Below are 57,220 nucleotides of genomic sequence, written 5' to 3'. Positions count from 1 at the left end.
CTGGCGATCGATGCCTCCGGGCTGGATGCCCAGGACCGTCGCCTGCTGGAGGTGTTGGTGGAGAAGTTCGACGGTGGCCCGGTCGGGGTCGAGAGCCTGGCCACGGCGATGAACGAGGACCGTGGCACGCTGGAGGATGTGGTCGAGCCCTTCCTGATTCAGCAGGGCTACCTGCAGCGCACTCCGCGCGGGCGCCAGGCGACCCGGCGTACCCTGGCGATGTTCGGCCTGACCCGGATGGACGAGGGCGATCTGCTGACGCCCGCGGCGGAGGGTCCGCGCCAGCCATGACCGCAGCATTCGAGTGGCCGGTGCGGGTGTACTACGAGGATACCGACGCCGGCGGCGTGGTCTATCACGCCAATTACCTGAAATTCATGGAGCGCGCGCGTACCGAATGGCTTCGTGCCCTCGGCTTCGAGCAGGACCGGCTGCGGTCCGAGTATGGAATTGTGTTCGCCGTGCGGCGTCTGGCTGTGGAGATGCAGCGTCCCGCGCATTTCAACGAGGCCCTGACGGTCACCTGCCGGGTCACGCGCATGCGTCGCGCCAGCGTGGAGTTCGCGCAGGTCGTGCAGCGCGAGGCGACGGCGCTGGCAACCGGCGAGGTCGCCATTGCCTGTGTCGATATGGCCCGGCAGGCGCCGGTGGCGATCCCCGATGAAGTGGCGCGCGCGATGCGGGCGGCGGACGGAACAACGGCATAACGGGAGATGGACAAGTGACAGTCGACTTTTCGATGTACCAGCTGATCATGGACGCCAGTCTGATCGTGCAGCTGGTCATGGTGATCCTGGTGATCGCCTCGGTACTCTCCTGGCTGGTGATCATCATCAAGGCGCGCTCGCTGAACGCGGCCCAGCGGGCCAGCGACGAGTTCGAGGAACGGTTCTGGTCGGGCGCGGACCTCTCGCACCTGTACGAGGGCGTACGCCGCAAGTCCGAGATGTCCGGCATGGAGCACGTGTTCTCCTCCGGCTTCAAGGAATTCCTGCGTGCCCGCCAGCACGGCATGGTGGCCGGCGAGCCGGCCCATCGCGCGATGCGCGTGGCCATCGCCCGCGAGACCGACGAGATGGAGCGCTACCTGCAATTCCTGGCCACGGTTGGCTCCACCAGCCCGTACATCGGCCTGTTCGGGACCGTGTGGGGCATCATGCATGCATTTCTCGGGCTCTCCGGGGTGCAGCAGGCCACACTCGCCATGGTCGCTCCGGGGATCGCCGAGGCGCTGATCGCTACCGCGCTGGGCCTGTTCGCGGCCATCCCGGCGGTCATCGCCTACAACCGCTTTGCCGGGGACGTCGATCGCGTGGCCTCGCGCCTGGAGAACTTCAGCGACGAGTTCGTGGCCCTGCTGAACCGCCAGGGCGCGGGCAAGCCGGCCGAGGGCGCCGCCGGGGCGCCGGCCTGAACCATGGCCGAGTCGCGTCGCAACAGCCGCCGCCTGCGGCGGCCCATGTCGCAGATCAACGTCGTGCCGTTCATCGACGTGATGCTGGTCCTGCTGATCATTTTTATGATCACCGCCCCGATGCTGCAGCAGGGGGTGGAGGTCGATCTGCCGGAGGCCGATGCCGAGGCCCTGGACGAGGATCCATCCGCGGCCGAGCCACTGGTGGTCACCGTGGATGCTTCCGGGGCCATGAGCCTGAACCAGGGCCCGTACGTGAACGAGCCGCTGGCGCCGCAGGAGATGACCGAGATCGTGCGCGAGTTCCTCGCCGAGAATCCGGGCACCCAGACCTTCGTGCGCGGGGACCGCAACGTGGACTACGGCCGGGTGATCGATGCAATGGTCGCCCTCCAGCGCGCCGGGGGCGGTCGTGTCGGCTTGATCACCGAACCGCCACGTAACAACCAGGACTGAGCCACACGCCGTGTTCGAGCTCCTGCGCCGTCACCCCCTCAGCCTGCTCCTCGTCCTGATCCTGCACGGGGTGCTGTTCGCGGCGTTGCTGCTGAACGTGAGCCTGATGTCGCCGACCTCGACCCGGGCGGCGGTGGAGATCGCGGTGCAGGAGGATATCGAGGTGATCGACGCGGTCGCGGTGGATGCCGAGACCTTCGATCGTGTCGAGCACCAGCGCGAGGTGGCCGAACAGGAGCAGGTCGCCGAGCAGCTGCGCGCCGAGGAGGAACGCCGCCGTGCCGAGGAGCAGGCCCGGCGCGAGGAGGAACGTCGCCAGGCCGAGGAACAGCGCCGCCGCGAGGAAGCCGAGCGCGCGCGCCAGCAGGCGCTGGAGGAGGCCGAGCAGGCGCGCCGCGAGGCGGAGGAAGAACGCCAACGCGCACGCGAGGAGGCCGAGGCTGAACGCGAGCGCATTCGCCAGGAACGCGAGGCTGCGGAGCAGGCGCGGCGTGAGGCCGAGGAGGCGCGCGAACGCGAGGAAGCCGAGCGGCGGGAGCGCGAGGAGGCGGAGCGCCAGGCGCGGGAAGAGGCGGAGCGGCGCGAACGCGAGGAGGCCGAACGCCGCGAGCGGGAGGAGGCCGAGCGTCGCGCCGAGCAGGAGCGTGAACTGGAAGAGCAGCGCCGGCGCGAGGCGATGGAGCGCGAGCGCGAACGTCTGGCCGAGGCACAGGCGCAACGCGAGGCCGCCGAGCGCCAGGCGCAGCTGGACCGGGAGCTGAACGAATGGCGTGCCCAGGTGCAGTCGGTGGTGCAGCGGCGCTGGCGCCAGCCCTCGGGTCTGGATGCGTCGGACCGTGCCATTGTTCTCGTGCGTGTCAACGAGACCGGGCGTATCATCAATTTCGATATCGAGAGCTGCTCGGGCGGGTCCGCCTTCTGCGAATCGGTCCGCCAGACCATGGACCGTTTGTCCTCGCTGCCGCGTCCGCCCGACGCGGATGCCGTGCGCGGCGGGGTGCGCATCCGTTTCGAGCCCGACTGACCGGCCCGCTCCCAACCGGGCCACGAGGAACACCATGCAACGAATGATTCACGCGATGCTGCTGGGGCTGGCGCTGCTGTGGTCGGCGCAGGCTCACGCGGTGCTGGAAGTGACCGTGACCGAGGGTGTGACCGGGGCCATTCCGGTCGCGGTCGCACCGTTCACCTGGGAGGGTGAGGGCCGCCCGGACGAAGATGTGGGGCGAATCCTGGCCGCGAATCTGACCCGTAGCGGTCTGTTCGACGTTGAGCGCGAGGGGCTGCCGCGGGCCCCCTCGGGCCCGGCCGACTTCATCGCGCAGCCCTGGGCCGACGCCGGCATGGAGTACCTGGTGGTGGGCTCCAAGCGCCCGGACGGGGACAACGTGATCGTGGAGTTCCACGTGTTCGACGTGCTGGCGGAGGAGCGCCTGGGTGGCTGGCGCATCCCGGTGCCGGCGGACATGCTCCGGAGGGGCGCCCACCGCGTATCGGACATCGTTTACGAACAGATCACCGGCGACCCGGGCGCCTTCAGCGCGCGCATCGCGTTCGTCAGTGTCGAGCGCCAGAACGACTCGCGCGAGTTCCGACTGGAGGTGGCCGATTCCGACGGGGCCAATCCGCGCACCCTGTTCCGCTCCGAGGATCCGATCATGTCGCCCGACTGGTCCCCGGATGGCCGCGAGCTGGTCTACGTCTCGTTCGAGAACCGCCGTTCCGAGGTCTTTCGCCAGAATGTGGAGACCGGCGAGCGCTCGCGCATCGCCAGCTTCACCGGGATCAACAGTGCCCCGGCCTGGTCCCCGGACGGTCGCCAACTGGCGCTGAGCCTGTCGCGCGACGGCTCGCCGAATATCTATGTGATGGACCTGGCCTCCGGGGAGCTGCGGCAGCTGACGCGTTCCAGCGCGATCGAGACCGAGCCGGTCTGGTCGCCGGACGGCGAGACGATCTATTTCACCTCCGACCGCGCGGGGGCCCCGCAGATCTACGCCCAGCCAGCCGGCGGCGGGAATGCGCGGCGTCTGACCTTCGAGAGCGGCTACGCGGCCGCCGCCACCATCTCGCCGGACGGGCGGTCGCTGGTGTATGTCCATGGGGGTGACGGCGGATTTCAGCTGGCCCGCCTCGATCTGGATGACCGCCGTGTGACGCGCCTCACGGACGGACGCGATGCAGAGTCGCCAAGCTTTGCCCCCAATGGCAGCATGATCCTGTATGCCATGACCGACGGGGGGCGGGGCGTGCTCGGTTCCGTCAGCCGCGACGGCCAGGTGCACCAGCGTCTGGCCGCCCGCGAAGGCGAGGTGCGCGAGCCGGCCTGGTCACCCCTGAACTGATTTTCGGACCCTTTGACTGTCACCTTCTTTCGAGGAACCAACACCATGAACAACGCGTTTCGTCTGACCCTTGCCGCCGTGGTGATCGCGGCCCTGTCGGCTTGTGCCACTCCGACCCGCGATGCCGAGGATGCCGAGCGTGCCGCCGAGCGCGAACGTGCCGCCGAGCAGGAGCGGGCCGAACGCGAGGCCGCCGAGGCCCGTGGGATCGGTCGCGACCGGGAGTTCGATGCCGCCGCCCTGGACGACCCGGACAGTCCGCTGGCCGAGCGCCTGGTCTACTTCGACTTCGACCGTGACGAGGTGAAGTCCGAATTCATGCCGATGCTGGAGGCCCACGCGGCCTACCTGGCGGAGAACCCCGGCGCGCGCATGCGCCTGGAGGGGCATACGGATGAGCGCGGCACCCGCGAATACAACCTGGCCTTGGGCGAACGCCGTGCGCAGTCCGTGCGGCGGGTGCTGAATCTGAACGGCGCCTCGGATGACCAGCTCGAGGTCATCAGTTATGGTGAGGAGATGCCGGTGGCCTTCCAGCAGAACGAGGAGGCCTGGGCCAAGAACCGCCGGGTCGAGCTCGTCTACGAATCCCGGCGCTGAGTCAGGGTAGGTAAACCCGGGAAGCCAGATGCGATCGATGTTCAGTACGTCTTGCGGAGATGCCCCCTCGGGGGCATTTCTGTTTCGGAACCCGGCGCGCCCGGGGCCGTTCCTGGCGGCCATGCTGGCCGCGGCCTTTGTCCTGACCCCGCTGGCTCTGATGCCGGGGACCGCCGGGGCGCAGGACGACACCGTGTTCGCGACCCAGTCGCAGATCCGCCAGCTGGATCGGCGCCTGGACCGTATCGAACGCGTGCTGGACTCCAGCGCGATGAACGAGCTGCTGCAGGTCTCCGAGTCGCTGAACCGGGACCTGCGCGAACTGCGCGGGGAGGTGGAGACCCTGCGCCACGAGGTGAACCGCCTCAGTACCCGTCAGCGCGACCAGTTCCGCCACCTGGACGAGCGCGTGGCCGCCGTCGAGGGCGGAGGGCCGGCGCCGGATGCGGCCCCGCGCGAGGAGGTGGTCGAGCTGGATCTGCCGGAGGCCGACGAGCAGGCCGCCTATCAGGAGGCCTTTGACGACCTGATGGCCGGCGACTTTGCCACCGCCATGCGCAAGCTGGAGCGGTTCATCGAGGATTACCCCGAGGGGAGCTTTACCGCGAATGCGTGGTACTGGCTGGCGGAGGCGAAGTACGCCAGCGGCGAATTCGAGGCGGCGCTCGAGGACTTCCAGCGCCTGCGCGAGGATTTCCCCGAAAGCGACAAGAGTGGGGATGCCCTGCTGAAGATCGGGTACTCCCACTACGAGCTGGAGGACTTCGATGCGGCCCGCGAGGCCCTGGAGGCAGTGCGTGCCGACTATGGCGGTACGACACTGGACCGCCTGGCCCGCGAACGCCTGCAGCGGATCGATCGCGCCCAATGACCACCGCCCCGTTGCGTGACGCCCGTGGCTCGGGGGTCGTCGACCCGGCGTCGGTGCGGCTGCGGATCAGCGAGATGTTTGTCTCGCTGCAGGGCGAGGCGGCGCAGGTCGGCTGGCCCACAGCCTTCGTGCGCCTGACCGGTTGCCCGCTACGCTGCCGCTGGTGCGACAGCGAATACGCCTTCGAGGGCGGCGAGGCGCTGATGTTGCCGACGGTCCTCGACTGGGTCGGGCGCACCGGGGTGCGGCATGTCTGCGTGACCGGTGGTGAACCCCTGGCCCAGCCGGGCTGCCTGCCGCTACTGGAGGCACTATGCGACGCCGGGTTCACGGTGTCGCTGGAGACCAGCGGGGCGATGGACATCGCCGGTGTCGACCCCCGGGTCGCCATCGTGATGGACTGGAAGGCGCCGGGCTCGAAGGAGGCCGAACGCAACCTCCCCGATAACATTCCGCGGCTGAAGGCCGGGGACCAGCTGAAGTTCGTGCTGGCCGGGCGCACAGACTTTGACTGGGCCCGGGCCGAGCTCGAGCGCCTGGGGCTGGACCCGGAGGTCGAGGTCCTGTTCTCGCCCGTGTTCGGCGAACTGGAGCCGCGGACCCTGGCTGACTGGATCGTGGCCGAACGTGTGCCGGTACGCTTCCAGGTTCAGCTGCACAAGCTCCTCTGGGGCGATCAGCCGGGCCGCTGATATGAACGAACGCGCGGAACAGGCCGTGGTGCTGCTCTCGGGCGGGCTCGACTCGGCGACCTGCCTGGCCATGGCGCGCGCCGAAGGCCTGGAGTGCCATGCCCTGTCCATTGACTATGGACAGCGCCACCGGACCGAGCTGGAGGCTGCGCGGCGGGTCGCCGCGGACCAGGGCGTGACCGACCACCGCGTGGTGGCGGTGGACCTGAGCGCCATCGGTGGCTCGGCGCTGACAGACACGGCGATCGACGTACCGACCGCGCCGACCGAGGGCATCCCGGTGACCTACGTGCCGGCGCGCAACACGGTGTTTCTGGCCCTGGCCCTGGGGCTGGCCGAGACCCTGGACGCGCGGCTGCTCTACGTCGGCGCCAATGCGGTGGACTATTCCGGTTATCCGGATTGCCGTCCGGCCTTCATCGACGCGTTCCGCGACCTGGCCCGGGTGGCCACCCGCAGCGGGGTCGAGGGCACGCCCTGGGAGGTGCGGGCGCCGCTGATGCACCTGTCCAAGGCCGAGATCATCCGGGCGGGCAGCGAGCTCGGGGTGGACTACCGCCACACGGTCAGCTGCTATCAGGCCGATGCCGAGGGGCGCGCCTGCGGCCGCTGCGACAGTTGCCGCATCCGGCGCGAGGGCTTTGCTGCGGCCGGCGTGCCGGACCCGACCCGCTATATCCCCGCGTGATGCCCGCCGGCAGCCCGCCGGCTGCATGTTCGTTCCCGCAGGAATGAAAACGGGCTCGATCTCGTCTAGCGTCCGATGTATGCTGCGCACCCCGTGGGTGCAGGCCTGCCCTGAAATCTTTCGTCGAGAGGATACGTGATGGAATTCTCCAGTTTTTCAACTGCCGCGATGGCGTTCCTCGGTGGGGCGTTCATCCTCGCCTTCATCATGGGGGCCGTGGCGAACAAGACCAACTTCTGCACCATGGGCGCCGTCTCCGACTGGGTGAACATGGGTGATACCGGGCGTATGCGCTCCTGGCTGCTAGCGATCGCCGTGGCCATGCTGGGCGTGGCCATCCTCGAGTTCTTCGGGGTGCTGAGCGCCGACGGTTCCTTCCCGAACTACCGCATGAGCGAGTTCCAGTGGGTCGAGCATGCCCTGGGCGGCTTCCTGTTCGGGATCGGCATGACCTACGCCTCCGGCTGCGGGAACAAGACCCTGGTGCGCGTCGGTGGCGGCAACATCAAGTCGCTGATGGTGCTGATCGTGATCGCGATCATCGCCTACTACATGGTGCGCCCGCTGCCGGGTACTTCCGATACCCTCTATTCCCTGCTGTTCATGGACTGGACCACCGCGCTGGCCATCTCCACCCCGGCGGGCCAGGACCTGGGTACCCTGGTGGCCGGCGAAGAGAACGGCCTGACCGCCCGCCTGGTGCTGGGCGCGGTGATCGGCGTGCTGCTGCTGGCCCTGATCTTCAAGGCCGCGGACTTCCGCAAGAGCTTTGACAACATCCTGGGCGGTCTGGTGATCGGCCTGATGGTGCTCGGCGCCTGGTGGCTGACCAGCAACATCCAGATCGACGATGGCATGGACACCTATACCCCGCAGGCCTACGTGGCCGATTGGGACTTCGTGGCCGATGCAGACGCGGGTGAGCGCCCGTCCGAGAGTGCCCCGTGGGCCAACCAGTCGTTCACCTTCATCAATCCGATGGGCCAGAGCCTGCGTTACGTGTCGAGCGGGTTTGACAACACCGTGCTGTACTTCGGCGTGATGGCGCTGGCCGGCGTGATCCTCGGCTCCTTCTTCTGGGCCCTGGTTACCCGTGCGTTCCGCTTCGAGTGGTTCGCCTCGGTGCGCGACTTCGTGAACCACTTCATCGGCGCGATCCTGATGGGCTTCGGTGGCGTGCTGGCGATGGGCTGCACCATCGGCCAGGGCATCACCGGGATCTCCACGCTCGCGCTGGGCGGCTTCCTGACCTTCATCATGATCGTCTTCGGGGCCGCGCTGACCATGAAGATCCAGTACTACAAGATGGTCTACGAAGACGAGGCCTCCTTCGGCAAGGCGCTGATCACCTCGCTGGTGGACATGAAGCTGCTGCCGGGTGGCATGCGCAAGCTGGAAGCCATCTGATGGCGTAGCGGCGGTGGCGCCTTGCGTTTTCCCCGCCGCGCCGTAAACTACGCGGCACTGGAGGCCCGGTGATCCCGGGCCTTCGGTTTTGCAGCTCGGCCAGGGCGACCCGCGGGGTCGCCGCCGGCCAAACCGAAAAGGGTCGTTAGCTCAGTTGGTAGAGCAGTTGGCTTTTAACCAATTGGTCGTAGGTTCGAATCCTACACGACCCACCATTTTCTCCGGTCCCCGCGCCGGCACAAGGGCCCGTTCATACGGGCCCTTTGTGTTTGCGGGCGGGGAACACGCTAGAATGCGCGGCTAACGCGCGAACACAACAAGAGTTTTCTGCAAGATCGCGAAAGTGGCGGAACTGGTAGACGCGCTGGGTTTAGGTCCCAGTGGGGTAAAACCCGTGAGAGTTCGAGTCTCTCCTTTCGCACCACAGTCCGCATTTCCCAACGCCATGAAGGTTACCGCTGCGATCGGCAGGGATGACCGATATCCGAACTATGACGAGGCCCTCCATGCAAGTTTCTGTTGAAGCCACCGGCAACCTGGAACGCAAGATGACCATCCAGGTCCCCTCCGAGCGGGTCGACACCGAGGTCGACAACCGGCTGAAGTCCCTGGCCAAGCGGGTCAAGCTGGACGGGTTTCGCCCGGGCAAGGTCCCGCTGAAGGTGGTGCGCCAGCGCTATGGCACCGGCGTCTACCAGGAGGTGCTGAGCGAGGTCCTGCAGGAGAGCTACCGCGAGGCGGTGCAGCAGGAGGGCCTGGAACCGGCCGGTAACCCGAGCATCGAGCCGACCAGCCTGGAGGGCGGCGACGCCATCGAGTTCACCGCCAGCTTCCAGGTGTTCCCGGAGGTGCAGGTGGCCGACTTCGCCGACGTCGAGATCGAGCGGCCGAAGGCCGAGGTGGCGGACGAGGACATCGACCGCGTAATTGACTCGCTGCGCGAGCAGAACAAGGCGTGGGCCGAGGTCAAGCGCAAGGCGAAGAAGGGCGACCGTGTCACCCTGGACTTCGTCGGCACCCTGAACGGCGAGGAGTTCGAGGGCGGCAAGGCCGAGGACTTCCAGGTCGAGGTCGGCGCCGGGCGCCTGATCGAGAGCTTCGAGAAGCAGCTCAAGGGCGTGAAGGCCGGCGAGGAGCCGACCATCGACGTCACCTTCCCCGAGGATTACCCGGCGGAGAATCTGAAGGGCCAGACCGCGCAGTTCGCCCTGACCATCAAGCAGGTCGAGGGGCCCAAGCTGCCGGAGGTCGACGAAGAGTTCGCGAAGAAATTCGGCATCGAGGACGGCTCGGTGGAGAAACTTCGCGCTGATGTGCGGTCCAATATGGAGCGGGAACTGCGTCAGGCCCTGAAGGGCCGGGTGAAGCAGCAAGTCCTGGAGGCCGTGGTCGACAAGCACGACTTCGACCTGCCGGACGCCCTGGTGAAGTCGGAGATCAACCGTCTGCGCGAGGAAGCCGAGAAGCGCTTCGGGGGTGCCGAGCAGACCCAGCCGCTGCCGGACAGCCTGTTCGAGGACGAGGCGAAGCGCCGCGTCCGCCTGGGGCTGGCCCTGCGTGCGATCATCGACCAGAAGGGCTTCGAGGTGGACGCCGAGCGCGTCGAGCGCGATCTCGAGGAGATGGCCGCGACCTACGAGGACCCGGAAGAGGTGAAGAACTACTACCGCTCCAATCCCCAGGCCAAGAGCAACCTGGAGTCGCTGGTGCTGGAAGACCAGGTGGTCGACTGGGTGGTCGAGCAGGCCAAGGTCACCGAGAAGGAAACCAGCTTCCAGGACGTCATGAATCCGAACAAGGAGTCGACTGAATGAGCCACGACATGGCCGACCAGGGTGCGCAGCATGCCCAGGGCCTGAACCTGGTCCCGATGGTGGTCGAACAGACCGCCCGCGGCGAGCGCGCCTACGACATCTATTCCCGTCTGCTGAAGGACCGGGTCATCTTCTGTGTGGGTCCGGTCGAGGACTACATGGCCAACGTGATCGTGGCTCAGCTGCTGTTCCTCGAGTCGGAGAACCCGGACAAGGAGATCAGCCTGTACATCAACTCCCCGGGGGGCGCGGTCACCGCCGGCATGGCGATCTACGACACCATGCAGTTCATCAAGCCCGAGGTCAGCACGCTGTGCGTGGGCCAGGCCGCGAGCATGGGCGCTGTTCTGCTGGCGGGCGGGGCCCCCGGCAAGCGCCATACGCTGCCGCACTCGCGGGTGATGATCCACCAGCCGCTGGGCGGCTTTCAGGGTCAGGCGTCGGATATCGATATCCATGCCCGCGAGATCCTGAAGATCCGTGACGAGCTGAACCGCGTACTGGCCCACCACACCGGCCAGCCGATCGAGAAGATCGAGCAGGACACCGATCGCGACCGCTTCATGACCGCGACCGACGCCAAGGAATACGGCCTGGTCGACCACGTCCTGACCCACCGCAACTCCGCGGACGACTGATCCCCTCGTCCGCGCCGATCGCAACCGCGCCCCGGAGACCGGCTCCGGGGCGGGGCCTCAATACCGGACTTCTGCTTGGCCCGTTTGCAACTCACAGGCAAACGGGGCATGTTTTGAAGAACACTGAAATCGCAACCGAGGCAAACGGATGAGCGACGAAACCACCCCCTCCGCCGACGGCAAGCTCCTGTACTGTTCTTTCTGCGGAAAGAGTCAGCACGAGGTGCGCAAGCTGATCGCCGGGCCATCCGTATTTATCTGCGACGAGTGCGTCGAGCTGTGCAATGACATCATCCGCGAGGAGATGCAGGAGGCCGGCCACACCGAGCGGGATTCCCTCCCGACCCCGCACGAGATCCGCGCGATCCTGGACGATTACGTGATCGGCCAGAACTCCGCGAAGAAGATCCTCTCGGTCGCGGTGTACAACCACTACAAGCGTCTGCAGGCCAAGGCCGGCAAGGACGATGTCGAGCTGTCCAAGTCGAACATCATGCTGATCGGCCCGACCGGCTCCGGCAAGACGCTGCTGGCCGAGACGCTGGCGCGAGTACTGAACGTCCCGTTCACCATCGCCGACGCGACCACGCTGACCGAGGCCGGTTACGTGGGCGAGGATGTCGAGAACATCATCCAGAAGCTGCTGCAGAAGTGCGACTACGATGTGGAGAAGGCCGAGAACGGCATCGTCTACATCGACGAGATCGACAAGGTCTCGCGCAAGTCGGACAACCCCTCCATCACCCGTGACGTCTCGGGCGAGGGTGTGCAGCAGGCGTTGCTGAAGCTGATCGAGGGCACCACCGCCTCGGTCCCCCCGCAGGGCGGACGCAAGCATCCGCAGCAGGAGTTCCTGCAGGTCGATACCAGCAACATCCTGTTCATCTGCGGCGGGGCCTTCTCCGGGCTGGAGAAGGTCATCCAGCAGCGCGCCGAGAAGGGCGGCATCGGCTTTGGCGCCGAGCTGCGTACCACCGAGGCGGCCAAGTCCGGTGGCCAGTGGCTCAAGCAGCTGGAGGCCGACGACTTGGTGCGCTATGGGCTGATCCCCGAGTTCGTGGGGCGCCTGCCGGTGCAGGCGACCCTGGACGAGCTGGACGAGGACGCGCTGATCACCATCCTGACCCAGCCGAAGAACGCCCTGGTCAAGCAGTATGCCCGCCTGTTCGAGATGGAAGGGGTGGAACTGGAGTTCCGCGACGACGCCCTGTCCGCGATCGCCCACAAGGCGATGGAGCGCAAGACCGGGGCGCGCGGCCTGCGCACCATCATGGAGAACATCCTGCTCGACACCATGTACGAGCTGCCGTCCATGGAAGGCGTCAGCAAGGTGGTGATCGACGAGGCGGTGATCCGCGGCGATGCCGAGCCGTATCTGGTGTACGAGAACGACTCGTTCGCCAAGAAGCAGGCGGCCGCGGATTCCTGAGCGGAAGTGTTGCGGCGTCCTTGAAATGGGCGCCGCCGCCCCCACTTCCTTCTGTACATTCGTCCAGCCCTGAGGGGGCAACATGACCGATACCCACTCCTCCCAGAACGAGGTGGACTCCCCCGTCAAGCGCGTCGCGGTGCTGCCGCTTCGCGATGTCGTGGTCTATCCGCACATGGTCATCCCGCTGTTCGTGGGTCGCGAGAAGTCGATCCGCGCGCTGGATTCGGCCATGGCCGAGAACAAGCAGGTCCTGCTGGTCGCCCAGAAGAGCGCCGAGGTCGACGAACCCGAAGCCGGCGATCTGCACGATATCGGTACCCTGGGCAACATCCTGCAACTGCTGCGCCTGCCCGACGGCACCATCAAGGTGCTGGTGGAGGGAGCCCAGCGCGCCCGCGTGATGGATGTTTCCACCACCGGTGATGCCGAGAAGGAGGAGGACTACTTCGTCTCCGACATCCGCCTGATCGACGAGGAATACGACACCGAGGACAAGGAACTCGAGGTCCTCGGGCGGTCCGCGCTGAACCAGTTCGAGCAGTACATCAAGCTGAACAAGAAGGTCCCGCCGGAGATCCTGACTTCGCTGGCCGGGATCGACGACACCTCGCGCCTGGCCGATACCATCGCCGCGCACATGTCCCTGAAGCTCGAGGAGAAGCAGCAGGTCCTCGAGATCGCCAATGTGCGCGAACGCCTGGAGCACCTGGTCGCCAAGATCGAGGGCGAGATGGACGTGCTGCAGATCGAGAAGAAGATCCGCGGCCGCGTGAAGCAGCAGATGGAGAAGTCCCAGCGCGAGTACTACCTGAATGAGCAGATGAAGGCCATTCAGAAGGAGCTGGGCGACCTCGAGGACGCGCCGAACGAACAGGAAGACCTGGCCGAGAAGATCGAGAAGGCCGGGATGCCGGAGGAGGCCAAGAAGAAGGCCACCGCCGAGCTGAACAAGCTGAAGATGATGTCGCCGATGTCGGCCGAGGCCACCGTCGTGCGCAGCTACATCGACTGGCTGGTCAATGTCCCGTGGAAGAAGAAGACCCGGGTCAGCAAGGATCTGGCGCGTGCCGAGAAGATCCTCAACGAGGACCACTACGGCCTGGAAGAGGTCAAGGAACGCATCCTCGAGTACCTCGCCGTGCAGTCGCGAGTGCGCAAGCTGAAGGGCCCGATCCTGTGCCTGGTGGGCCCGCCCGGCGTCGGCAAGACCTCGCTGGGCCAGTCCATCGCCCGTGCGACCAACCGCAAGTTCATGCGCATGGCGCTGGGCGGGGTGCGTGACGAGGCCGAGATCCGCGGCCACCGTCGCACCTACATCGGCTCGCTGCCGGGCAAGATCATCCAGAACCTGGCCAAGGTCGGGGTGCGCAACCCGCTGTTCCTGCTCGACGAGATCGACAAGATGGCGATGGATTTCCGCGGCGACCCCGCCTCGGCCATGCTCGAGGTGCTGGATCCGGAGCAGAACCACACCTTCAGCGACCACTATCTGGAGGTCGATTTCGACCTGTCCGACGTGATGTTCGTGGCCACGGCCAACAGCATGCACATCCCCGGGCCGCTGCTGGATCGCATGGAAGTCATCCGGCTGTCCGGCTACACCGAGGACGAGAAGGTCAACATCGCCCACAACTACCTGCTCGACAAGCAGATCAAGGCCAATGGCCTGAAGCCGGCCGAGATCCAGATCTCCGATGCGGCGGTGCGCGACATCGTGCGCTATTACACCCGGGAGGCCGGTGTGCGCTCGCTGGAGCGCGAGATCGCCAAGGTCTGCCGCAAGGTGGCCAAGCAGCGCCTGCTGGCCAGCGAGAAGGAGCGTGCGCGGACCACATCGGTGACCCCGAAGACGCTGGAGAAGTACCTGGGCGTGCGCCGTTTCCGCTTCGGCCTGGCCGAGGAGAACGATCAGATCGGTCAGGTGACCGGTCTGGCCTGGACCGAGGTCGGGGGCGAGCTGCTGACTATCGAGGCCAGCGTGGTCCCGGGCAAGGGCAAGACCCAGCAGACCGGGAAGCTCGGCGACGTGATGCAGGAATCCATCCACGCGGCGCTGACCGTGGTGCGCTCGCGTGCCGAGGCCCTGGGGCTGGAGGAAAACTTCCACGAGAAGAAGGACCTGCATATCCACGTGCCGGAGGGTGCGACGCCCAAGGACGGACCATCTGCCGGTATCGGCATGTGCACCGCGATCGTCTCGGCACTGACCGGGATCCCGGTGCGAGCGGATGTGGCGATGACCGGGGAGATCACCCTGCGCGGCCAGGTCCTCCCGATCGGCGGGTTGAAGGAGAAGCTGCTGGCCGCCCATCGCGGCGGGATCCGCACGGTCCTGATCCCCGAAGAAAACGAGAAGGATCTGGTCGACATCCCGAAGAACATCAAGCAGAAGCTCGATATTCGCCCGGTGCGCTGGATCGACGAGGTGCTGGAGGTGGCGCTGACGCATATGCCGGAGGGCAAGGCGGGCGAAACCCCGGAGAAGGTCGAAGAAGTCGTCAAACCGGCCAAGGAATCCGGCCGTCGCCGGGTTCGGCACCACTAAGCGTCTGTAAACGGACGGAAACCGCGGGGGCCCGCAGACCGGGGCTCCGCGGTTTTTTGTGCACGGGATCACACCCGTGCGGGGGCGATCAGGAGATCGCGTTTGACTCGTTTTCCGGGGGCTTGCTATAACCCCATCCGCATCACCTGATTTCTCGCCGAGGGCAGTTGCGGGGCCATGGAGAAAAGGCCTCCGGCTGGTGTAAGCTAGGCCCAGTCCGGCAGAAAGCCTGAGTCACCACTGAGATAAGGAAGCGCTTCATGAATAAATCCGAACTGATCGACGCGATCGCGGCGGAAGCCGATGTCCCCAAGGCCCAGGCCGGCCGGATCGTGGATGCCATGGTAAGTGTTGTTGGCGACACCCTCGCCAAGGGTGACCAGGTCTCCCTTGTTGGCTTCGGTACCTTCCTGGTGCGCGAGCGTGAGGCCCGCACCGGTCGTAACCCTCGTACCGGTCAGACCATCCAGATCGCCGCTTCGAAAACGCCTTCGTTCAAGGCTGGTAAAGCGCTCAAGGATCGAGTAAACTAGCGCGCTTTATCGGGTGCTTAGCTCAGTTGGTAGAGCGTCGCCCTTACAAGGCGAATGTCGGCGGTTCGAACCCGTCAGCACCCACCAAGTGCAACCCTGACCCTGGTTGCACTGCAAGAATACGGAGCGGTAGTTCAGCTGGTTAGAATACCGGCCTGTCACGCCGGGGGTCGCGGGTTCGAGTCCCGTCCGCTCCGCCATCTCCGAGAAAGGCGCCCTTGTGGCGCCTTTTTCTTTTCTTGGCTATTGCGATCCAGGAGAAAAGAAGGTCAAGGGCGTTTGCACCACAGAGGACACGAAGGACACGGAGCAGGGCAAGGAATTCGGGGCCGCGGCAACACGCGGCGTTCCCCCCCCTGACACAACTTCATTCTTCCAATCCTACGATGCTCTGTCCTTCCCGCGGATCGCTATCGACTTTCTCCGTGCCCTTCGTGTCCTCTGTGGTGCAAACGCCTCTGACCTGGCCCTTCTTCGTGCCTTCGTGCGCTTCGTGGTGGATAACCCAGGCGCAGACGCGCGCGGGCGCGCCTGCTACCATCGGCGGTCGATTCCCGATTTCCTCTCCACGGCGGAGTGAGCAGAGACCATCATGTTGCAAGCGATTCGTGACCGGGCGAGCGGCTGGCTCGCCTATGTGATCATCGGCCTGATCACCATCCCCTTTGCCCTGTGGGGCCTGGGCGAGTATTTCGGCGGGGCCGGCCCGCTGGTGGCGGCCGAGGTGAACGGCACGGATATCGCGGTGCGCGACGTGCATCAGGAAGCGCGCGCCCAGCGCGACGAAATGGCGCGCATGTTCGGCGGCGAGATCCCCGAGGACGTGCTCGACGAGCAGGGTATCCGTCTGCAGGCCCTGGAGACGCTGATCCGGCAAGAGCTGTTGCGCCAGGCGGCGGACTCCGCGGGCTTCAAGGCCGCCGGAGACAGCGTGCTGCGCGAGATCCGCGGTATGCCGGTGTTTCAGGAAGAGGGCCGCTTCAGCCGCGAACGCTACAGCCAGCTGCTGAACGCCCAGAGGATCAGTCCCGCGGACTTCGAACAGGACATCGCGCGCAGCATTGTGCTGTCGCAGATCCAGCGGGGGATCCAGGCGACCGGCGTGGTACCGGAAAGCCTGGTGGAAGACTACAGTCGTCTGCGCAACCAGACCCGCGTGGCCAGCTGGCGGGTCTTCTCCGCGGACGAGTTCGACCGTCCGGACGTGGTGGACGAGGACGCCATCCAGGCGTACTACGAAGCCAATCCCGATGAGTTCACCACCACCGAGCGCGTACGGGTGAGTTATCTCCGGCTGGATCCGGAGGGCCTGGAGGCCGGGGTCGAGGTCACCGAGGACCAGGTGCGCGAGCACTACCGGGTGAACCGCAGCCGCTACGAGCAGCCGGAGCTGCGCGAGGTGCGCCAGATCCGTATTCAGGACACGGGCGAGGAGGGCGAGGCCCGCATCCGCGAGCTGCGCGAGCGGCTGGAGGCCGGCGAGGACTTTGCCGAGCTGGCCGAGGAATACTCGGAGGACAGCCTGACCGCCGACCGTGGCGGGCGAATGGGCGAGATCGCCCGGGGGGACCTGGGCTCGACGCTGGAGACCGTGATCTTCACCCTGCCGAAGGATCTGATCAGCCAGCCGGTGCGCACCGAGCGAGGCTGGTTCATCCTGGAGGTGACCGCGATCCAGGAGGCCCAGCCGCAGCCGTTCGAGGAGGTCCGCGACGAGGTCGAGCAGGATCTGCGCGATCGCACGGCGGAGCAGATGCAGATTGACGCCCTGGACGACATGATGGCGCTGGGGATCGAGTTCCCCGACAGCCTGGAGCCGGCGGCCGATGCGACCGGGCTGGAGATCCAGACCAGCGACTGGTTCTCGCGGGGCTCCGGGGACGGCATTGCGCGGCACCGCTCCATTCGCAACGCGGCGTTTGATCCGCGGGTGCTGGAAGACGGCCACAACAGCGAGGCGATCGACCTGCAGGACGGCTCCACCGTGATCCTGCGGATCGACGAACACCAGCCGTCCGAGCTGCGCCCGCTGGCGGAGGTGGAAGACACGATTCGCGAGCGCCTGCAGCGTCAGGCGGCGGCCGATGCTGCCCGTGAAGCCGGCGAGGCCCTGATCGAGCGCCTGACCGCGGCGGAGGACTGGGCCTCAGAGGCGGACGAGAACGGGGCCTGGAGTCGCTCGGTCGAGGTCACCCGCGAGCGCGCCGCGGAACTGCCCACCGGCTTGCAGGACCACCTGTTCCGCCTGCCGGCCCCGGGCGAGGGCGCGGTGGAGATCGCCGGTGCCCGGATCGGCGACGGCGACTTTGCCGTGACCGTGCTGGAAGAGGTGCGTATGGGCGAGGACGCCGCCGATGCCGCTGCACGCCAGCAGGCGCGTGACCAGATCGGTAATGCCTATGGCAGCGCCGAATTCCGGGCCTACCTCGCCTGGCTGGAAGAACAGGCCGACATCAAGCGCTTCCCCGACGCCCTCGACTAGGGCTCGACCAGGGACCTAGGGGATGCGCGCGGTGTATCCGGTCCCATAAAAAAGGCCCGGCGCCGCGCAAGCGGGCCGGGCCTTTTACGTGCAACCCGGGAAGGTCCCGGTTGCGGACCGTCGACGCTACTTGTTGTCGAGGCCGATCTCGGCCGCGCCCAGGCCCACCGTGTTGTAGCCGGAGTCGACATACATGATCTCGCCGGTGATGCCGGAGGCGAGATCGGAGCAGAGGAAGGCGCCGGCGTTTCCGACCTGTTCGGTGGTCACGTTGCGCCGCAGCGGGGCATTGGCCTCGACGTGGTCGAGGATGCGCTTGAACTCGCCGATCCCGGAGGCCGCGAGGGTGCGGATCGGGCCGGCGGAGATCGCGTTCACCCGGGTGCTCTCCGGCCCCAGCGTATAGGCCAGGTAACGGACGTTCGCCTCCAGGCTCGCCTTGGCCAGACCCATCACGTTGTAGTTGGGCATCGAGCGTTCGGCGCCCAGATAGCTGAGGGTAAGGATGGAGGCGTCGCGATCCTTCATCATCGCGCGGCCGGCCTTGGCAAAGGCCGCGAGGCTGTAGGAGCTGACGTCGTGCGCGATGCGGAAGCCGTCGCGGGTCATGTTGTCGAGGAAGTCGCCTTCCAGTTGCTCCTTGGGTGCGAAGGCCACCGAGTGCACCAGGATGTCGACGCCGTCCCAGTAATTGTCCAGGTGCTCGAAGACCTGTTCGATCTCGCGGTCATCCTCGACGTTGCAGGGCACCAGGATGTCGGAGTCGAAGTCCGCGACCAGTTTCTCGACGCGATCGCGCAGGCGTTCGTTCTGGTAGGTGAAGGCGAGCTCGGCGCCCTCGCGATGCATGGCCGCGGCAATGCCGTAGGCGATGGAACGGTTGCTGGCAACGCCGACGATCAGTGCGCGCTTGCCCTTCAGAAAACCCATGTGACACTCCTTGGTTCGGATCCGTGCGGACGTACCCGGGCGGGCCGTCTCGACGGCGCCCGCCCGGCTGCGGAACCGGGGACGGGCGCGACTGTCTCCGGGATCATACCGATGTGGTGCTGGTGCGGCCAGCACCCGATGAGCCGAAGCAGGTGGCTTGCTATAGTGCCAGCACCCGCGGTCCCCGCGACCGCTCGCCCGTCATGCCGAAAACAGTGTGGCGGGCGGCCAGCGCAACAACCCGGAGGTCTTGTGAGTCGTCATTTCGGTTGGATCGTGACCCTGATCGTGCTGGGCATCCTGTTGCTGCTGGTGATGGTCCAGATCGACCGCCAGTGGCAGCGCATGGCCTCCATGCAGAACACCATGAGCGAGCAGGCTCGGGACCTGCGGGCGCTGCGGCGCAGCCTGCAGGGGCTGGAGTCGGACCTGGCCTCGGGACGTTTCGCCGGCATGGAGGCCGAGCAGGCCCCGCGGGCGGACGCGGTCCCGTCGGCCTTCCGCCGCGCGGCACGGGCCGCGGAGCAGGAGGACTACGCCGAGGGTGACTGGCTGGTGCAGGCCTTTGGCACCGGGCTCGCGACCATTACGCCGTATGTGTCCTCGGATGCCTATGCCTCCGAGGTGCAGAACTATGTGCTGGAGTCGCTGGTGGTTCGCGATCCGGACACCCTGGAATGGCAGGGTCTGCTGGCCGAGTCCTGGGAATTCGACGACAGCGGGACGGAGCTGACCTTCCGCCTGCGTTCGGGGCCGCAGTTTTCCGATGGCGAGCCACTGACCGCGGAGGACGTCGAGTTCACCTTCGATTTCCTGATGACCGATGCTATCGCGGTGCCGCGGTCGCGCGCGTTCCTGGAGAAGGTCGAGGCCGTGGAGGCCGTGGACGAACGCACGGTACGGTTCGTGTTCGAGGAACCGTTCTTCGATGCGATGCGGGTGGCCGGGGGGCTCGATGTGCTGCCGAAGCATTTCTACGAGCGCTACCTGGAGGATCCCGAGACCTTCAACGAGTCGCGCGGCATCCTGCTCGGTTCCGGCCCCTACCGGCTGGAGGACCCGACCGGCTGGACGCCGGACGCCGGGCGCATCGAGCTGGAGCGCAACCCGCGCTACTGGGGCCCGATCGAGCCGCCATTGGATCGCCTGGTCTGGCGCGTAATCCAGAACGACAGCGCGCGCCTGACCACCTTCCGCAACCGGGATATCGATGTCTACGGCGCGCGGCCGCGTGAATACGCCCGGCTACGCGACGACGAGGCGCTGCGCGAACGCGCGGACACCCACGAGTACATGAGCCCGACGGCGGGCTATTCCTATATCGCCTGGAATCAGCAGCGCAACGGCGAGCCAACGCGCTTCGCCGATCCGCGGGTGCGCAAGGCGATGAGCTACCTGACGGACGTCGACCGGCTGATCGAGGAGGTCATGCTGGGGTATGCCGAGCGGGCGATCTCGCCGTTCTCGCCGCGCAGCGATCAGCACAAGCCGGATCTCGAACCGATCCCCTTTGATGTCGAGCGGGCCCTGGAGCTGCTCGCCGAGGCCGGCTACCGCGAGCGTAACCGGGATGGCGTGCTGGTGAACGAGGACGGCGAGCCGTTCTCCTTCGAGCTGGCGTATTTCCAGGACAATGAGGACACCCGCCGCATCGCTCTGTTCCTGCGCGATCTCTATGCGCGTGCCGGAGTGGAGATGCGGCCCCAGCCGACCGAGTGGTCGGTGATGCTGGAAAAGCTCAGTCGCCAGGACTTCGACGCCATCACGCTGGGCTGGACCAGTGGCGTCGAGGTGGATATCTACCAGATGTTCCACTCCAGCCAGACCGTTTCCGGCGGCGACAACTTTATCCACTACCAGAACCCCGAGCTGGACGCGATCATCGAGGCGGCCCGCGGCGAGGTGGACGAGCCGGCGCGCATGGAGCTGTGGCGCGAGGCCGAGCGCATCCTGCACGAGGACCAGCCCTACACCTTCCTGATGCGGCGCCAGACGCTGGCCTTCATCGATCGGCGCATCCAGAACCTGGAACAGACCGCGCTGGGGCTTAACCTCGGGGCGGTGCCGCTGGAGATCTACGTGCCCTTCGAACTCCAGCGCTACGGACAGTAGTCGCCTATGGGCCACGTAGTGGAATCGATTGGCAGGCGTCGCGCAGGATGCTGACCTATATCCTGCGCCGCATGATCCTGATGGTGCCGACCCTGTTCGGCATCACCGTGGTCGTGTTCGCGGTGATGGCGGCGGCGCCCGGGGGCATCAGCGCCCTGACCCTGGTGGAGGGGCAGGGCCTGGAGCCGCAGGCGCAGAAGGCGATGGAGGAGTACTACAACCGCCTCTACGGCCTGGATCAACCGGCGCCGGTGCAGTTCGGGCGCTGGCTCAACAACATCTCGCCGATCGGTTTCGCCCAGGACGCGGACGGTTCACTGACCGGATGGCCGCACTTCAAGGCGCCCAACCTGGGGACCAGTTTTCGCTACGGCCGCCCGGTGGTCGACCTGATCGCGGAGCGGTTGCCAATTACGCTGCTGCTGAACGTGCTGTCGATCCCGCTGATCTACATCGTCGCGGTGGCCGTGGGGGTGCGAGCGGCCACCCAGCACGGCCAGGCCTTCGACTCGCAATCCGGCGTGGTGTTGCTGGCGCTGTGGTCGGTGCCGACCATGCTGGCGGGCGTGCTGCTGATCGGCTTCTTCGCCTCCGACCAGTTCTGGCAGTGGTTTCCCACCGGGGGCATCAGCCAGCGCGCGGCACTGGACATGACCTTCCTGCCGACGGTGGAGGTGGTGTGGGCCCTGCCGCTGCTGCTGGTCCTGCCGTTTCTGGGCGCGGCCCTGGGGATCTACCTGGCGCGAACCCTGCCGGCGCGGATCCGTGGCGGGCTGGGGGCCGTGCTCGGGGCCCTGTGTGGCTGGCTGATGTTCCGCGACCTGGCCGTTGCCGGGATGGTCAGTACCGGGGTCGCCATGGGGGTCGGCGCCGCGGTCGGCTGGCTGATGGCGCACAGTGACTGGGGGGTGCTGCGCGGCTTCTATCTGGGGACGCTGGGGCTGGGCATGGGGCTTGCGCTAGCCCTCGGACTGGCGCCGGGCAGCATGGTGCCCGGCTTCCTGCTGGATCGGGCCTGGCATCTGGTGCTGCCGGTGCTGTGTCTGTCCTACGGCGGGCTGGCGTTCCTGGCCAAGCTGTCGCGCTCGGCGGTGCTGGAGAACCTGACCTCGGACTATGCGCGCACCGCGCGGGCCAAGGGGGTCGCCGAGCACGACGTGCTGTGGCGCCACGTGTTCCGCAACTCCCTGCTGCCGCTGATCACCGTGTCCGCCACCCTGCTGCCCTCGCTGCTGGCCGGGTCGGTGATCGTGGAGGCCATCTTCTCCATTGACGGCATGGGCAAGCTGGCGGTGGAGGCCGTGCAGACGCGCGACCGCGAACTGGTGCTGTCGATCACCCTGATCTCCGGGGTGCTGACCCTGGTCGGCTACCTGCTGGCGGACCTCGCCTACGCCATCGTCGATCCGCGGGTGAACTATGACTGAGCCGAGCCGCCATCCGGAAACCGGGGGTCGCCGCAGCCGCTCCTGGGCGCGGCGCGTGGTGGGCGAGGTCCTGCTGCGCTGGGGCGCGCGCCTCGGGATTGGCTGGATCGCGCTGTTGACTCTGGTGGCGATCCTCGCGCCGGTGCTGGCGACCTCCCATCCGCTGCTGGTGCAGACCACCGACGGCGAGTGGGCGATGCCCTTCCTGCGCTATCTGACGGCAGCCGACGTGACGCTGTTCGGTCTGCTGGTGCTGGCGCTGGTCTTCTGGCGCCTGCCCGGGCGGCCCTGGCGACGCTTCGGGCTGTGGGCCGCGCTGGGCGCGGTGCTGGCCGCGGTGGCCTGGCAGACGGTCTCGCCGCCGTCGCTGGTGATCCACGATCAGTACCGCGAGGCCGAGCGCATGGGCGAATACCAGACGGTGATTCGCGCCCCGATCCCGTATTCGCCGCGCGACTACCTGCGCGACTATGCCGATACCGGCCTGGAGGCCCCGCGCGAGGCGCCGGATCGGGTGCACTGGTTCGGCACTGACGACACCGGTGCGGATGTCCTCTCGCGCATGATCCACGCCTCGCGCATCGCGCTGTCCATCGGCTTCATCGCCACCGGGATCGCGCTGGGGATCGGGGTGATCCTGGGCGGGCTGATGGGCTACTTCTCGGGGATCGTGGACATCATCGGCATGCGCCTGGTGGAGATCTTCGAGGCGATCCCGACGCTGTTCCTGCTGCTGACCTTCGTCGCCTTCTTCGGTCGCTCGCTGTACCTGATGATGCTGATCATCGGCCTGACCTCCTGGTCCGGCTACGCGCGCTATGTGCGCGCGGAGTTCCTGCGCCTGCGCCAGCAGGACTTCGTGCAGGGGGCGATCGCGTCGGGGCTGTCGCTGCCGTCGATCCTGTTCCGGCACATGCTGCCGAACGGGATCGCGCCGATCCTGGTGGCGGCCAGTTTCGGGGTCGCCTCGGCCATCCTCGCCGAGGCGACGCTATCGTTCCTCGGCCTGGGTCTGGTGGATGATCCCTCCTGGGGGCAGATGCTGAACCAGGCGGTACAGAGTTCCACCTTCAACTGGTGGATGGCGGCCTTCCCCGGCGGGGCGATCTTCCTGACCGTGTTCGCCTACAACCTGATCGGCGAGGCCCTGCGCGACGCCGTGGACCCGCACGCGCGCTCGGCCGCGCGCAGTGCCAATCGCGATGCCGGCGCGCGTCCGGCGGCCGGTGCCACCAGCGCGACCAGCGGCGGGGTGCGCTGAACATGCTGGAGGTGCGCAACCTGCAGATCCGTCACCGTGACAGCGAGGCACCGCTGGTTGCGGAGGCGAGCTTCGCCATCCGCGGTGGCGAACTGTTCGCGCTGGTCGGGGAGTCGGGTTCCGGCAAGTCGATCACCGCGCTGGCGATCATGCGCCTGCTGGACGAGGGCTTCGAGCGCCCCACGGGCGAGGTCTGGCTGGCCGGGCGCGAGGGACGCCAGGAACTGCTGGGGCTGCCAGCCCCGGCGATGCAGCAGGTACGCGGCGACCGAGTGGGGATGATCTTCCAGGAGCCGATGACTTCGCTGAATCCGGTGCTGACCGTGGGCGATCAGATCGAGGAGGTGCTGCGTCTGCACCGCCCCCAGATGAGCCCGGAGCAGCGCGCCGCGCGCACGCTGGAGGTGCTGCGCGAGGTGCAGCTGCCGAACCCCGAACAACGCCGCGACGAGTATCCGCACAAGCTCTCCGGCGGGCAGCGCCAGCGGGTAATGATCGCGATGGCGCTGGTGGCGGAGCCGGACCTGCTGATCGCGGACGAGCCGACTACCGCGCTGGACGTGACCATCCAGGCCGAGATCCTGAAGCTGATCGACCGCCTGCGCGAGAAGAACGGCATGGCGGTGCTGCTGATCACCCACGACTTCGGGGTGGTGGCCTCGGTGGCCGACCGGGTGGCGGTGATGCGCGAGGGGCGGCTGGTGGAGCAGGGCGAGTGCCTGCCGTTGTTGCGCGACCCGCAGGATGCTTATACGCGCAAGCTGATCCAGGCCCTGCCGGAGAATCTGCCCCCGCTGCCGCCGGTGCCGGGCGCCGGACGCAATGCGCTGCTGCAGGTCTCCGGGCTGCAGGTGCACTTCCCGGTGCTCAAGGGGCTGATGCGCCGCCAGGTCGACGTGGTGCGCGCGGTGGACGATGTCAGTTTCGAGCTGGAGAACGGCGAGGTGCTGGCGGTGGTCGGCGAATCCGGCTGTGGCAAGACCACCCTGGGCCGGGCCATCCTGCGCCTGGTGGAACCGACCGGTGGCGAGGTCCGCTACCGCGGCGAGTCGCTGACCCGCATGCCGCGCAAGCCCCTGCGCCGACTGCGGCGCCACCTGCAGGTGGTGTTCCAGGACCCGGCCTCGTCCCTGAATCCGCGCCTGAACGTGCTGACGCTGCTGACCGAGCCGATGGCGGTGCACGGCATCGGGGCGGACGTGGACGAACGCATCGCCCTGGCCGGGCAGGTCCTGCAGCAGGTGGCGCTGCCGGAAGATACCCTGTGGCGCTATCCGCACGAGTTCTCCGGCGGTCAGCGCCAGCGCATCGCGATCGCGCGGGCCCTGGTGCTGGATCCGGACGTGATCATCTGCGACGAGGTCACCAGTGCGCTGGACGTGTCGGTGCAGGCCGAGGTGTTGCAGATCCTTGCCCGGCTGCGGGCCGAGCGGCGTCTGGCGATGATCTTCATCACCCACGACATGGGCGTGGTCGAGTACTTCTCCGATCGCATGCTGGTGATGCACGACGGACGCATGGAAGAGATCGGCGCCACCGAGGAGGTGCTGGCCAGCCCGAAGGCCGAGTACACCCGCCACCTGCTGGACGCCGTGCCCCGCGTCTCGCGCTACCTCTGAACCGGGCGAGCCGGCGGCAATGTGCCTTGGTGCGGTCGTTTTGATTCACCACGAAGGCACGAAGAAGGTCAAGGGCATTTTTGCACCACAGAGGAGACCGAGTGCACGGAGAAGACCAAGGGCGGTTTGTAGTGGGCTGGCAATCGGTCTTGTCCTGGGTGATATCCAGGCTCTCCGCTTCTCGAGGGTTGGTATGACCGCGATCACACTCCATACCAGAAGAAACCTTCGCGAGCTTCCTGTCTTCCTGTGACCCGCCCTTCTCCGTGTCCTCCGTGCCCTCTGTGGTAAAAAAGCCTTTCGCGGCCTCCAGGCCACAGCGGGCGGCTATTTCTGGCAGGTGGGGCAGTAGCTGCTGGCGCGCTGGCCGATGCGGCGGGTGCGCAGTACATCGGCGCAGACGTGGCAGGGTTCCCCGGCGCGGCCGTAGACGTGCAGGGACTGGCGGAAGTAGCCGTGGGTACCGTCCTCGCGGAGGAAGTCGCGCAGGGTGGTCCCGCCCTGCTCGATGGCCTCGGCCAGTACGGCCTTGATGTGTGCGGCCAGGCGCTGGTATTCCGCGCGGGTGACCCGGCCGGCCGCGCGACCGGGCCGGATGCCGGCGAGGAACAGGGCCTCGGTGGCGTAGATGTTGCCGACCCCGACCACGATGGCCTGGTCCATGATGAAGGCCTTCACCGGGCCACGGCGGCCGCGGCTGCGCAGGAAGAGGGTGTCGCCATCGAATGCGGGGTCCAGGGGTTCCGGGCCGAGCTCAGCCAGGAGCGGATGCGGGGTGCCGTCGTCTGGTAGCGGCAGACAGCAGCCGAAGCGGCGCGGGTCATGCAGTCGGACCTGATAGCCGTTGTCGAGGTGAACGATCAGGTGGTCGTGGCGCCGCAGTGGTGTCTCCGGCGGGCAGTGGCGCAGGCTGCCGGACATCCCCAGGTGCAGCAGCACGCCGGCGCGATCCGTCTCCAGCAGGAGATACTTGGCCCGGCGGGCCAGTCGGTGGACCTGCGCGTCGGCCAGCCGCGTGGTCAGGTCTTCGGGGACGGGCCAGCGCAGGCGTGGCTCGCGGACCTCGAAGGCGGTGATGCGGCGCCCGGCCAGCAGGGGTTCCAGCCCGCGTCGGGTGGTCTCGACCTCGGGCAGTTCAGGCATGCACGCCCTCGATCTCCAGCAGCAGCTCGCGGCGGCAGATGTCGCCGCGCACCCACTGCACGATCGGACCCGGGTGGGCCGCGTTGTAGTGTTCCGCCAGCACGGCCGCGACCCGGGGGCGGTCCTCCGGGCGGCGCAGGTAGACACGCAACCAGGACGGCCGGGGCAGCTTGCGCCCGGCGGTATTGTGCAGGGCCTGGAGGTTGGCGAGGGTCTCGCGCGCCTGGGCCACCACGTCGTCCGGGTGCCGGCTCTCGTGGCCGACGATGCTGGCGGTGCCGGAGAGCAGGATCAGCGGGCCGTCGGCCGTATCCAGTTGTGTGGCGCGGGCAAAGGTCGGGCTCTTCGGGCTGTAGCGCGCCGGGTAGTGGTAGGCGCTGACCTGGCGCGGGTTCTCCAGCGGTTTCGCCGGTGTCCGGGTGGCGATCAGGTAGATCACCAGCTGGCGCCGGTCGCCACCGATCGCGGTGGCGGCCGGCATGCTGGCCAGCGGGACCTGCAGGGCCTCCAGGGCGGCGGCGCGCCCGACACAGAACGCCTGGTAGCGTTCCAGTCCGTCCTCTTCGCCGTGGATATCGCCGAAGAAGTTCCAGATGCGCGCCAGGTGTTCGTAGCCGCGCGTGCGGCAGGCGGCCAGCAGCGACTGATAGGCCTGTTCGGTCTGCTCCCGCAGTCCGTGGTCCGGGCCGGTCCAGCTCGCAAACAGCACATCGTCGTGTTCCAGCAGGTGCACGGGGCCCTCGCGGGATGAGCGCGGTGTGCCGGGGGCGGTCCAGTATTCGACATAGTCATCCGGTGCCAGGGGGCTCAGGCCCGGATGGATCTCGAGGGTGCCGCGCGCGGCCTCGATCCCTGCGGGCTCGCGCAGCCGGATCCGCAACCCCGTGTCGGGGCCTGTCGCGGCTTCCGGCATCAGCTGGCTGCGCAGGGTGAGGGGCATCGTCTAGGGCTCCGCCAGGGATGCGAGAAGGTCCTCGGTCCAGCGTACGGCTTCCAGGTAGAGGCGGCTGGAGACCGGCGCGGGGACGGGGGCATTCGCGCTGTCGGGCGGCAGCGCGGGGCCCTCGAAGGCGGCAATGGTCGCCAGCAGCGGCGCCAGCGGGCCGCTCCCCTCCAGCAATGCCTGTTCCATCTCCGTGGACAGGTGGAGTTCGCCGAGGATGCGCCGCAGCGGCACACCCAGCACCCGGTCCAGGCCGGACAGCATGCCGAGCGTGAAATAGCGCTCGCATTCCTCCGGGGGCAGGCCCAGGGCGCGGGCCATCAGCATGCCCATGCGGGCGCGGATCATGACCTGTTCGAGACCGTGGCTCTGGCCGTCGGCGCCGCGCAGGACCATCAGCATCGCCAGGCGCTTGATCCGCCCTTGGCCCAGCCGCAGGATCGCATCGTACAGGGAGTCCGTGCGCCGCCGGCCCCGGTAGGCCGGGCTGTTGGCGAGGCGCAGCAACTGGATCGCCAGCCCCGGTTCGGCGGCGATCAGGCGCTCCAGTTCGGCCGGCGTGGGATCGGGGGCCTGCAGGGCCTTGAGCAGGCGCAGCAGGGCGAGTTCCAGGCTCTCCAGACGCTGGCCCTCGATTACGTGGGGAAAGGACAGGTGAAAGCCCTGGAACAGGCTGAACCCGAGGTGGCGGCAGCGCGCATAGTCCTCGGCGGTCTCGACCTTCTCGGCCAGCAGTTCCACTCCGAAGCCCCGCAGGGTGTCGACTTCCTGCGCCAGGCGTTCGCGGCCCAGGGTCAGCACGTCGAGCTTGACGAGGTCGGCCAGCTCGACCAGTTCCGCGTGGCTCTCCTGGAACTGGTAGTCGTCGAGCGCAATGCGAAAGCCCCGGGCCTTCAGGCGGCGCACGGCGGCGACCACTTCGGCGTCGATCTCGACATCCTCAAGGATCTCCAGCACCACCTGCTCCGGTGGCAGGCTGGTGATGACGTCGTGCTCGAGGAAGCCGCGAGTCAGATTGACGAACGCCAGGTGCTCGCCGACGAGATGCTCCAGCCCGATGTCGATAAAGGCGCTGCGCAGGAGATCGGAGGTGGCCAGGTCGCCGTCGGTGACCGAGGCGGTATCCATATGCCCCGCGCGAAAGAGGAGCTCGAAGCCGACCAGGTTCTCCTGATCGTCGAAGATGGGTTGCCGGCCGACAAAAATTGGTTGCATGCTTGCGTCAGGTGAACACGATCAATCACGGATGGGCGGCCACGACGAAGTGCGGCAGGCCGGCTCGGGAGGAACACACGCACCATGGATTCGATTGATGCGCCATTTGGCGAAGTCGTGGAGTTGCGCCAGATCCTGCACGACTCGGGGGTTCCGTTGCTGCGAGTTATTATCCGCGATGGCGAACGTTATACCAAGATCGAACTGGACCCGGCGACCGCGCATCGTTGGGGACGCGTGATGACGCGCTGGGCGGAGACCGCCGCGGAGGGCAGCGCGGCATCCGGGAAGGGTGGTCAGCCGGATCCGGTTTGAGGATGGATCCCGGGTGCGCGTCGCGGTGCATCCGGGGCTTCCAGTTGCGCAGACACAAAAAGGGCCCGGCACCGCGTGAGCGGGCCGGGCCCTTTTTCGCCCGGGATCAGGCAGTCGCGCCGGGGGGCACGATTACTTGATCTTGGCTTCCTTGTACATCACATGCTTGCGGATGACGGGATCGAACTTCTTGATCTCCATCTTCTCGGGCATGTTCCGCTTGTTCTTCGACGTGGTGTAGAAGTGGCCGGTGCCGGCGGAGGACACCAGGCGGATCTTGTCGCGTGCGGACTTGGCAGCCATCGTGAAGCCTCCTTAGACCTTTTCACCGCGGGCACGGCAGTCCGCCAGGACCGCGTCGATGCCGCGCTTGTCGATAATGCGCATGCCCTTGCTGCTGACGCGCAGGCGTACGAAACGGTTCTCGCTCTCCACCCAGAAACGGTGGGAGTGCAGATTGGGCAGGAAGCGCCGCCGCGTCTTGCGGTGGGCGTGCGAAACGTTGTTACCGGTCGCCGGGCGCTTGCCGGTCACCTGACATACTCGGGCCATCGGGGGACTCCGGAATTTGGGTCTACCAGAAAGACGGCGGACTATAGCGCAGCCCCGGGGGCGGCGCAAGGGAGAGCCGGATTTTGCCGCGGCGCGCTCAGGCGGCCCCGGGGGCGCAGTTGGCGCGTACCCGGGGCGCCACGCCGCATTCGTGGGCCCAGGCAAGCGTTGCGTCCAGCGGCATCGGACGGGCGATGCCGAAGCCCTGGGCCGCGTCGCAGCCCCATTGTTGCAGGGTGTCCAGGGTGGCGGCGTCCTCCGCCCCTTCCGCCACCACCTTCAGCCCGAGGTCGCGGGCCAGGCTGATGCTGGCGCGGGTGATCTGGGCATCCACCGCGTGTTCCAGCATCTGGCGCACGAAGGCCTGATCGATCTTGAGGGTGGTGACCGGCATCCGCCTGAGATAGGCCAGCGAGGAGTAGCCGGTGCCGAAGTCGTCGATGGAGAGCTCCAGCCCGGCGGCGGTCAGGCGGTCGAGGGCGGTGATCACCTCGTCCGGATCGGCCATCAGGGCGGTCTCTGTGAACTCGAGCTCCAGGGCGCAGGGGGGCACACCGGAGGCGTGTACCTGTTCCAGCAGATGATCGGCGAACGCCGGGTCGAGGAAATTGCGCGCGGAGATGTTCACGCTGACCGGCATGGCCAGCCCGTGCCCGCGCAGGGTGGCGAGGTCCGCGAGGGCCATGTGCAGGACGCGGCGCGTCAGTCGGTGGATCAGCCCGGTGCGTTCCGCCTGCGGGATGAAGTCGCCCGGGGGGATAGGGCCGCGGGTGGGGTGTTCCCAGCGCAGCAGGGCCTCCAGCCCGATCAGTTGCCGGGTTTCCAGGTCCACCTTGGGCTGGTAGTGCAGGTGCAGCTGGCCGTCGTCCAGGGCCCCCTGGAGCTCGCCGAGGAGCTCGACCGTATGCAGGCTGCTGTCGTCGCTGCGCCGGTCATAGCTGCGGTAGCGCCGGCCCGAGTGGCTCGCCTGGTGCATGGCCATCCAGGCCTTGGTCAGCAGCCGGGTCGGCTCGTCCTGCTCGTGGAAGGGGAAGGAGGAGATCCCCGCGTGGGCCCCGAGATACACTGGGATGTCGAAGACCTCGAAGGGGGTCTGCAGAGCGTCGATCATGGCCTGAGTCACCACCAGGGCCTCCTTGCGCCCGCGGTGCGGCAGGATCAGCGAGAAGTGGTCGTCGTGGATATGAAACACATCGGCCCCGGCAGGACCGGCCACGCCCCGCATGCGGTCGGCGATGCCGCGCAGCAGGGGGCGCTCGGCGGCCAGGCCCAGCGCGCTGATGCTGTCCTGGTAGTTGTCCATTTGCAGGCTGATCACGAACACCCGCGTGGCGGCGGCCTGCGGGGCCTCGGCCTGGCGCATCAGCTGCTGGACATACTGTTCCAGCGATTCGCGGTTGGGCAGTCCGGTAACCGGGTTGTTGTAGGCCTGCTCCAGCAGGCGGCCGGAATGCCGCCGCAGGGTGTCGAAGAGCCAGCCGGAGAAGCCGCCCAGCACCATGTAGATGCCCGTGCGCGTGAGCCAGTTCAAAGTGGTCTGGGCGGCCCCGGTGCTGGTGTCCAGGGGCATGAAGGGCCCGAGGAGCAGACCGGCCAGCAGCCCGAAGGCCAGCCCGCCCCACAGGCCGAACAGGGCCGCCCCCAGCAGCACCGGGACCAGGATGAAGTTGAGATAGGCCGTGGAGGTGCCGCCGGTCTGGTAGACCAGCAGGGTGACCAGTGCCATCAGGAGCGCGGCGGCGGCAGTCCCTGCGATCTTCCAGGGCATGCGCAGTCCCTGCGAACGCGCATGTGACCAGGCGTCGTATGGGGACGGCCCCATTCGGGTTCCTTCGGATTGAGCCATGATGTCGTCAGTCCCTTATAGACGTTTTTTTGCACCGAAGGGGGAGGTCCGGGCCGGCGCACGGGTGACGCGGGTCGCTGTTGCCCGTCGCGGGGGCTTGGTAGCATCCGGGGATGGTACGGACTCTATTCTCCAGGACGGGGCGGCATGGCTGATCGGCGGTTGCAGGTCTTTCTAACGGTGGCGCGTTTGTTGTCCTTTACCCGGGCCGCCGAGGTATTGCACATGACGCAGCCGGCGGTGACCTTCCAGGTGCGGCAGCTGGAAGAGCAGCTGGATACCCGGTTGTTCGATCGCAATCACAATCGGGTCACACTGACCGATGCCGGGCGGCTCGTTCAACGGTATGCCGAGCGCATCTTCGACACCTACGGCGAGCTGGAGGCCGCCCTGCGCGAACTGAAGGGCGCGAATGGCGGGGCGCTGGTGATCGGGGCCAGTACCACGGTGGCGGAATACATGCTGCCGGCCCTTCTGGGGGCCTTTCGTCGCGAGCATCCGGATATCGGCATCCGCCTGCGGGTGGGCAATACCGAGAGCGTGGTGCTCATGGTCGAGGAGGGCAGCGTGGATCTCGGTATTGTCGAGGCCCCGGTGACCCACCGCAGCCTGCAGGTGCAGCCCTGCCTGGTCGATCAGTTGCGCCTGATCGTGCCGCCGGATCACGAACTGGCCACGCGCGAAAGCGTTCGCGTCGCGGACTTCATCGAGCGTCCATTCATATGCCGCGAGGAGGGTTCCGGGACCCGCGAGGTCATCATGGAGTACCTTGGGCGCGCCGGGTACGACCGCAGCAGCCTGCGGGGCTGCATGGAACTGGGCAGTTCGGAGGCGATCAAGGGCGCGGTAGTGGCCCGTATGGGGCTTTCGGTGCTGTCCGAGGCGGTGGTGGCCAAGGAGCTGGAACTGGGCGAACTGGTGGCACTGCCACTGTCACCGCCGCTGGAACGGCCGATCTCCCTGGTGCACGCGCGGCAGAAGTTCCGCGTGCCCACGCTGGAGGTGTTGATGCAGTTCCTGCGCGGATACTGCACGGCAGAGGAAAACCGGGATTGAGGTACGCGGTGCCGGGCAACGGCACCGCCGTCATGCGCCTGGGTCGCCGGTCGGAGTGACGCCGCCGCGAGCCGGCCCCGATCCGTGTTTCCCTCGCCCGGCCCCGAATACAAAATCAGGATAGACGCGACATGAAGAACTACTGCGTAGTGCAGCATACCTATTCCGAGTTTCTCGGACTGATCGAGTCACAGCTGGAAAAACGCGATATTGGCTTTTCCTACTATCGGCCGTTCGTGGGGCAGGATCTGCCCGGTTCCGCGGCCCAGTTCGACGGGCTGTGGCTGCTGGGCGGCGCCTGGCCGACCGCGGATCACGAGGAGAACCCGCAGGTCCCGGACGAGCTGTCGCTGATCGACATCTTTCGCCGTTCGAAGCGCCCGGTAGTCGGGATCGGCATGGGCGGATTGCTGGTGGCCGAGCAGGCCGGTGGCACCGCGCACGAGGACCCGATGTATCGCGCGCGTTTCGTGACCGCACACAAGACCGCGGCGGGCGAGGGCGACGAACTCGCCGAGGCCCTGGATGGCCGACGGGTGCTGCAACTGGTCAATGGCCGGGTCGACCTGCCGGACGGCGTGCAGCCGGTGCTGGTGGACGACGACGGCGACTGGCTGGCGATCCGGCCGGACGAACTGACCTATGGCATGCTGTTTCGACCCGAGATGAAGCCCGGGATGCTCGAGGACATCATCATGGAGGCGCGTCACAACCCGCCGCCGAACATGGGCGAACTCCTGGGCGAGGCGCGCGTGGAATGGGGCGAGATGCAGAAGGTGACCGAGGACGTGATCGTGGCGCTGGTGAAGGCGCTGGGCCTGATGCAGGAGCGCCGCAAGATGCCGGTATTCAGCCTGAAGATCGAGGACGAGGGATGATCCCTCCACTGGGCATGGGCAGCGATGGCGGTCTGTCGGGAGGCGATCTCGGCTCGGTGCTGGGGGGCGCGCGCAAGAAGGGCCGCGAGGACCCGGCGCGGGCGATCGCCGAGATCGCGGCGCGGCTGTCGCCCGAGGACCAGGCCAGCCTGCTGAAGTTTGCCCGCTTTCTGGAGCAGGAATCGCCGGCCCCCGCACCGGAGCCGGTGCCCGAGCCGGAGCCCATTCCGCGGCCGGAGAGCGAGTCGGTGATCAAGGCCATGCGCCGCCTGTCGGCGACCTACCACATGCTGGATCGCTCCAAGCTGCTGAACGAGACCTCGGCCCTGATGGGCCAGCACGTGATGCAGGGGCGCCCGGCGGTGGAGGTGATCGACGAGCTGGAGGTCGTCTTCCGTACCCATTACGAGAAGGCGGTGGCCCAGGACCCGACCCGTTCCGCGGACGGGGATGACCCGGAGGCGGGAGGAGCGTCGCGATGATCGACATCCTGCGTCAGTGGTACCAGCGTCATTTCACCGATCCGCAGGTGGTGATCCTGGCGTTTCTGCTGCTCGCGGGATTCCTGGTCATCATCTTTGCCGGGCGTATCCTGGCGCCGCTGCTGGCCTCGCTGATCATTGCCTACCTGCTGGAGGGCGCGGTACGGAGGCTGGTCCTCTGGCACATCCCGCGTATCCTCGCGGTCACCTGCGTGCTGCTGGCCTTCCTGGCACTGACCGTTGCGGCGCTGTTCAGTGTGGTGCCGCTGATGTCGGCCCAGGTGACCCAGCTGGTGCGCGAGCTGCCGGGCATGATCTCGGAGGGCCAGAAGCTGCTGCTGCAGCTCCCCGAGCGCTACCCGCAGCTGATTACCGACGAACAGGTCCTCGAGCTGATGGGGGCGATCCGCGCCGAGGCGACCCTGCTGGGGCAGCGTGTGGTGTCCTTCTCGCTGTCCTCGGCGCGGCACATCGTGGACGTGGTGATCTACCTGATCGTGGTCCCGCTGATGGTGTTCTTCATGCTGAAGGACCGTGACCTGATCCTCGGCTGGGTGCGCGGGTTCATGCCCCGGGATACCCACCTGGCCAGCCAGGTGTGGCGCGAGGTGAACCTGAAGATCGCCAGCTACGTGCGCGGCAAGTTCATCGAGATCGTGATCGTCTGGGCGGTCACCTTCCTGACCTTCAACTGGTTCGGGCTGGAATACGCGGTGCTGCTGTCGTTCATGGTGGGCATCTCGGTGATCATCCCGTACATCGGGGCGGCGGTGGTGACCATCCCGGTGGCCGCGGTCGCCTATTTCCAGTTCGGCCTGAGTTCCGAGTTCGCCTGGGTGCTGATCGCCTACGGGGTGATCCAGTTCCTCGACGGCAACGTGCTGGTGCCGCTGCTGTTCTCCGAGGTGGTCAACCTGCACCCGGTGGCGATTATCGCCGCGGTGTTCGTGTTTGGCGGCATCTGGGGGCTCTGGGGGGTGTTCTTCGCCATCCCGCTGGCGACCCTGGTGCATGCGGTGATCAAGTCCTGGCCGCGAGCCCAGCACCCGCCGCCCGAAACCTCGACGGACGGCGAGGCCGGTTCGGCCGAAGCCGTCACCAAGTAGCCCGAAATCCCGGACCTCCGCCGCGCTCGCCCGCGGGCCCGGCGGCTGGTTGGTCCCCATTCGATAACAAGAAGAACGCATGACCGGAACCGAGATCCTGATGAATGTGACGCCCCAGGAGAGCCGTGTGGCCCTGGTGGAAAACGGCGTCCTGACCGAGCTGCACCTGGAACGCACCCGTCGCCGCGGGATCGTGGGCAACATCTACAAGGGCCGGGTGGTGCGCGTGCTGCCGGGCATGGACGCAGCCTTTGTCGACATCGGCCTGGAGCGTACCGCCTTCCTGCACGCCTCCGACGTGGCGCCGGTGGAGCGCGAGGAGCTCAATGGCAATGCGCTGTCGGGCGGGGATGCCCCGGCAACCGCCGCGGGCAACGGGACCGCCAATGGCGGCGCGGCGCCGGCGCGCGAGGGCATCCGCGAACTGCTGCGCGAGGGGCAGGACGTCCTGGTCCAGGCGGTCAAGGACCCGCTGGGGTCCAAGGGCGCGCGCCTGACCACCTACATCACGCTGCCGTCGCGCAACCTGGTGCTGATGCCGAACCAGTCGAATGTCGGGGTGAGCACGCGCATCGAGGACGAGGGCGTGCGCGCGCGGCTGCGCGAGTCCATCGAGCAGCTGCGTGACGAGCTGGCCCCGCAGCACGGCTTCATCGTGCGCACCGCCGCGGAGCTGGCGGATTACGAGGCCCTGTACAACGATACCGCCTTCCTGAAGAAGGTCTGGGACAGCCTGCAGGAGCAGGCGGCCAGTGCGTCGCCGGGAACCGAGGTCTACGCCGACCTGCCGCTGGTCGAGCGCATCCTGCGCGACATGGTGGGGGTGGACATCGAGCGCATCCGCATCGACTCGCGCGAGACCTATCAGAAGGTCTGCAGCTTCGTCGAGCGCTACCTGCCGGAACTGATCGGGCACATCGAGCATTACCCCGGCGAGCGCCCGATCTTCGACCTGTTCAACGTCGAAGAGGAGATCCACCGCGCCCTGGAGCGCAAGGTGGAGCTGAAGTCCGGTGGCTACCTGATCTTCGACCAGACCGAGGCGATGACCACGGTCGACATCAACACCGGCGGCTTTGTCGGCCATCGCAAGCTCGAGGAGACGATCTTCAAGACCAACCTGGAGGCGGCCCAGGCCATCGGGCGCCAGCTGCGCCTGCGCAATCTCGGCGGGATCATCATTATCGATTTCATCGACATGCAGGACGACGAGCACAAGCGTCAGGTGATCCGCGCGCTGGAGAAGGCCCTGGAACGCGATCACGTGAAGACGCAGATCTGCGACGTCTCGCCGCTGGGGCTGGTGGAGATGACCCGCAAGCGCACCCGCGAAAGCCTGGAGCACCAGATGTGCGAGCCCTGCCAGGTCTGCGGCGGGCGCGGCTACCTCAAATCGGCGGAGACCGTCTGCTACGAGCTGTTCCGCGAGATCCTGCGCGAGGTGCGCCAGTACGACGCGCGCGAGCTGCGGGTCCTGGCGTCGCAGAACGTGATCGACCTGCTGCTGGACGAGGAATCCGCCGCGCTGGCGGAGCTGCAGAGCTTTGTCGGCATCCCCATCCGCTTCCAGGTGGAGACGCTCTACACCCAGGAACAGTTCGACGTGGTCTTCGTCTGAGCTATACCTAATCTAGATGCTCGCCCGGTGCGGGCGATCGTCGCCAGCGGGGAGGGAGAGACACCAAGGTGAAGCACGCGTGCGGACCCAGCATGGATCGGGGTCCCGGTCGGCCGGGCAGGCCGCGTTTTGATCGGGTGGGTGAAAAATGAGCATCCGTTCACAAAGTGTACGGGTGGCCCTGGGGATCCTGCTGGCCCTGGTGCTGGCGCTGGTGATCGCCATCCTGGCATTGCGCCTGGCGTTGCCGCACTGGGACGGCCTGCACGCCTGGGTGGAGACGACCGTCAGCGAGCAACTGGAGCGCGAGGTCTCCGCCGCGGGCATCGAACTGGGCTGGGCCGGCTGGTCCCCGGCGCTGGTGGCGCGGGAGGTCCGGGTGGCGATGCCCGAGGGCGAGCCGGTTGCCATCGAGCGCCTCGGGATATCGCTGAGTGCCGGGGCCAGCCTGCGTAGCCGGCACCCGGCACTGGCGGTGCGGGTCGACGGTGTGGATCTGCGCCTGGTGCGCCATGCCGATGGCCGGTTTTCCCTCCACGGGCGCGAGATCGGCATGGGTGAGGGGCGCTTGCTCACCATCCCGGTGGCGCAGTGGCCCGATGTCGAGGCGGAGGCGATCCGGCTGATCTGGGAGGACCGCGGCGCGGGCCTGGAGTCCGCCGCGCGGCTGGACCGGGCGGCCCTGCGCACGGCGCACGATGGCTCGCTGCGGCTGTTTCTCGACGGGGCCCTGGACGCGCCGGATGCGGGTGGGCATTTCATGCTCGGGTTGCAGGCGCCGGCGGCCGATCTGCGCGATGCGCGTTTCTTCCTGGAAGCGGATGCGGTGGACCTGACCGCCTGGCAGCCGTGGCTGGCCTACCTGGGCTGGCCCGCGCCCGAGGGCACCGCGACGCTGCGCCTGTGGGGTGCGCTCGACGATGGCCGCATGGCCTGGCTGCGCGGGGATCACGAGACGACTCTTAGCCTGGCCGGGGAACCGGACGGTCCGGCCATCGGCCATCGATTCGACTGGCGGGTCCGGGACGGTCGGCACCGGTCGTCCTGGAGCGGGACGCGGCCGGGTTCCGGGGACCTGCGCCTGGCCTACCGCCTGGAGGGCGAGCCCCGTGAGCTGGTGGTGGATGCGGTGGAGCTGGCGGCCCGCGATGTCGACGTCGAGCCCTACGCACCCCTGCTCACCCTGCTGCGCCAGGCGGCGCCCGAGCTGGCCGAGCGCATCGCCGACCTCCATCCGCGCGGGACACTGGACCTGGCCCGGTTCGAGGCGCGCCGCGAGTCGGACCGGCTGCAGCCGGTCTGGGCCGAGGCCGATGTGCGGGATCTTGGCTGGCGTGCCGCCGGGCATGGGCTCGGGGTGCAGGGGGCGGCGGGCTACCTGCAGTGGCGTCGCGGCGGCGTGGAGCTGCTTCTGGACAGCCGCGACCTGGAGATCGATCTGCCGCGGGTACTGGCCGAGCCGGTGGTGCTGGACACCGCCCGTGGCCGCCTGCGCGCCGAGCGTGACGACTCCGGGCACTGGCACCTGGCGGGCGAGGGCCTGAATGCCGCGAATGCCGACGCCGCGGTACGCGGGCGCATGCGGATGCGGCTGGACGGGCACGCGGCCGGACCGCGGGTCGATATCGCCATGGATATCCTGCGCGCCAACGGCGACCGTACCGCGCGCTACCTGCCGCTGTATCACCTGCCGGAGAACACCTATCAGTGGCTGGTGGACAGCATCGTGACCGGGGTCTCCACGGGGGGCGGCATGGCCTACCGCGGACGCGGAGAGGACTTCCCGTTTGCCGACGGCGAGGGGGTGTTCGACCTGTGGGCGGATGTCGAGGCGGGCATCCTCGACTACCAGGAGGGCTGGCCCAGGGCCGAGGACGTCAGCGGGCGGCTGCTGTTCCACAACGCGGGCTTCCGCGCCGAGGACGCGCGGGGTCGCATCCTCGACACCGAGGTGGATGCCACCCGGATCGGGATCGAGGATATGGAGAACGCGGTCCTCGAACTGGAGGGCACGGCCGATGGTGATGCCGCTGATCTGCTGACTTATCTGCGTCAGGCCGACCTGCTGGAGGAGGCGGCGGAACTGCGCGATCAGGCGCGCCTGACGGGCCCGACCCGGCTGGGGCTCTCCCTGACCCTGCCGTTGCAGGAGGGGCGCATGGACCAGACGCGGGTCGCCGGCACGCTGGATCTCCAGGGCACGCGCGCCGAAGTCCCGGGCTGGCCCGCGGTGCTGGAGGCCGTCGAGGGCCAGGTCCGGTTCGATACCGCCGATCGCATCGCGGCGGAGGATGTGACCGCGCGTGTCCATGACGAGACCGTCACCCTGGGGGCGGACTGGCCCCTGGATGGCGAGACCGCACGGCTCACGGCGCGCGGGAGACAACCCCTGGGGCCCTGGCTGGAGGATTTTCCGGAGCTGGCCCCCTACCTGGAGGGTGCGGCGCAGTGGGAGGCGCAATTGCGCCTTGGCCAGGCGGTGGATGGTGTGCGTCTGGATCTGACCTCGGATCTGGTGGGTGTGGCGATCGACTGGCCGGAGCCGATCGGCAAGCCGGCGGAGGAGGCCCGCGCGCTGGAACTGACGCTGCCCTTGGGGCATGACGGCGCGGGCATTGGCCACCTGACACTGGGCTCGGTCCTGCGGGCCCACCTGCGTCTCTCCCCGACTGACGCCCCCGAGGATCCGGCCGTGCGCGGCGCCGAGCCCCGCACGGCGGCGCGCGGGGTTGCCCTGCAGGCCCTGGCGCTGGAGATCGGCGCTCCCCGGGCCAGCGCCCTGGCCCTGCCGGGGGCGGGTGTGTCGGTGCGTGCCCGCCTGCCACGGCTGGAGGTGGACCCGTGGCTCGAGGCCCTGGGCGAGGCCCCCTGGGGCGGTGCGGTGGATCTGGGCGCGGCCGGCGACGATGCCGAGGAGGCGGCGCAGGCCGTGGCGCTGACGCGCCTGGAACTGGATATCCGCGACCGTATCCGCTGGAGCGGGCGGGACCTGCCCGGGCTGCGCTTTCTGGGCCGGCGCGGGGACGCGGGTTGGGATCTGGAGGTGGCGTCCGACTGGCTGGCCGGCGAGGCCCGCTGGCGCCCGATGGCCGCTGGCGGGCGTGATCGCTGGGAGGCGCATCTGCGTCACCTGATTCTGGACGATCTCGAGTGGACCGGCGCTGGCGAAGAGGCCGAAGCGGAGGTGCAGCCCGTCACGGCCGGGAGTTTCGAGGATCCGCGGGCCTGGCCGGCGGTGGACCTGACGCTCGACAGCCTGGCGCTGGGCGATTACCGTTTCGCGGATATCGAACTGGGCCTGGAGCCGCAGTCCAGCGGTCTGGTGATCCGGGACCTGGAGGTCCGTGCCCCGGAAGGCGATCTCCACGCCGACGCCGTCGGCATCTGGCGGGTGTCCGGGGAGGGTCTGCCGGAGACACGCCTGGATGCGACCCTGTCCGGTGACGACTGGGGCGCGGCCCTGCGGTCGGCGGGGCTGTCGCGGGCCCTGGTCGGGGGCGCCGGCGACGGGTCGCTGTCGCTCGTCTGGCCGGGGCCGCTGTACGCCCCGAGCCTGGCGCAGCTGACAGGGTCCGTGGAGCTGTCGCTGTCCGACGGGCGCCTGGCGGATGTCGAGCCGGGGGCGGGTCGCCTGCTGGGGCTGGTCAGCCTGGACGTACTGCCGCGGCGGTTGCGGCTGGATTTCCGCGACGTGTTCACCGAGGGTTTGACCTTCAGCGAGCTGACCGCGGACGCCGTGCTGCGCGACGGGGACCTGCATGTGCCCGACCTGCGCCTGGAGGGACCCTCGGCCAAGGTGCGTCTGAGCGGCCGCACCGGGCTGGTGGCACGTGACTATGATCACGAGATCGTGGTCGTGCCGAGCCTGCGCACCGCGCTTCCGATCGTCGGGGCCCTGGTGGGCGGCCCCGTGACCGGCGTCGTGGTGCTTCTTGCGGAACGCGTGCTGGGGATCGGGGATCAGATAGAAGAGGCGGCCCGCGTCGAGTACGCGGTGACGGGCCCCTGGGACGACCCGCAGGTACGCGTGCTGGTGGAGCCGGCAGCGGAGACCGACGGGGCCGACAACGACTGATACCGGCGCGGGCAGTGGCGCCCCGACCGGTCTCGCAACGGACAAGCGGAGCAACATGACTCAGGTAGCGGCCATCCAGATGGCCTCCGGACCCCAGCCCCAGGCGAACCTCCTGGAGGCCAAGCGACTGCTGCAGGAGGCGGCCGACAAGGGCGCGCGTCTGGCGGTGTTGCCGGAGAACTTCGCCTTCATGGGCATGCAGGAGACCGATGTCCTCGGCATCGCCGAGGTCGCCGACGGGGCCGGTCCGCTGCAGGCCTTTCTCGCCGAGCAGGCCCGGCGCCTCGGGCTGTGGATTGTCGGCGGGACCATCCCGCTGCAGACCGCGGGTGGCGACCGGGTGCGGTCCGCCTGCCTGGTGTTCGACGATCAGGGGCAGCAGGTGGCGCGCTACGACAAGATCCACCTGTTCGACGTGCGCCTGCCGGACAGCAGCGAGGCCTATACCGAATCGAAGGTCTTCGAGCGCGGCGACCAGGTGGTGGTCGTGGATACGCCGGCCGGCCGCATGGGCCTGGCGATCTGCTACGACCTGCGCTTCCCCGAGCTGTTCCGGGCCCTGCTGGATCAGGGGGCGGAATGGGTCGCCCTGCCGGCGGCCTTCACGGCGCAGACGGGGCAGGCGCACTGGGACGTGCTGCTGCGGGCGCGCGCCATCGAGAACCAGTGCTACATGCTGTCGGCGGCTCAGGGCGGGTTCCATGTGAACGGCCGCGAAACCTATGGCCACAGCGCCCTGGTGGATCCGTGGGGCCGGATCGTCGGCCAGCTCCAGCGCAACCCGGGCGTGCTGCTGGCCGATCTGGACCGGGCCCAGGCCGCGCGCATCCGCAACAGCTTCCCGGCCGTGGAGCATCGCCGCCTGCCGTGCCCCGGGACCACCTGATCCGGCGACATAAACCCGCAACGCCGGCGCGCTTGAAAGCGCGGGCGGTGCCCCAAGCTCCATACTGAACCAAAAAGTGCTGCCCCGCCTGCGAGTGCGGCGGGGCAGTCGATCTCCGAACCCGAGAGGACTGCATGATCGACCGTCTTGCGCAACAGACCCTGCTCGACCCCGCCGGTCTCGGCGACAGCGAGCTGAGCACCCTTCTGGGTACCACCTTCGGTCACGGCATCGACGGGGGCGACTGCTACTTCCAGTTCGCCAGCCAGGAGGGGTGGTCGCTGGAGGATGGCATCGTGAAGTCCGCCAGCTTCAATATCGAGCGCGGGGTCGGCATCCGCGTGGTGCGTGGCGAGCAGACCGGGTTCGCCTATTCCGACGACATCGCGATGCCGGCCATGCTGGAGGCCGCGAAGACCGCGCGCAGCATCGCGAGCGCCGGTCAGAGCGGGCGCATCGCTGTGGCCTCGCGGTCGCCGTCGCGCCCGGCGCTGTACGCCCCCGACAACCCGCTGGATTCGCTGGACGAACAGACCAAGATCGACCTCCTCAAGGAGGTGGATGCTGTGGCCCGCGCCGAGGATTCGCGCGTCACCCAGGTGATGTGTTCCCTGGCCGGGGTGCACGAGGTCGTGCTGGTGCTCAACGCCCGCGGCGAGCTGACGACCGACGTGCGCCCGCTGGTGCGCCTGAACGTGCAGGTCATCGTCGAACAGGGAGGGCGTCGCGAATCCGGGACCTCGGGCGGCGGCGGACGCTTCGGCTACCAGTACTTCCGCGAGTCGGACCGGGCCGCCGGCTATGCCCGCGAGGCCGTGCGCCAGGCGCTGGTCAACCTGGAGGCCCGCGAGGCCCCGGCCGGGACCATGAAGGTGGTGCTCGGCCCCGGCTGGCCGGGCGTGCTGCTGCACGAGGCGATCGGCCACGGGCTGGAGGGCGACTTCAACCGCAAGGGCACCTCGGCGTTCTCCGGGCGCGTCGGCGAGCAGGTCGCGGCGAAGGGCATCACCATCGTCGATGACGGCACCCTGGAGGGGCGGCGCGGCTCGCTGAACGTCGACGACGAGGGCAACCCCACCCAGCAGACCGTGCTCATCGAAGACGGCGTACTGCGCGGCTACATGCAGGACGAGATGAACGCCCGCCTGATGGGCACGCGCTCCACCGGCAACGGCCGCCGCGAGTCCTATGCCCGGCTGCCGATGCCGCGCATGACCAATACCTACATGCTCGGCGGCGACGCCGACCCGGAGGAGATCCTGGCCTCGGTGGACGACGGCCTGTACGCAGTCAATTTCGGCGGCGGCCAGGTGGACATCACCTCCGGCAAGTTCGTGTTCTCCGCCTCCGAGGCCTATCGGGTGGAGAAGGGCAAGGTGACGTACCCGGTCAAGGGTGCGACCCTGATCGGGAATGGCCCGGATGTGCTGACGCGGGTATCGATGATCGGCAACGACATGAAGCTCGATTCCGGTATCGGGACCTGCGGCAAGGAGGGCCAGGGCGTGCCGGTTGGCGTGGGTCAGCCCACGCTGCGGATCGATGGCATGACCGTGGGCGGTACCCAGGCGGCGTGAGCGCTGCGGGACCGGAGAATCGGCGTCGAAACGGCGACAAGGAGGCAACAGATGAATCTCGATTTCCTCGAACAGGAACGTTCCCTGCCGGAAGGGCATGGCCACGACCAGATCGTGCAGTGGCATGTGTTCCGCGCGCGTGACAAGGCCGAGCAGTTTGCCCACCACGTCGAGCTGGGCGAGGGCCAGGATCTGGTCGGCGGCTGGACCCGGGACAGCGTCGGCATGCTGTACTGGGTCGGCGTGCATGTCGACGACCTGGAGCGCTGGGGCAACGCCGGCGCGGTCCACAAGCACGGCGCCCGGGTCGACTAGATCGCCCGGCACCGCATGCGGTTCCGGGCTGAATGGCCCGGGGCCGCTTCCCTGTTTCTGTATCCCTGACGGATATCCCCGACTCGTCCCTTTATAGCGGAACCCTGCATGAGTACATCTCCCGAACGCGTGAGCCCGGAATCCCTGTCCCAGGACGGCGAGGTCCAGGCCCTGTCCCATTCGCCGGAATCCCTCCGGGCACGGGTCCAGCGCACGCTGGAGGCGGCGCGCGGGCGCGGGGCCTCGGACGCCCAGGCGGTGGTCAGCCACAGCGTCGGGCTGGAGCTGGGTGTGCGCAAGGGGGAGATCGAGAGCCTGGAGCACGAGCGCGACCAGAGCCTGTCGCTGATCGTCTACTTCGGCCAGTCCAAGGGGGCGGCCTCCACCACGGACTTCAGCGACCAGGCCCTGATCGACACCGTCGAGGCCGCCTGCCGCATCGCCCGCTACACCGAGCCGGATCCGTATGCCGGGATGCCGGACCCCGCGTTCAAGGCGAGCGACTGGGAGGACCTCGACCTTGACCACCCCTGGGGCTGCAGCGCCACTGAGGCGACCGAACTGGCCCGCGCGATCGAGGCCGCGGGCTTCGCGGCCGACGACCGGATCGAGAACTCCGAGGGCGCCAGCGTCAGTACGCGGCGCGCCATGGCCTTTCTCGGCGACAGCCAGGGCTTCATGGGGGGCTATCGCAGCACCCGGCACTCGCTGTCCTGCGCCCTGGTGGCGCGCGACGCGGCCGGCATGCAGCGCGACTATGCCTACACCGTGGCCCGCCACGCGGGCGACCTGACCGCCGCCGAGGCGATCGGGCGCGAGGCGGCCGAGCGCACCGTGCGCCGGCTGGGCGGGCGCAAGCTCTCCACCCGCACCTGCCCGGTGCTGTTCGCGCCGGAGATGGCGCGCACCCTGATCGGCAGCTTCACCCGCGCGATCTCCGGGCCGGCCCAGTACCGCGAAAGTTCGTTCCTGTTGAATGCCGTGGGCGAGACCGTGTTCCCCGCCTGGATGCAGATCGAGGAACGCCCGCTGACCCCGCGCGCGCTGGGCAGCGCACCCTTCGACGGCGAGGGGGTGCGCACCCGCAACCGGCCGCTGATCGCCGATGGCGTCCTGCAGAGCTATACCCTGGACAGTTACGCTGCGCGTCGGCTGGGGCTGGAGACTACCGGCAACGCCGGTGGCGCGCGCAATGTGACCGTGGCCCCGGGGGACAAGGACTTTGACGCCCTGCTGTCCGAGATGGGTACCGGCTTCCTGGTGACCGAGCTGATCGGGCAGGGCGTGAACATGGTGACCGGCGACTACTCCCGCGGGGCTGCCGGGTTCTGGGTCGAGAACGGCGAGCTGCAGTACCCGGTGGAGGAGATCACCATCGCCGGCAACCTGAAGGACATGTTCCGGCGCATGGCGGCCGTGGGCACCGATGTCGACCGCCGCGGCAACATCCACACCGGCTCCATCCTGATCGAGTCGATGACCGTCGCCGGCGACTGAGCCGCCCTCGCGGCGCGCGCCCGGCAGTGGGCGTGCGCGGCGCATTCCCCGGTACCCTCCACGCTGCTACGCTCGTCGTGTGGCTGCATGGCCGTGACCGCCCGACCCCGCGAGGCGGCGGCCTAGGGAGACGCTGATTGAATCGCACGTCCGCGTTGGTGCCCCCCAGTTTTTCGAAACAAAGCGCTCCGAGACAAGGCGCGTCGTGCAGCGGGTAGTGGTTCTACCCGCCCGTTTCTGATGGATTGGGGCGCAACGCAGGATCGGGGAACAGGGGGCACCAACCCGACAAGTGATTGAAAGAGCGGGCTCGGCCGCCCGTTGTTGATCGAAAACGGGCGCGCGCACGGCGTTGCGGCTCCCTTGTGCAGAATGACTGCACGGCAGTCACCGCGCATTAAACGCACGCAAAAGTGACTCGAGCGCGGACGTGCGATTCAATCAGTGTCTCCCTAGCGCGGGCGAGGGACAGCCATGAACTTTTTCGAACAGCAGGACCAGGTGCAGCGCAGGACCCGCTGGTTGCTGGTTCTGTTCGCCCTGGCGGTGCTGGCGGTTGTCGGAGTGCTGGGCATTGCGGTCTGGCTCATGGGCGGCGGCGGTGCGGCGATTGCCTGGACCATGGGGATCACGGCGGGGCTGATCGTGCTCGCGAGCCTGTACCGGGCCTGGCAGCTGCGGGCCGGGGGTGGCGGCCTGATCGCGCAGGAGATGGGCGGCGTGCGCATCGCGGGCAACCCCGCCGACCCCCAGTGGCAGCGGCTGCGCAACGTGGTCGAGGAGATGGCGATTGCCTCCGGGATGCCGGTGCCCGAGGTCTACGTGCTGGAACAGGACCTGGGTATCAACGCCTTCGCGGCCGGGTTTGCCCCGAATGACGCGGTGATCGCGGTCACCCGCGGCGCCCTGGACAGCCTGGAGCGGGCCGAGCTGAAGGGGGTGGTCGCGCACGAGTTCGGACATATCCTCAATGGCGACATGCGCCTCAACATGCGCCTGATCGGCATCCTCTACGGCATCGAGGTCCTGGCGCTGCTGGGCCAGGGCGGGCTGGCGCGCCGGCGCCGCCGCCACAAGGGGGATGTCGCGGATACCGGGGTCGGGGTGCTCAGTGTCACGCTGATCGTGGTCGGCTATGCGGGGTTGGCGCTGGCGCGCTGGATCCGCGCGGGCATCTCGCGCCAGCGCGAATACCTGGCGGATGCCCACGCGGTGCAGTTTACCCGCGAGCCGGACGGCCTGGCCGGCGCCCTGAAGAAGGTGGCGGCGCGCTATGCCGGTCTCAACGGCAATACCGAGGAGATCACCCATATGCTGTTTGCCAGCGACGCGATCGGGCAGCTCTTCGAGACCCATCCGCCGCTGCTGGAGCGCGTACGCATCCTGCAGCCGCAATTCGATCCGGAGGAGCTCAAGGGCCTGCGCGAACGGCTCAATGCCCGCGTGCGCGAACGGGCGCGCGAGCGCGCGGTGGACGGCATGCAGCGCGAGCGCGAGGGGCGTCTGCCCGGGGCGGAGGCCGTGGAGGACGCCCCGGGTGGCCATCCGGCCCTGACCCACATCCTGGGGGCGGGGATGCTGCTGGCCGCCATCCCGGGGCCGCTGGCCTGGGCCGCGCGCTCGGAGGGGCGGGCGATCGAGGTGGTGCTGTATCTGCTCCTGAACCCGGATCCGGAGGTGCGCGAACGGCAGCTGGCGCTGATTGGCGAGGCGCTGGGCGGCGACCGCCAGGAGGCTGTGCGCCGCCTGCAGACAGCGGAACCCGAGCTGCGGGACGATCTGCGCCTGCCCTTGCTGGAGCTCGGATTCCCGGCCCTGCGCCGCCTGGACGCGGACGACAGGGCACGTCTGCGGTCCCTGGTCGATCGACTGATCCATGCCGACGGGCGGGTGGCGGTCTTCGAATACGCGCTGGGGCGTCTTCTTGACCGGCAGCTCGGGGACATTCAGGACCCGGCCGCCGCGTCCCGGCCGCGCCATGCCACGCTGGCGGACCATCAGGAGGGCGCGCATTTCCTGCTGGCGGTGCTTGCCCATCACGGTCACGCGGCGGATCCGGCCGCGGCGCGCGCGGCGCTGACGGCCGGCGTGGGTGTCCTGACCGGCGCCCTGCCGTTGACGGTCGAGCTCCCGGAGGCCCTGACCGGTCCCTCCGGCGCCCGCGCCTGGGCCAGTGTGCTGGACCGTGTGCTGGAGCAACTGGATGGCCTGCGCATGCGCGACAAGGACCAGCTGATCCAGGCCATGGTCACCACCGCGAGCCATGGCGGGCAGGTGGTGACCGCCGAGGTCGAACTGATGCGGGTGATGGCGGCCGCGCTGCATGTCCCGTTGCCGCTGGCCGTGGACGACTGGGCTGGATCCCAGCCGACCGGCGAGGGCGGCGTCTGAACGCGATGCCGGCAGAATCGCGGGTTTTGCGCTCGGTTGCCGCAGGGACGGTCTGGCCCGTGTGCGAGCCGAAAAATAAATTCGCTGGCAAGTCACGGATCCCAAAGGGGTTTCGGGCCGGCGCCCGAGAAAACCCGAAAAAACACTATCAATGCACCGCGGTTTGGGCGGACAATGGCCGCGAGGTAACGGTAACAGGCTCCATGCAGCACCAGGCGACACCCCGCAAGGGGCGTTCAGATTCGCAGTTCCGGTCCCGGTTGGGGCCGCAGAGAATCACGATCAATCTTCACCGTCGTTCGGTTGCCCTCCAGTCTCTCCCCCCTCGAAATCCCAATCCAGTACGTACAAAACAGAGGTAACCGAAATGGCTACAGGTACAGTGAAGTGGTTCTCCGACGAAAAAGGCTTTGGCTTTATTACCCCGACCGATGGCTCCAAGGACGTGTTCGTCCATCACAGCGCCATCCAGGGTAGTGGCTTCAAGTCCCTGGCCGAAGGCCAGAGCGTCTCGTTCGACGTCGAGCAGGGCCAGAAGGGTCCGGCTGCCGCGAACGTCGAAGCGCAGTAAGACAACCCCGGCGCGCAAGCGCCAGGTTGTTGAAGAGCCCCGCCTTGTGCGGGGCTTTTTCGTGTGGAGCCGGGTGCGCGGGGGAGGGCTGATGCGGGCCGTGCCTGCACGGATCTGCCCCGAAACGGCCGCATTTTCGCGTGGTTCGGGACGCGGACCGTGCTACCGTTCGCGCATGAATGCTGTATTTCACCAGGCCCTTTTCCGGCCCCGCCGCGGATCGCTCGTCCGGGTGGGGCTGGTGGTCCTGTGCCTGCTGTTATTCGCGCAGCAGGCGGCGGCCCAGGGGCCCTACCGCGCGCCGGAGATGATCCCGGGGAGTCAGACCATCGAGGCCGCCGAGGCCTGGGCGCTGTTCCGCGCGGGGGTGCCGTTTGTCGACACCCGGTTGCGTGCGGACTACGAGGCGGGGCGGGTGCCCGAGGCGCGCAATCTGACCATCATGCGGGACCGGGACGACGAGCGGAATCGCTTTACCCGCGAGAACCTGCTGGACTTCATCGGCGATGTCGACGCGCCGGTGGTGATGTACTGCAACGAGCGGGACTGCTGGCGCACCGAGGCGGCGACCCGCCGCGCCCTGGAATGGGGCTTTACCAACCTCTACTACTTCCCCGGCGGCTTCCCGGAGTGGATTCGCTCGGGGTATCCGTTTGAATAATCGGGTGGTGTCCGCAGGCGCACCCACCGGCCGGCGAATCCGGCTCCAGACGATCCTGGCCGGGGTCATGTTCGCCGGGCTCCTGGTGCTGGCCGCGACTCTGGCCACGGGCACTCATCTCGCCGTGGGGCAGGCCGAGCAGCGCCTGGACCGGCTGGGCGTGGAGGGCCAGTCGGCCGCCTGGCGCCAGACGCTGGCGAACGAATGGCAGCGGATGCGCGCCGAGGCGACGGCCGTGACCCGCAACGAGGCGCTGATCGGAGCGCTGCGCGACGATGCCGGCATCCGGACCTATGCCGACCCCCTGTACAACCGGCTGCGCGCCGGGGGTATCGCGGACCGGATCGTGGTCGTCGATGCCCAGGGGGGCGTGCGCTACGACTCCGCGGACAACCACGGCGAACGCGTCCCGCTGGCGCGCGCGGCGCTGGAGGACGGGCGCTTCCACGAGGGGCTGCATCATGTACCCGGGGAGCGGGTCTATGCCGGGCTGGCGATCCCGGTCTATCGAGGGGGCAATCCGATCGGTGCAGTCGTGCAGTTGCGCGACCTGTCGACCTCCGCGCTCGAGTCCATGGCCGAAGCCAGCGGGGGACGCGCCGCGCTGCTGGACGAGCGCGGGCCGCTGGCGCTGACCGCGCCGTTCCTGATGGCGCTCGCGCCGGGCGAGCGACTGCACCAGCAGGCGGCGGCCAGCCGCGTTGACGCAGATGGCCGGCATTCCCAGCTGGTCTACCTGCCGCTGGTCCCGTTTGGTGGCGAAGAGGCGACGGCCACGGTGGTCCTGGCGCGGGATCTGACCGAATCGGTGGCGACCCAGAACCTGATCAATGCCACGACCTACGTCGCCGCCTTCGGGATGCTCGTGCTGATTGCCGGCGGGCTGTACCTGTGGCTGGGGCGCACCCTGCGCCCGATGCGGCGGGCCATGGATACGCTGGACCGGATCGGTCACGGGGACTTCGAGACCGATCTGCAAGCCGACTCGCGCGTGGCCGAGATCGCCCGCCTGCAGGAGGTGACCCGGACCATGGCCGGCCGCCTGGGGCATATCGTGGAGATCGAGGAAGAGAATGCCCGGCTTGCCTTTCGTGATGCCCTCACCGACCTGCCGAACCGGCGGCTGCTGCTGGAGCACCTGGAGCACGCCATCCACACGGTCAATCGCACCCGGCGCCACGCGGCACTGCTGCTGATCGACCTGGACAACTTCAAGACGCTCAACGACACCTGCGGCCATTCCGCCGGCGACCGCCTGCTGCAGGCCCTCGCGCAGCGGTTTACCGCGCGCCTGCGCGATCAGGATATCGTGGCCCGCCTGGGCGGGGACGAATTCGTGGCTCTGCTGGAGGAGCTGAGCCCGGATCGCTCGCAGGCCGGCGCGGACGCCCAGCGCATCGCGGGCGAGTTGCTGAAGGCCATGCGCGAGCCGGTTCGCATCGACGATATCGAGCACGTGATGTCCGGGAGCATCGGCATCACGCTGTTCCCGCGTGGCTTTGACACCCCGGAGGAGCTGCTCAAGCAGGCCGATTTCGCGATGTACCAGGCCAAGCAGCAGGGGCGCAACGGGGTGCGCTTCTATGATCCCGCCATGCAGCGCACGCTGCTGCGCGAGGCGGAACTCGAGCGCAAGCTGCGCCGGGCCCTGCAGGGCGAGGAACTGGTGATCCACCTGCAGCCCCAGGTCGACCCGGAGGGGCGGATCCTCGGGGCGGAGGCCCTGATGCGCTGGCCGCAGCCCGATGGCAGCTGGATCTCGCCCGGTGAATTCATCCCCGTGGCCGAACACACCGGCCAGATCCTCGAGGTTGGGCGCCTGGCGCTGCAGCAGGCCTGCCACACCCTGCGGGCCTGGCAGGGGCGCCCGGTTCTGGACAGGCTGCCGATCTCGGTGAACCTGTCCCCGCATCATTTGCGCCAGCCCCGGCTCATGGAGGAGGTGACCACCATCCTGGACGAGACCGGGGCCGCCGCGCAGCGGCTGCATATCGAGGTTACCGAGAGCGTGATGGCGGATGCCTCGCAGCCCCTGATTGCCAACCTGGAGGCCCTGCGGGCCCGGGGCGTCGCCCTGGCGCTGGACGACTTCGGGACCGGCTACTCGTCCCTTGGCTACCTCAAGCGCCTGCCGCTGGACGTGCTGAAGATCGACCGTTCCTTTGTCCAGGACATCGAACACGACGCCGATGACGCCAATATCGTCGCGACCATCGCCGCCATTGCCCACAACATGGGGCTCAGCCTGATCGCGGAGGGGGTCGAGAACGAGGCCCAGCGGGACTTCCTGGTGCGCCACGGCTGCCATCGTTTCCAGGGCTATCTGTACCACCACGCGATGCCGGTGGCCGATTTCGAGGCACTGGTTGCGGCCGGAACGGACGCCGCCGATCACGGGACGATTGATACCCAAGGAGAGCAGGAATGATTCGGATACGGCAGGGCAGGTGGCGGTCGCGGGTGCTTGCCGGATTGTGGATTGGGCTCCTGGCCGTTCCGGCCGCCCTGGTTCACGCGGAGGAGACCCCGGCACCCTGGGGAAGCGCCGCGCCGGTGGAGCAGGACTATGCGGGCCTGAAGGCCGTCTATGATGTGACGGCCGGTACCCCGGAGGCCCTGGAGGACGTGCTGGATCACGCCGCCTACCTGAGCCGCATGACGGGTGACGATCCGTTCGACAGTCACATCGTGCTGGTCATCCACGGGGACGCACTGGACCTGTTCGCGCGTGAACACTTTGCCGAACATGAAACCCTGATGACCCGCGCCCGCGGGCTCACGCTGAATGGCGTCATCGAGTACCGAATCTGCCAGGCCGGCGCCGCCCGCCGTGGCTATGGACCGGAGGACTTCCACGGCTTCGCCAGCGTGGTCCCGATGGCCGATGCCGAGATCGTGCGCTTGCAGCAACAGGACGGCTACGGTTACATGCGCTGAGCCCGGGGCTGCCGGGCACGCAACCCGGACCCAGAGGGATCGAACGCATGACGGACCGCCAGCAACCGGGATTTCTGGAAGCCATCGAGCAGGCGGGCCTGCTGGTGGAGATCTGGGAGCACTTCCCGGAGAACATGTTCCTGATCCGGGTCGAGGGGCCGGACTTCCTGGTCGAGGCGGCCAACCCGAAGATGACGGAACTGTTTGGGCAGGACTGCAGCGGCAAGCGCCTGCACGACTTCCTGCCCTGGTCGGTCGCGGAGGAGGTGGTGGCGCACTACCGCGAGTGTCTGCGCCAGGATGCCCCTCTGCGCTACGAGGAACACGCAACCTTTCACGATGCCCGTGGCCAGGAACGCGAGGGGCACTGGCTGACCCTGCTGGTGCCCGTACACGACCCGAACGGGACCATCACGCACCTGTTCGGGGTCTCCCAGAATGTCACCGAGCTGCGGCTGGCGCGCGCGAGCCTGGAGCGCTACAACCGCGACCTCGAGGCCGTGGTCGACGAGCGCACACGGGCCCTGAACGCGGTGAACCAGCAGCTCCAGGAGGCGAACCGGCAACTGGAGGCGCTCGCCTCGAGCGATACCCTTACGGGGGTGGGCAACCGCCGGCATTTCCAGGCGGGGGCCGAGCGCGAGATGGAACGCGCGCGACGGCATGGTGGCGCCTTGTCCCTGCTCATGTTCGACCTCGACGGCTTCAAGAGCATCAACGACCAGGACGGTCACGCGGCGGGCGACGCCGTGTTGAGAAAGGTAGCGGCGAGCGTGCAGACGACCCTGCGCGCGAATGACCTGTTTGCCCGCTATGGCGGGGATGAGTTCGTGCTGCTCCTCCCCGATACGCCCCTCGCGGCCGCGCGCCAGATGGGCGAGCGCCTGCGTACTCAGGTGCAGGAGGACGCGGGCGTGGCCCTGAGCCTGGGGGGCGCCGGTTTCGAGGCCGCCGATACGCAGCTCGAGATGCTCGTACAACGCGCCGACGCCGAGGTCCTCGCGGCCAAGCGCGCCCGCAAGGCGGAGTAAAGCCACTCACCTCGCGACTGTGGTTGGTTACGACCCGGGGATTGGGTTCTTAAGATGCTGCGTTGTCATGCCCTTCGTCGTTTTCTGGTGCGCTTTCTTCAGAAGACAGAGCAGACGCTGGGTCCCCTCTTTTGATTTTTGGTGGTGGAGGAACCCAGGCGCGGAGACGTTGCCCAGCCTGTTCGTAGAAGTGGGGGACGGCTCGCTCCAATTCTTCGATGAAGACTTTGCTGCCAGAGAATCGTGACGCCAGGTCGGACATGTAGAAGATTTCAAAGGCAGTCGGTACGACATCCGTGTTGCCTGGTTCCAGCGCATCGGCGTCTTCCAGGACGTCGGCCAAAGGCGCTTGAGTGGATTCGGCGCGGCCGGGCCGGATGGCCTTCACGAATAGTCCCGTGGTATCGATACCAGTGAGCTGACGGCGGAGCCAGTTGACGCGCGCACTGGTGCGTTTCTTGTCTTGCGGGGCCCCGACTTTCATGCAACAGACAATCACACGTTTGGCCAAGTCGGCCGTGACACGCAGTTCTGCCGCTGCGTTCGGGATTTCGAGTTCGCACTCCAGGATGTGCTTGCTGGCAAGTATCTCTGAATCGTCTTTGAGACGTTTCTTTGGGTCGGTGCGATGCGCGCGGGAAAGACGCAGCCGAACCGGTTGTGAAAGTTTCCGACTCATTACCAGGCTCAGGTCGCGCTGTTCCTGATGCCAGCTGGAGACGGTGTTCTCGACCTCTTCGCTGTTCTTATTGAGTGTGGCACCACTTTTGACTTTGGAGACGACCTCCTTCCACTCACGGTTCATGCTGTCGAAGCGGCTGATGCCGCTGGACTCATGCCCGAGGTAGCGGACCACTTCCTCAAGCAGGAAGTGCTGGTCGGACGACCCGACCTCGTTGCCCTCCAGTAGAAGTGTGGCTTGGGTCAACAGGTACATCCACGACCAGTGGTAGAGCTCGATGTTGCGTGTCTGGGTCTTCGGGAGTTTGACGGGGTGATGGGAAGGCTCGGCCACAAACTGATTGGTTATGGTGATTACCGCATCGATCTTATGTGCCCTGGCCTGTTCGAGATAGGCGGTTAATTGCTCTTCGCCGATTTCGGCGTTGCCGATCTTCGCCTCTATCAGGGCAGTCCATTTCTTGCGCCCAGTGTCCAGCACGATCAGCCCATCGGGCCGATCATTTTTGCTTCTCCGTTGCTTTCCCTTGCGTTCCTCCTTGAATGTTACTTCGGTCCAGGCGCCCAGATCGGCGCGATTGCCCACCCGCACATTGAGCGAGTGGAGCATTGTCTGTCTGAATTCGAAGACGCCACGCATTGCGGCAAGAACGACAGATGCAGCGCGTACCTCGCGATTGGAGTCTGCGGCGACCGGGATCAGGCGAGCAGTTTCGCCGCCCTCGACGTAGTCGGGTTTCGCGACCATGTGGCGTCCTTGTCTTGATGTGAACCCAAGAAGCTAGCTTCTCCGAAGCGGGAATGCGAGGCGAACCGCCCTCGCAACCCACTGCGTGCGAGGACGAATAGGTCCGGTCAGAGGCCGAAGATCTCGGACTTGAGGTTCCACTTGGAGGCGAGGGTCTCGGTGGCGTTGAGGAACTCCTCGGCGCGGGTCGGGTGGTTCCACTGGCCCTGGGCGATCCAGGCGAGCGCGGTGGCGCGGTCGGGGGCCAGGGACAGGATGTGGATCAGCTCGCCGGCATCACTGCCGATGACCTCGCCGCCCAGCAGGGCGCCGGTGTCCATGTCGCCAATCAGGCGGACGAAGCCCTCCGGCTCGTCCTGGCCCAGCGCGCGCGGCGAGGTCTCGAAGGCGGCGAAGCCGACCGCCGGTTCCAGTTCCTCGTCCTCGGCGTCGTCCTCGTCCATGCCAAGGCGCGCCATTTCCACCGCGGAGTAGATCGCGATCGGCACGAAGCGCTCGTCCTGCTCCCGAGTGTTGCCGTTCTGAATGTTCTCCACCGCGATGGTGGCGTCCGCCAGGGCGTGGTTCGCGGTCTGCCACTCGCTCGCGACATCGCCGATGGCGTAGATAGTGTCGACATCGGTCTGCAGCGTGGGGCGGCGCTTCACGAAGCCGCGGGCGTCGGTCTTCACCCCGATGGCGTCGAGGTTCAGGCCCTCGGTGTGCGGGGTGCGTCCGGTTCCGAGCAGGACCCAGTCGACCTCGAAGCTGTTGCCTTCGCTGTCGGTGATGGTGACGCCGTCATCCGAGGTCTCGACGCTTTCGTAGCCCTTGACCCGCACCGGCTCGATGCCGTCCGCGGCCAGCTGTTCCTTCAGCGTGCCCAGTGCCTGCGGGCTGAACTTCTGGGTGGACAGTGGCTTGGAGCGCGACAGCCAGGTCACCTGCTTGCCGAGATGATGGAAGATCCAGGCGAACTCGGTGGCGACAACGCCGGAGCCGATGATCGCGACGCGCGCGCCCGCCGGCGGTTTGTCGTCGAACAGCATGTCGGTGGTCAGTACGCGCCCGGGTTCGGCCGTGAACGGGGCCGGAACGGCGGCGGTGGCGCCGGTGGCGATGATGGTGTGGCGGGCGCTGACGGTCTCGGTGCCGTCGTCGGTGACGACCTCCAGGGTCTCGGCGTCGCGGAAGCTCGCAGTGCCGTGGCGGTACTGGATCTTCAGGTGCTTCATGTAGCCGAGGTAGGAGTTGCGCACCTCGGTGACCACGTCCTTCTGGTGGTCCCAGGCGCGATCCATGTCGGCCGTGAGGCTGCCGCTGATGCCGCGGCCCTCGAAGTGGCGCTGCGCGGCGACGGTGCGGGCGGTGTGGTACCAGTCCTTCTTGGGTACGCAGCCGCGGTTGAGGCAGCAGCCACCCCAGTCGCCCTTCTCGATGATGACGACGCTCAGTCCGCGCAGGGCGCCCAGAACGGCGGCACGATAGCCCCCGGGGCCACTGCCGATGATGGCCAGGTCAAAGGTCTCGCTCATGGTGTCTACTCGGTCAGGTCAATGATCGGGTCGTGCCATTCCAGCTGCGTGAGGTTCAGCTCGAACACGCGGCCGTCGGCCTCGTAGTCGAAACGCACCGGGACGTGGCGCAGCTCGCGCGCAAACCAGGCGGACAGCGCAACGTCGCTGTCCTTGCTGCGGCGGTCGATGCGGATGGTCTCCACGCGGCCGATCGGGGAGTCCATGGTCTCGCGTCCGACGACCTCGAACTCGTATTCGCGCAGGCGGTCGCGTTCCAGCGCCTGGATGGTCTCGCGGTCCCCCGCGGCGGCCAGTTCGCCGGTCTCCAGGCGCTGCATCATCAGGTACAGCGAGCCGAGGAAGTCCAGGGTCTGTTCCGGGACCTCGAGATCGAAGCGCTCGCTATTGATGGTGCCGATCGCGCGGTTGCTCTCCCAGTCGAAACGCGTCTCGACCTTGCGCTCGCGGCGCGGGGTGATCTGCTGGCTGCGCGACTGCACCAGCTGGAGGTCGCCGTTGCGGCTGTTCATCAGGGCCTCGCGGCTCAGCTCGAAGCGGCCGAGGATGCGCAGGAAGCCGGAGACGTGGGCATCCATCGCCATGCGGGTCTGCACATCCTCGTGGTTGAGGGTGATGCGCGCCTTGAGCGTATTGCCCATGGCGCTGGCCTCGTAGCTGGCGGTGTAGGGCGGGATCGGGCGCAGGTCGCGGTCCGCGGCTGCCGGGGTGGCCAGCAGGGCCAGCACCAGGGCCAGCATTATGGAAACAGCACGCCGGGTCATCGCGCGGCTAGCGCCGGTCGTCGGGGCCTGAACGTTCATGGGTGTCCTCGTCGAGTTGCAGCGGTGCCTCAAGCGGCCTGCCGTCGTCTTGCAGGATCCGCCCGCACCACTGAATTTCGCCTGAACACACGCGCCGGACGACCTCGGGGTACAGTCGGTGTTCGGCCCGCTGCACGCGGGTGGCCAGGGTGTCGGGCGTATCGTCGGGCGCCACTGGCACGCGTGCCTGCATGATCACCGGTCCGCCGTCCAGCTCCGGGGTGACAAAGTGGACGCTGGCGCCGTGCTCGGTCTCGCCATCGGCCAGGGCGCGGGCGTGGGTATCCAGGCCGCGATACTTGGGCAGCAGCGAGGGATGAATGTTCAGCATGCGGCCGGTGAATCGGTCCACAAAACCGGGGGTCAGGATGCGCATGAAGCCGGCCAGGATGACCAGGTCCGGGGCATAGTCCTCGATGGCGGTGGCCAGGTCGGCGTCGAAGGCCTCGCGCGAGGGGTAGTCGCGATGATTCAGGACACGCCGCGGGATGCCGTGCTGTTCGGCCAGCGCGAGCCCGCCGGCATCCGGCCGGTTGCTGATGACCCCGACCACCCGCGCGGGGATGCGGCCCTGTTCGCAGGCCTCGATCAGGGCGCCGAGGTTACTGCCGCGCCCGGAGATCAGGACGACCAGGCGCCGCGGAGTCGTGTCCGATTGCCCGATGGGTCCGCTCATGCGGCGGCGTAGGTGACGCCGGGTTGGTACTCGTCGCGTTCGCGGATCACGCCGATCGGCCAGCTGCGGATGCCGGCCCGCGCGAGCTGTGTGCTGGCGGCCTCAACCCGGTCCTCGGGGAGGATGACGGTCATGCCGATGCCGCAGTTGAAGGTGCGCAGCATCTCCTCGTCGGCGATGTCGCCGGCCTGCTGCAGCCAGTCGAACACCGGCGGCCGCGCCCAGCTGTCGGGGTCGATGCGTGCGCCCAGGGTGTCGGGCAGCACGCGCGGGAGGTTCTCGGTCAGGCCGCCGCCGGTGATGTGGGCCATGGCGTGCACCGGGAACTGCTCCAGCAGTTCCAGCAACGGGCGCACGTAGATCCGGGTGGGGGCCATCAGGGCCTCGCCCAGCGTGATGCCGTCGGCGCCCGGCAGCGGTGCGTCGAGGCGCGTGCC

General features: G+C 67.7%; 50 protein-coding genes and 4 tRNA genes (2 of these 54 only partly in view). 42 read left to right on the top strand and 12 right to left on the bottom strand.

From position 1 onward, the window contains the following. The 21 genes from ruvB to F793_RS0105755 form a co-directional block, all read left to right on the top strand. Positions 1-291, top strand: partial view of a Holliday junction branch migration DNA helicase RuvB gene (ruvB, locus tag F793_RS0105855; protein WP_018867509.1) — the 3' portion only. The gene continues 753 nt to the left of window position 1, outside the view; the window shows 291 of its 1,044 coding nt (coding positions 754-1,044); its start codon lies off the left edge, out of view; the stop codon is at positions 289-291. Beyond that, complete coding sequence (gene ybgC / locus F793_RS0105850; RefSeq protein WP_018878520.1) at positions 288-707, top strand: tol-pal system-associated acyl-CoA thioesterase; 420 nt, start codon at positions 288-290, stop codon at positions 705-707. Before ruvB ends, ybgC begins: the two co-directional genes overlap by 4 nt. 32 nt (positions 708-739) lie before the next feature. Continuing rightward, the gene (tolQ, locus tag F793_RS0105845; protein WP_018867507.1) at positions 740-1,414 is read left to right on the top strand and encodes a protein TolQ; all 675 of its coding nucleotides are present in this window, start codon (positions 740-742) and stop codon (positions 1,412-1,414) included. 3 nt (positions 1,415-1,417) lie between these two features. Continuing rightward, positions 1,418-1,870, top strand: coding sequence for a protein TolR (gene tolR / locus F793_RS0105840; RefSeq protein WP_018867506.1), 453 nt, complete (start codon positions 1,418-1,420; stop codon positions 1,868-1,870). 10 nt (positions 1,871-1,880) lie between these two features. Next, positions 1,881-2,894 (top strand): cell envelope integrity protein TolA, encoded by a 1,014-nt coding sequence (gene tolA / locus F793_RS0105835; protein WP_018881823.1) that lies wholly within the window; start codon positions 1,881-1,883, stop codon positions 2,892-2,894. 34 nt (positions 2,895-2,928) lie between these two features. Next, a complete protein-coding gene (gene tolB / locus F793_RS0105830) occupies positions 2,929-4,215 on the top strand; it encodes a Tol-Pal system beta propeller repeat protein TolB (RefSeq protein WP_038035303.1) in 1,287 nt (428 codons plus the stop codon). Positions 4,216-4,260: 45 nt separating this feature from the next. Beyond that, positions 4,261-4,815 carry a peptidoglycan-associated lipoprotein Pal gene (pal, locus tag F793_RS0105825; protein WP_018867503.1) on the top strand — a complete coding sequence of 185 codons (555 nt, stop codon included), beginning with the start codon at positions 4,261-4,263 and terminating at the stop codon, positions 4,813-4,815. Between the two features lie 121 nt (positions 4,816-4,936). Further along, entirely contained in the window at positions 4,937-5,686 is a 750-nt protein-coding gene (gene ybgF, locus F793_RS0105820; RefSeq protein WP_018876940.1) for a tol-pal system protein YbgF, read from the top strand. Further along, complete coding sequence (gene queE, locus F793_RS0105815) at positions 5,683-6,378, top strand: 7-carboxy-7-deazaguanine synthase QueE (protein WP_018878518.1); 696 nt, start codon at positions 5,683-5,685, stop codon at positions 6,376-6,378. Before ybgF ends, queE begins: the two co-directional genes overlap by 4 nt. Position 6,379: 1 nt before the next feature. Further along, positions 6,380-7,066, top strand: coding sequence for a 7-cyano-7-deazaguanine synthase QueC (queC, locus tag F793_RS0105810; RefSeq protein WP_018867500.1), 687 nt, complete (start codon positions 6,380-6,382; stop codon positions 7,064-7,066). Positions 7,067-7,204: 138 nt separating this feature from the next. Continuing rightward, positions 7,205-8,473, top strand: coding sequence for a YeeE/YedE family protein (locus F793_RS0105805; RefSeq protein WP_028484713.1), 1,269 nt, complete (start codon positions 7,205-7,207; stop codon positions 8,471-8,473). A 139-nt stretch (positions 8,474-8,612) separates the two neighbouring features. Continuing rightward, positions 8,613-8,688: transfer RNA gene (locus tag F793_RS0105800), tRNA-Lys, on the top strand. A gap of 122 nt (positions 8,689-8,810) precedes the next feature. Continuing rightward, positions 8,811-8,897, top strand: a tRNA-Leu gene (locus F793_RS0105795). An 82-nt stretch (positions 8,898-8,979) separates the two neighbouring features. After that, the gene (gene tig / locus F793_RS0105790) at positions 8,980-10,287 is read left to right on the top strand and encodes a trigger factor (protein ID WP_026280824.1); all 1,308 of its coding nucleotides are present in this window, start codon (positions 8,980-8,982) and stop codon (positions 10,285-10,287) included. Beyond that, positions 10,284-10,925, top strand: coding sequence for an ATP-dependent Clp endopeptidase proteolytic subunit ClpP (gene clpP, locus F793_RS0105785; RefSeq protein ID WP_018867497.1), 642 nt, complete (start codon positions 10,284-10,286; stop codon positions 10,923-10,925). Before tig ends, clpP begins: the two co-directional genes overlap by 4 nt. A 148-nt stretch (positions 10,926-11,073) precedes the next feature. Further along, the gene (gene clpX / locus F793_RS0105780; RefSeq protein ID WP_018867496.1) at positions 11,074-12,354 is read left to right on the top strand and encodes an ATP-dependent Clp protease ATP-binding subunit ClpX; all 1,281 of its coding nucleotides are present in this window, start codon (positions 11,074-11,076) and stop codon (positions 12,352-12,354) included. 82 nt (positions 12,355-12,436) lie between these two features. After that, positions 12,437-14,902 carry an endopeptidase La gene (gene lon, locus F793_RS0105775; protein WP_018867495.1) on the top strand — a complete coding sequence of 822 codons (2,466 nt, stop codon included), beginning with the start codon at positions 12,437-12,439 and terminating at the stop codon, positions 14,900-14,902. A 260-nt stretch (positions 14,903-15,162) separates the two neighbouring features. Next, on the top strand, positions 15,163-15,435 hold the full coding sequence (locus F793_RS0105770) for an HU family DNA-binding protein (RefSeq protein ID WP_017940837.1): 273 nt from the start codon (positions 15,163-15,165) through the stop codon (positions 15,433-15,435). Positions 15,436-15,446: 11 nt separating this feature from the next. Then, a tRNA-Val gene (locus F793_RS0105765) sits at positions 15,447-15,522 on the top strand. A 36-nt stretch (positions 15,523-15,558) separates the two neighbouring features. Further along, positions 15,559-15,635 (top strand) — tRNA-Asp (locus tag F793_RS0105760). A 392-nt stretch (positions 15,636-16,027) separates the two neighbouring features. Further along, positions 16,028-17,917: a SurA N-terminal domain-containing protein gene (locus F793_RS0105755; protein ID WP_018879870.1), complete on the top strand. Its 1,890-nt coding sequence runs from the start codon at positions 16,028-16,030 to the stop codon at positions 17,915-17,917. A gap of 126 nt (positions 17,918-18,043) precedes the next feature. On the opposite strand, the gene F793_RS0105750 is transcribed toward F793_RS0105755, so the two are convergent. Further along, positions 18,044-18,847: an enoyl-ACP reductase gene (locus tag F793_RS0105750; RefSeq protein WP_018867493.1), complete on the bottom strand. Its 804-nt coding sequence runs from the start codon at positions 18,845-18,847 to the stop codon at positions 18,044-18,046. Between the two features lie 252 nt (positions 18,848-19,099). Between F793_RS0105750 and F793_RS0105745 the strand changes: the two genes are divergently transcribed. Genes F793_RS0105745 through F793_RS0105730 form a run of 4 tightly spaced genes read left to right on the top strand, consistent with a single transcriptional unit; the run spans position 19,100 to position 25,266 of the window. Continuing rightward, entirely contained in the window at positions 19,100-20,959 is a 1,860-nt protein-coding gene (locus F793_RS0105745; RefSeq protein WP_018881821.1) for a peptide-binding protein, read from the top strand. 47 nt (positions 20,960-21,006) lie between these two features. Further along, a complete protein-coding gene (locus F793_RS0105740; protein WP_018881820.1) occupies positions 21,007-22,386 on the top strand; it encodes an ABC transporter permease in 1,380 nt (459 codons plus the stop codon). Further along, positions 22,379-23,647 carry an ABC transporter permease gene (locus F793_RS0105735; protein WP_018867490.1) on the top strand — a complete coding sequence of 423 codons (1,269 nt, stop codon included), beginning with the start codon at positions 22,379-22,381 and terminating at the stop codon, positions 23,645-23,647. The genes F793_RS0105740 and F793_RS0105735 overlap by 8 nt, the downstream gene beginning before the upstream one ends. 2 nt (positions 23,648-23,649) lie before the next feature. Beyond that, on the top strand, positions 23,650-25,266 hold the full coding sequence (locus F793_RS0105730) for an ABC transporter ATP-binding protein (protein ID WP_018867489.1): 1,617 nt from the start codon (positions 23,650-23,652) through the stop codon (positions 25,264-25,266). A 327-nt stretch (positions 25,267-25,593) separates the two neighbouring features. On the opposite strand, the gene mutM is transcribed toward F793_RS0105730, so the two are convergent. From mutM to F793_RS0105715, 3 genes are read right to left on the bottom strand one after another with little or no spacing between them, the layout of a single operon-like run. Further along, positions 25,594-26,409: a bifunctional DNA-formamidopyrimidine glycosylase/DNA-(apurinic or apyrimidinic site) lyase gene (mutM, locus tag F793_RS0105725; protein WP_018881819.1), complete on the bottom strand. Its 816-nt coding sequence runs from the start codon at positions 26,407-26,409 to the stop codon at positions 25,594-25,596. Next, positions 26,402-27,349, bottom strand: coding sequence for a hypothetical protein (locus F793_RS0105720; RefSeq protein ID WP_018867487.1), 948 nt, complete (start codon positions 27,347-27,349; stop codon positions 26,402-26,404). The genes mutM and F793_RS0105720 overlap by 8 nt, the downstream gene beginning before the upstream one ends. 3 nt (positions 27,350-27,352) lie before the next feature. Next, complete coding sequence (locus F793_RS0105715; RefSeq protein WP_018881818.1) at positions 27,353-28,567, bottom strand: EAL and HDOD domain-containing protein; 1,215 nt, start codon at positions 28,565-28,567, stop codon at positions 27,353-27,355. An 84-nt stretch (positions 28,568-28,651) separates the two neighbouring features. Between F793_RS0105715 and F793_RS0105710 the strand changes: the two genes are divergently transcribed. Further along, positions 28,652-28,882, top strand: a complete 231-nt coding sequence (locus F793_RS0105710) for a hypothetical protein (RefSeq protein ID WP_018867485.1) — start codon at positions 28,652-28,654, stop codon at positions 28,880-28,882. A 132-nt stretch (positions 28,883-29,014) separates the two neighbouring features. On the opposite strand, the gene rpmG is transcribed toward F793_RS0105710, so the two are convergent. The 3 genes from rpmG to F793_RS0105695 form a co-directional block, all read right to left on the bottom strand. Beyond that, complete coding sequence (gene rpmG, locus F793_RS0105705) at positions 29,015-29,185, bottom strand: 50S ribosomal protein L33 (RefSeq protein WP_012983362.1); 171 nt, start codon at positions 29,183-29,185, stop codon at positions 29,015-29,017. Between the two features lie 12 nt (positions 29,186-29,197). Then, positions 29,198-29,434 (bottom strand): 50S ribosomal protein L28, encoded by a 237-nt coding sequence (rpmB, locus tag F793_RS0105700; protein ID WP_017941409.1) that lies wholly within the window; start codon positions 29,432-29,434, stop codon positions 29,198-29,200. Positions 29,435-29,531: 97 nt separating this feature from the next. Further along, positions 29,532-31,256, bottom strand: coding sequence for a bifunctional diguanylate cyclase/phosphodiesterase (locus tag F793_RS0105695; protein ID WP_018881817.1), 1,725 nt, complete (start codon positions 31,254-31,256; stop codon positions 29,532-29,534). 171 nt (positions 31,257-31,427) lie between these two features. Here F793_RS0105695 and F793_RS0105690 point away from each other — a divergent pair, with 171 nt between their 5' ends. The 16 genes from F793_RS0105690 (at position 31,428) to F793_RS0105615 (ending at position 52,361) form a co-directional block, all read left to right on the top strand. Then, entirely contained in the window at positions 31,428-32,336 is a 909-nt protein-coding gene (locus F793_RS0105690; RefSeq protein WP_018867482.1) for a LysR family transcriptional regulator, read from the top strand. Between the two features lie 131 nt (positions 32,337-32,467). Further along, positions 32,468-33,214 carry a type 1 glutamine amidotransferase gene (locus tag F793_RS0105685; RefSeq protein ID WP_018867481.1) on the top strand — a complete coding sequence of 249 codons (747 nt, stop codon included), beginning with the start codon at positions 32,468-32,470 and terminating at the stop codon, positions 33,212-33,214. Next, positions 33,211-33,696 carry a hypothetical protein gene (locus tag F793_RS0105680; RefSeq protein WP_019583982.1) on the top strand — a complete coding sequence of 162 codons (486 nt, stop codon included), beginning with the start codon at positions 33,211-33,213 and terminating at the stop codon, positions 33,694-33,696. The genes F793_RS0105685 and F793_RS0105680 overlap by 4 nt, the downstream gene beginning before the upstream one ends. Beyond that, positions 33,693-34,802 carry an AI-2E family transporter gene (locus F793_RS0105675; protein WP_018867479.1) on the top strand — a complete coding sequence of 370 codons (1,110 nt, stop codon included), beginning with the start codon at positions 33,693-33,695 and terminating at the stop codon, positions 34,800-34,802. The genes F793_RS0105680 and F793_RS0105675 overlap by 4 nt, the downstream gene beginning before the upstream one ends. 79 nt (positions 34,803-34,881) lie before the next feature. Then, a complete protein-coding gene (gene rng / locus F793_RS0105670) occupies positions 34,882-36,420 on the top strand; it encodes a ribonuclease G (protein ID WP_018881815.1) in 1,539 nt (512 codons plus the stop codon). Positions 36,421-36,568: 148 nt separating this feature from the next. Continuing rightward, positions 36,569-40,495, top strand: coding sequence for a YhdP family protein (locus F793_RS0105665; RefSeq protein WP_038036963.1), 3,927 nt, complete (start codon positions 36,569-36,571; stop codon positions 40,493-40,495). A 55-nt stretch (positions 40,496-40,550) separates the two neighbouring features. After that, complete coding sequence (locus F793_RS0105660) at positions 40,551-41,381, top strand: carbon-nitrogen hydrolase family protein (RefSeq protein ID WP_018867476.1); 831 nt, start codon at positions 40,551-40,553, stop codon at positions 41,379-41,381. Between the two features lie 134 nt (positions 41,382-41,515). After that, positions 41,516-42,958 carry a metalloprotease TldD gene (tldD, locus tag F793_RS0105655; RefSeq protein ID WP_018867475.1) on the top strand — a complete coding sequence of 481 codons (1,443 nt, stop codon included), beginning with the start codon at positions 41,516-41,518 and terminating at the stop codon, positions 42,956-42,958. Positions 42,959-43,009: 51 nt separating this feature from the next. Further along, a complete protein-coding gene (locus tag F793_RS0105650; protein ID WP_018867474.1) occupies positions 43,010-43,273 on the top strand; it encodes a hypothetical protein in 264 nt (87 codons plus the stop codon). A gap of 108 nt (positions 43,274-43,381) precedes the next feature. Beyond that, positions 43,382-44,770 carry a metalloprotease PmbA gene (gene pmbA / locus F793_RS0105645; protein WP_026280823.1) on the top strand — a complete coding sequence of 463 codons (1,389 nt, stop codon included), beginning with the start codon at positions 43,382-43,384 and terminating at the stop codon, positions 44,768-44,770. A 474-nt stretch (positions 44,771-45,244) separates the two neighbouring features. Beyond that, positions 45,245-47,161 (top strand): M48 family metalloprotease, encoded by a 1,917-nt coding sequence (locus F793_RS0105640; protein WP_018881812.1) that lies wholly within the window; start codon positions 45,245-45,247, stop codon positions 47,159-47,161. A 367-nt stretch (positions 47,162-47,528) separates the two neighbouring features. Continuing rightward, the gene (locus F793_RS0105635; RefSeq protein ID WP_018140642.1) at positions 47,529-47,732 is read left to right on the top strand and encodes a cold-shock protein; all 204 of its coding nucleotides are present in this window, start codon (positions 47,529-47,531) and stop codon (positions 47,730-47,732) included. 232 nt (positions 47,733-47,964) lie between these two features. Next, positions 47,965-48,393 carry a rhodanese-like domain-containing protein gene (locus F793_RS0105630; RefSeq protein WP_018867471.1) on the top strand — a complete coding sequence of 143 codons (429 nt, stop codon included), beginning with the start codon at positions 47,965-47,967 and terminating at the stop codon, positions 48,391-48,393. Positions 48,394-48,460: 67 nt separating this feature from the next. Continuing rightward, entirely contained in the window at positions 48,461-50,821 is a 2,361-nt protein-coding gene (locus F793_RS0105625; protein ID WP_196799883.1) for a bifunctional diguanylate cyclase/phosphodiesterase, read from the top strand. A 44-nt stretch (positions 50,822-50,865) separates the two neighbouring features. After that, positions 50,866-51,330 carry a DsrE family protein gene (locus F793_RS0105620; RefSeq protein WP_018867469.1) on the top strand — a complete coding sequence of 155 codons (465 nt, stop codon included), beginning with the start codon at positions 50,866-50,868 and terminating at the stop codon, positions 51,328-51,330. A 47-nt stretch (positions 51,331-51,377) separates the two neighbouring features. After that, on the top strand, positions 51,378-52,361 hold the full coding sequence (locus F793_RS0105615) for a GGDEF domain-containing protein (protein ID WP_018881810.1): 984 nt from the start codon (positions 51,378-51,380) through the stop codon (positions 52,359-52,361). Between the two features lie 49 nt (positions 52,362-52,410). Here F793_RS0105615 and F793_RS0105610 read toward each other — a convergent pair whose 3' ends face one another. The 5 genes from F793_RS0105610 to purM form a co-directional block, all read right to left on the bottom strand. Beyond that, positions 52,411-53,790, bottom strand: coding sequence for a hypothetical protein (locus F793_RS0105610; protein WP_018881342.1), 1,380 nt, complete (start codon positions 53,788-53,790; stop codon positions 52,411-52,413). A gap of 107 nt (positions 53,791-53,897) precedes the next feature. Continuing rightward, on the bottom strand, positions 53,898-55,304 hold the full coding sequence (locus F793_RS0105605; protein WP_018881809.1) for an NAD(P)/FAD-dependent oxidoreductase: 1,407 nt from the start codon (positions 55,302-55,304) through the stop codon (positions 53,898-53,900). A 5-nt stretch (positions 55,305-55,309) separates the two neighbouring features. Continuing rightward, positions 55,310-56,044, bottom strand: coding sequence for a DUF3108 domain-containing protein (locus F793_RS0105600; RefSeq protein WP_018867466.1), 735 nt, complete (start codon positions 56,042-56,044; stop codon positions 55,310-55,312). 31 nt (positions 56,045-56,075) lie between these two features. After that, positions 56,076-56,783, bottom strand: coding sequence for a phosphoribosylglycinamide formyltransferase (gene purN, locus F793_RS0105595; protein WP_018881808.1), 708 nt, complete (start codon positions 56,781-56,783; stop codon positions 56,076-56,078). Beyond that, positions 56,780-57,220, bottom strand: partial view of a phosphoribosylformylglycinamidine cyclo-ligase gene (purM, locus tag F793_RS0105590; protein ID WP_018877143.1) — the final stretch only. The gene runs 618 nt beyond the window's last position; the window shows 441 of its 1,059 coding nt (coding positions 619-1,059); its start codon lies off the right edge, out of view — the gene reads right to left on this strand; the stop codon is at positions 56,780-56,782. The genes purN and purM overlap by 4 nt, the downstream gene beginning before the upstream one ends.

The sequence above is a fragment of the Thioalkalivibrio sp. ALE22 genome (assembly GCF_000381445.1).
Taxonomy (GTDB): Bacteria; Pseudomonadota; Gammaproteobacteria; order Ectothiorhodospirales; family Ectothiorhodospiraceae; genus Thioalkalivibrio.
The sequence above is the reverse complement of the archived record's forward strand: the minus strand, read 5'-3'. Positions and strand labels throughout refer to the sequence as shown.

Excerpts from the sequence above, each read along its gene's own strand:
- ybgC (WP_018878520.1), top strand. The coding sequence starts at position 288 with ATGACCGCAGCATTCGAGTGGCCGGTGCGGGTGTACTACGAGGATACC.
- tolQ (WP_018867507.1), top strand. The coding sequence starts at position 740 with ATGTACCAGCTGATCATGGACGCCAGTCTGATCGTGCAGCTGGTCATG.
- tolR (WP_018867506.1), top strand. The coding sequence starts at position 1,418 with ATGGCCGAGTCGCGTCGCAACAGCCGCCGCCTGCGGCGGCCCATGTCG.
- tolB (WP_038035303.1), top strand. The coding sequence starts at position 2,929 with ATGCAACGAATGATTCACGCGATGCTGCTGGGGCTGGCGCTGCTGTGG.
- pal (WP_018867503.1), top strand. The coding sequence starts at position 4,261 with ATGAACAACGCGTTTCGTCTGACCCTTGCCGCCGTGGTGATCGCGGCC.
- ybgF (WP_018876940.1), top strand. The coding sequence starts at position 4,937 with ATGCTGGCCGCGGCCTTTGTCCTGACCCCGCTGGCTCTGATGCCGGGG.
- queE (WP_018878518.1), top strand. The coding sequence starts at position 5,683 with ATGACCACCGCCCCGTTGCGTGACGCCCGTGGCTCGGGGGTCGTCGAC.
- queC (WP_018867500.1), top strand. The coding sequence starts at position 6,380 with ATGAACGAACGCGCGGAACAGGCCGTGGTGCTGCTCTCGGGCGGGCTC.
- F793_RS0105805 (WP_028484713.1), top strand. The coding sequence starts at position 7,205 with ATGGAATTCTCCAGTTTTTCAACTGCCGCGATGGCGTTCCTCGGTGGG.
- tig (WP_026280824.1), top strand. The coding sequence starts at position 8,980 with ATGCAAGTTTCTGTTGAAGCCACCGGCAACCTGGAACGCAAGATGACC.
- clpP (WP_018867497.1), top strand. The coding sequence starts at position 10,284 with ATGAGCCACGACATGGCCGACCAGGGTGCGCAGCATGCCCAGGGCCTG.
- clpX (WP_018867496.1), top strand. The coding sequence starts at position 11,074 with ATGAGCGACGAAACCACCCCCTCCGCCGACGGCAAGCTCCTGTACTGT.
- lon (WP_018867495.1), top strand. The coding sequence starts at position 12,437 with ATGACCGATACCCACTCCTCCCAGAACGAGGTGGACTCCCCCGTCAAG.
- F793_RS0105770 (WP_017940837.1), top strand. The coding sequence starts at position 15,163 with ATGAATAAATCCGAACTGATCGACGCGATCGCGGCGGAAGCCGATGTC.
- F793_RS0105755 (WP_018879870.1), top strand. The coding sequence starts at position 16,028 with ATGTTGCAAGCGATTCGTGACCGGGCGAGCGGCTGGCTCGCCTATGTG.
- F793_RS0105750 (WP_018867493.1), bottom strand. The coding sequence starts at position 18,847 with ATGGGTTTTCTGAAGGGCAAGCGCGCACTGATCGTCGGCGTTGCCAGC.
- F793_RS0105740 (WP_018881820.1), top strand. The coding sequence starts at position 21,007 with ATGCTGACCTATATCCTGCGCCGCATGATCCTGATGGTGCCGACCCTG.
- F793_RS0105735 (WP_018867490.1), top strand. The coding sequence starts at position 22,379 with ATGACTGAGCCGAGCCGCCATCCGGAAACCGGGGGTCGCCGCAGCCGC.
- F793_RS0105730 (WP_018867489.1), top strand. The coding sequence starts at position 23,650 with ATGCTGGAGGTGCGCAACCTGCAGATCCGTCACCGTGACAGCGAGGCA.
- mutM (WP_018881819.1), bottom strand. The coding sequence starts at position 26,409 with ATGCCTGAACTGCCCGAGGTCGAGACCACCCGACGCGGGCTGGAACCC.
- F793_RS0105720 (WP_018867487.1), bottom strand. The coding sequence starts at position 27,349 with ATGCCCCTCACCCTGCGCAGCCAGCTGATGCCGGAAGCCGCGACAGGC.
- F793_RS0105715 (WP_018881818.1), bottom strand. The coding sequence starts at position 28,567 with ATGCAACCAATTTTTGTCGGCCGGCAACCCATCTTCGACGATCAGGAG.
- F793_RS0105710 (WP_018867485.1), top strand. The coding sequence starts at position 28,652 with ATGGATTCGATTGATGCGCCATTTGGCGAAGTCGTGGAGTTGCGCCAG.
- rpmG (WP_012983362.1), bottom strand. The coding sequence starts at position 29,185 with ATGGCTGCCAAGTCCGCACGCGACAAGATCCGCCTGGTGTCCTCCGCC.
- rpmB (WP_017941409.1), bottom strand. The coding sequence starts at position 29,434 with ATGGCCCGAGTATGTCAGGTGACCGGCAAGCGCCCGGCGACCGGTAAC.
- F793_RS0105695 (WP_018881817.1), bottom strand. The coding sequence starts at position 31,256 with ATGGGGCCGTCCCCATACGACGCCTGGTCACATGCGCGTTCGCAGGGA.
- F793_RS0105690 (WP_018867482.1), top strand. The coding sequence starts at position 31,428 with ATGGCTGATCGGCGGTTGCAGGTCTTTCTAACGGTGGCGCGTTTGTTG.
- F793_RS0105685 (WP_018867481.1), top strand. The coding sequence starts at position 32,468 with ATGAAGAACTACTGCGTAGTGCAGCATACCTATTCCGAGTTTCTCGGA.
- F793_RS0105680 (WP_019583982.1), top strand. The coding sequence starts at position 33,211 with ATGATCCCTCCACTGGGCATGGGCAGCGATGGCGGTCTGTCGGGAGGC.
- F793_RS0105675 (WP_018867479.1), top strand. The coding sequence starts at position 33,693 with ATGATCGACATCCTGCGTCAGTGGTACCAGCGTCATTTCACCGATCCG.
- rng (WP_018881815.1), top strand. The coding sequence starts at position 34,882 with ATGACCGGAACCGAGATCCTGATGAATGTGACGCCCCAGGAGAGCCGT.
- F793_RS0105665 (WP_038036963.1), top strand. The coding sequence starts at position 36,569 with ATGAGCATCCGTTCACAAAGTGTACGGGTGGCCCTGGGGATCCTGCTG.
- F793_RS0105660 (WP_018867476.1), top strand. The coding sequence starts at position 40,551 with ATGACTCAGGTAGCGGCCATCCAGATGGCCTCCGGACCCCAGCCCCAG.
- tldD (WP_018867475.1), top strand. The coding sequence starts at position 41,516 with ATGATCGACCGTCTTGCGCAACAGACCCTGCTCGACCCCGCCGGTCTC.
- F793_RS0105650 (WP_018867474.1), top strand. The coding sequence starts at position 43,010 with ATGAATCTCGATTTCCTCGAACAGGAACGTTCCCTGCCGGAAGGGCAT.
- pmbA (WP_026280823.1), top strand. The coding sequence starts at position 43,382 with ATGAGTACATCTCCCGAACGCGTGAGCCCGGAATCCCTGTCCCAGGAC.
- F793_RS0105640 (WP_018881812.1), top strand. The coding sequence starts at position 45,245 with ATGAACTTTTTCGAACAGCAGGACCAGGTGCAGCGCAGGACCCGCTGG.
- F793_RS0105635 (WP_018140642.1), top strand. The coding sequence starts at position 47,529 with ATGGCTACAGGTACAGTGAAGTGGTTCTCCGACGAAAAAGGCTTTGGC.
- F793_RS0105625 (WP_196799883.1), top strand. The coding sequence starts at position 48,461 with ATGTTCGCCGGGCTCCTGGTGCTGGCCGCGACTCTGGCCACGGGCACT.
- F793_RS0105615 (WP_018881810.1), top strand. The coding sequence starts at position 51,378 with ATGACGGACCGCCAGCAACCGGGATTTCTGGAAGCCATCGAGCAGGCG.
- F793_RS0105610 (WP_018881342.1), bottom strand. The coding sequence starts at position 53,790 with ATGGTCGCGAAACCCGACTACGTCGAGGGCGGCGAAACTGCTCGCCTG.
- F793_RS0105605 (WP_018881809.1), bottom strand. The coding sequence starts at position 55,304 with ATGAGCGAGACCTTTGACCTGGCCATCATCGGCAGTGGCCCCGGGGGC.
- F793_RS0105600 (WP_018867466.1), bottom strand. The coding sequence starts at position 56,044 with ATGCTGGCCCTGGTGCTGGCCCTGCTGGCCACCCCGGCAGCCGCGGAC.
- purN (WP_018881808.1), bottom strand. The coding sequence starts at position 56,783 with ATGAGCGGACCCATCGGGCAATCGGACACGACTCCGCGGCGCCTGGTC.